This is a genomic window from Alkalihalobacterium sp. APHAB7 (assembly GCF_048323755.1).
Classification (GTDB): domain Bacteria; phylum Bacillota; class Bacilli; order Bacillales; family Bacillaceae_F; genus Alkalihalobacterium.
Genome location: NZ_JBLWFS010000014.1, coordinates 1 through 57671, shown reverse-complemented (window position 1 = coordinate 57671; position 57671 = coordinate 1). Strand labels below are relative to the sequence as shown.

At 37.9% G+C, this 57671-nt stretch carries 57 protein-coding genes, 2 tRNA genes and 1 pseudogene; 40 read left to right on the top strand and 20 right to left on the bottom strand.

Annotated features, from left to right (window positions below):
• The first annotated feature begins 372 nt into the window (after positions 1–372).
• From ACNSTQ_RS14405 to ACNSTQ_RS14365, 9 genes are all read left to right on the top strand, one after another.
• On the top strand, positions 373–4053 hold the full coding sequence (locus tag ACNSTQ_RS14405; protein ID WP_418200509.1) for an ATP-binding protein: 3681 nt from the start codon (positions 373–375) through the stop codon (positions 4051–4053).
• A 50-nt stretch (positions 4054–4103) separates the two neighbouring features.
• Positions 4104–4802 (top strand): response regulator transcription factor, encoded by a 699-nt coding sequence (locus tag ACNSTQ_RS14400; protein WP_418200508.1) that lies wholly within the window; start codon positions 4104–4106, stop codon positions 4800–4802.
• Positions 4803–5122: 320 nt separating this feature from the next.
• The gene (locus ACNSTQ_RS14395; RefSeq protein WP_418200507.1) at positions 5123–6163 is read left to right on the top strand and encodes a LacI family DNA-binding transcriptional regulator; all 1041 of its coding nucleotides are present in this window, start codon (positions 5123–5125) and stop codon (positions 6161–6163) included.
• A gap of 94 nt (positions 6164–6257) precedes the next feature.
• A complete protein-coding gene (locus ACNSTQ_RS14390) occupies positions 6258–8372 on the top strand; it encodes a glycogen debranching N-terminal domain-containing protein (protein WP_418200506.1) in 2115 nt (704 codons plus the stop codon).
• Between the two features lie 24 nt (positions 8373–8396).
• Positions 8397–9671, top strand: coding sequence for an ABC transporter substrate-binding protein (locus ACNSTQ_RS14385; RefSeq protein WP_418200505.1), 1275 nt, complete (start codon positions 8397–8399; stop codon positions 9669–9671).
• Positions 9672–9763: 92 nt separating this feature from the next.
• Positions 9764–10675 (top strand): carbohydrate ABC transporter permease, encoded by a 912-nt coding sequence (locus ACNSTQ_RS14380; protein WP_418200557.1) that lies wholly within the window; start codon positions 9764–9766, stop codon positions 10673–10675.
• 66 nt (positions 10676–10741) lie between these two features.
• Entirely contained in the window at positions 10742–11569 is an 828-nt protein-coding gene (locus ACNSTQ_RS14375; protein ID WP_418200504.1) for a carbohydrate ABC transporter permease, read from the top strand.
• Between the two features lie 176 nt (positions 11570–11745).
• Complete coding sequence (locus tag ACNSTQ_RS14370; protein ID WP_418200503.1) at positions 11746–13257, top strand: glycoside hydrolase family 32 protein; 1512 nt, start codon at positions 11746–11748, stop codon at positions 13255–13257.
• A gap of 803 nt (positions 13258–14060) precedes the next feature.
• Positions 14061–15605: a flotillin family protein gene (locus ACNSTQ_RS14365; protein ID WP_418200502.1), complete on the top strand. Its 1545-nt coding sequence runs from the start codon at positions 14061–14063 to the stop codon at positions 15603–15605.
• 137 nt (positions 15606–15742) lie between these two features.
• On the opposite strand, the gene ACNSTQ_RS14360 is transcribed toward ACNSTQ_RS14365, so the two are convergent.
• The gene (locus ACNSTQ_RS14360) at positions 15743–15943 is read right to left on the bottom strand and encodes a cold-shock protein (protein ID WP_418200501.1); all 201 of its coding nucleotides are present in this window, start codon (positions 15941–15943) and stop codon (positions 15743–15745) included.
• Positions 15944–16251: 308 nt separating this feature from the next.
• Here ACNSTQ_RS14360 and ACNSTQ_RS14355 point away from each other — a divergent pair, with 308 nt between their 5' ends.
• Positions 16252–16479: a hypothetical protein gene (locus ACNSTQ_RS14355; protein ID WP_418200500.1), complete on the top strand. Its 228-nt coding sequence runs from the start codon at positions 16252–16254 to the stop codon at positions 16477–16479.
• Positions 16480–16802: 323 nt separating this feature from the next.
• Positions 16803–17156, top strand: a complete 354-nt coding sequence (locus ACNSTQ_RS14350) for a toprim domain-containing protein (protein ID WP_418200499.1) — start codon at positions 16803–16805, stop codon at positions 17154–17156.
• 329 nt (positions 17157–17485) lie between these two features.
• Here the strand turns inward: ACNSTQ_RS14350 and ACNSTQ_RS14345 are convergent, their stop codons facing one another.
• Positions 17486–18667: a hypothetical protein gene (locus ACNSTQ_RS14345; protein ID WP_418200498.1), complete on the bottom strand. Its 1182-nt coding sequence runs from the start codon at positions 18665–18667 to the stop codon at positions 17486–17488.
• Positions 18668–18884: 217 nt separating this feature from the next.
• Between ACNSTQ_RS14345 and ACNSTQ_RS14340 the strand changes: the two genes are divergently transcribed.
• Entirely contained in the window at positions 18885–19769 is an 885-nt protein-coding gene (locus ACNSTQ_RS14340; RefSeq protein WP_418200497.1) for a metal-dependent hydrolase, read from the top strand.
• Positions 19770–19892: 123 nt separating this feature from the next.
• Here the strand turns inward: ACNSTQ_RS14340 and ACNSTQ_RS14335 are convergent, their stop codons facing one another.
• Complete coding sequence (locus tag ACNSTQ_RS14335; RefSeq protein WP_418200496.1) at positions 19893–20093, bottom strand: hypothetical protein; 201 nt, start codon at positions 20091–20093, stop codon at positions 19893–19895.
• Positions 20094–20200: 107 nt separating this feature from the next.
• Here ACNSTQ_RS14335 and ACNSTQ_RS14330 point away from each other — a divergent pair, with 107 nt between their 5' ends.
• The 3 genes from ACNSTQ_RS14330 (at position 20201) to ACNSTQ_RS14320 (ending at position 22013) form a co-directional block, all read left to right on the top strand.
• Positions 20201–20674: a GNAT family N-acetyltransferase gene (locus ACNSTQ_RS14330; protein WP_418200495.1), complete on the top strand. Its 474-nt coding sequence runs from the start codon at positions 20201–20203 to the stop codon at positions 20672–20674.
• A 21-nt stretch (positions 20675–20695) separates the two neighbouring features.
• Positions 20696–21574 carry a Cof-type HAD-IIB family hydrolase gene (locus ACNSTQ_RS14325; protein ID WP_418200494.1) on the top strand — a complete coding sequence of 293 codons (879 nt, stop codon included), beginning with the start codon at positions 20696–20698 and terminating at the stop codon, positions 21572–21574.
• A 157-nt stretch (positions 21575–21731) separates the two neighbouring features.
• The gene (locus ACNSTQ_RS14320) at positions 21732–22013 is read left to right on the top strand and encodes a hypothetical protein (RefSeq protein WP_418200493.1); all 282 of its coding nucleotides are present in this window, start codon (positions 21732–21734) and stop codon (positions 22011–22013) included.
• Between the two features lie 167 nt (positions 22014–22180).
• Here the strand turns inward: ACNSTQ_RS14320 and ACNSTQ_RS14315 are convergent, their stop codons facing one another.
• Positions 22181–23203, bottom strand: coding sequence for an NADH:flavin oxidoreductase/NADH oxidase (locus tag ACNSTQ_RS14315; protein ID WP_418200492.1), 1023 nt, complete (start codon positions 23201–23203; stop codon positions 22181–22183).
• 224 nt (positions 23204–23427) lie between these two features.
• Between ACNSTQ_RS14315 and ACNSTQ_RS14310 the strand changes: the two genes are divergently transcribed.
• Positions 23428–23721 (top strand): Dabb family protein, encoded by a 294-nt coding sequence (locus tag ACNSTQ_RS14310; protein WP_418200491.1) that lies wholly within the window; start codon positions 23428–23430, stop codon positions 23719–23721.
• Positions 23722–23887: 166 nt separating this feature from the next.
• On the opposite strand, the gene htpX is transcribed toward ACNSTQ_RS14310, so the two are convergent.
• Complete coding sequence (htpX, locus tag ACNSTQ_RS14305; protein WP_418200490.1) at positions 23888–24802, bottom strand: protease HtpX; 915 nt, start codon at positions 24800–24802, stop codon at positions 23888–23890.
• 262 nt (positions 24803–25064) lie between these two features.
• On the opposite strand from htpX, the gene ACNSTQ_RS14300 reads away from it, so the two are divergent.
• Positions 25065–25973, top strand: coding sequence for an ATP-binding cassette domain-containing protein (locus tag ACNSTQ_RS14300; protein WP_418200489.1), 909 nt, complete (start codon positions 25065–25067; stop codon positions 25971–25973).
• Positions 25974–25986: 13 nt separating this feature from the next.
• Positions 25987–27129 (top strand): ABC transporter permease, encoded by a 1143-nt coding sequence (locus ACNSTQ_RS14295; protein WP_418200488.1) that lies wholly within the window; start codon positions 25987–25989, stop codon positions 27127–27129.
• Between the two features lie 101 nt (positions 27130–27230).
• Here ACNSTQ_RS14295 and ACNSTQ_RS14290 read toward each other — a convergent pair whose 3' ends face one another.
• Together ACNSTQ_RS14290 and ACNSTQ_RS14285 are read right to left on the bottom strand one after the other, a co-directional pair.
• The gene (locus ACNSTQ_RS14290) at positions 27231–28682 is read right to left on the bottom strand and encodes a DUF2207 family protein (protein WP_418200556.1); all 1452 of its coding nucleotides are present in this window, start codon (positions 28680–28682) and stop codon (positions 27231–27233) included.
• 17 nt (positions 28683–28699) lie between these two features.
• Entirely contained in the window at positions 28700–28921 is a 222-nt protein-coding gene (locus ACNSTQ_RS14285) for a hypothetical protein (RefSeq protein WP_418200487.1), read from the bottom strand.
• A 254-nt stretch (positions 28922–29175) separates the two neighbouring features.
• Here ACNSTQ_RS14285 and ACNSTQ_RS14280 point away from each other — a divergent pair, with 254 nt between their 5' ends.
• The gene (locus tag ACNSTQ_RS14280; protein ID WP_418200486.1) at positions 29176–30153 is read left to right on the top strand and encodes a ring-cleaving dioxygenase; all 978 of its coding nucleotides are present in this window, start codon (positions 29176–29178) and stop codon (positions 30151–30153) included.
• A 335-nt stretch (positions 30154–30488) separates the two neighbouring features.
• On the opposite strand, the gene ACNSTQ_RS14275 is transcribed toward ACNSTQ_RS14280, so the two are convergent.
• On the bottom strand, positions 30489–31688 hold the full coding sequence (locus ACNSTQ_RS14275; protein WP_418200485.1) for an iron-containing alcohol dehydrogenase: 1200 nt from the start codon (positions 31686–31688) through the stop codon (positions 30489–30491).
• 138 nt (positions 31689–31826) lie between these two features.
• Positions 31827–32276 (bottom strand): GNAT family N-acetyltransferase, encoded by a 450-nt coding sequence (locus ACNSTQ_RS14270; RefSeq protein ID WP_418200484.1) that lies wholly within the window; start codon positions 32274–32276, stop codon positions 31827–31829.
• Between the two features lie 218 nt (positions 32277–32494).
• On the opposite strand from ACNSTQ_RS14270, the gene ACNSTQ_RS14265 reads away from it, so the two are divergent.
• Positions 32495–33028, top strand: coding sequence for a DUF4269 domain-containing protein (locus ACNSTQ_RS14265; protein ID WP_418200483.1), 534 nt, complete (start codon positions 32495–32497; stop codon positions 33026–33028).
• A 155-nt stretch (positions 33029–33183) separates the two neighbouring features.
• Here ACNSTQ_RS14265 and ACNSTQ_RS14260 read toward each other — a convergent pair.
• A tRNA-OTHER gene (locus ACNSTQ_RS14260) sits at positions 33184–33245 on the bottom strand.
• Positions 33246–33247: 2 nt separating this feature from the next.
• Positions 33248–33322, bottom strand: a tRNA-Asn gene (locus tag ACNSTQ_RS14255).
• A gap of 497 nt (positions 33323–33819) precedes the next feature.
• On the opposite strand from ACNSTQ_RS14255, the gene ACNSTQ_RS14250 reads away from it, so the two are divergent.
• The 4 genes from ACNSTQ_RS14250 (at position 33820) to ACNSTQ_RS14235 (ending at position 37440) form a co-directional block, all read left to right on the top strand.
• Positions 33820–33990 (top strand): hypothetical protein, encoded by a 171-nt coding sequence (locus ACNSTQ_RS14250; RefSeq protein ID WP_418200482.1) that lies wholly within the window; start codon positions 33820–33822, stop codon positions 33988–33990.
• 129 nt (positions 33991–34119) lie between these two features.
• On the top strand, positions 34120–34284 hold the full coding sequence (locus tag ACNSTQ_RS14245; RefSeq protein ID WP_418200481.1) for a hypothetical protein: 165 nt from the start codon (positions 34120–34122) through the stop codon (positions 34282–34284).
• 710 nt (positions 34285–34994) lie between these two features.
• Complete coding sequence (locus ACNSTQ_RS14240; protein ID WP_418200480.1) at positions 34995–36455, top strand: glycosyl hydrolase family 18 protein; 1461 nt, start codon at positions 34995–34997, stop codon at positions 36453–36455.
• A gap of 304 nt (positions 36456–36759) precedes the next feature.
• On the top strand, positions 36760–37440 hold the full coding sequence (locus ACNSTQ_RS14235; RefSeq protein ID WP_418200479.1) for a TVP38/TMEM64 family protein: 681 nt from the start codon (positions 36760–36762) through the stop codon (positions 37438–37440).
• A 104-nt stretch (positions 37441–37544) separates the two neighbouring features.
• On the opposite strand, the gene ACNSTQ_RS14230 is transcribed toward ACNSTQ_RS14235, so the two are convergent.
• Entirely contained in the window at positions 37545–38036 is a 492-nt protein-coding gene (locus ACNSTQ_RS14230; protein WP_418200478.1) for a CBO0543 family protein, read from the bottom strand.
• Between the two features lie 193 nt (positions 38037–38229).
• Here ACNSTQ_RS14230 and ACNSTQ_RS14225 point away from each other — a divergent pair, with 193 nt between their 5' ends.
• The 7 genes and pseudogenes from ACNSTQ_RS14225 to ACNSTQ_RS14195 all read left to right on the top strand — a co-directional run bounded on the left by ACNSTQ_RS14225 (position 38230) and on the right by ACNSTQ_RS14195 (position 45839).
• Positions 38230–38877: a nitroreductase family protein gene (locus tag ACNSTQ_RS14225; RefSeq protein ID WP_418200477.1), complete on the top strand. Its 648-nt coding sequence runs from the start codon at positions 38230–38232 to the stop codon at positions 38875–38877.
• Between the two features lie 272 nt (positions 38878–39149).
• Positions 39150–39740, top strand: coding sequence for a hypothetical protein (locus tag ACNSTQ_RS14220; RefSeq protein ID WP_418200476.1), 591 nt, complete (start codon positions 39150–39152; stop codon positions 39738–39740).
• 332 nt (positions 39741–40072) lie between these two features.
• Positions 40073–41530, top strand: a complete 1458-nt coding sequence (locus ACNSTQ_RS14215) for a CoA-acylating methylmalonate-semialdehyde dehydrogenase (protein ID WP_418200475.1) — start codon at positions 40073–40075, stop codon at positions 41528–41530.
• A gap of 133 nt (positions 41531–41663) precedes the next feature.
• Positions 41664–42755 (top strand): enoyl-CoA hydratase/isomerase family protein, encoded by a 1092-nt coding sequence (locus ACNSTQ_RS14210; protein WP_418200474.1) that lies wholly within the window; start codon positions 41664–41666, stop codon positions 42753–42755.
• Positions 42756–42870: 115 nt separating this feature from the next.
• A complete protein-coding gene (locus ACNSTQ_RS14205; protein WP_418200555.1) occupies positions 42871–44064 on the top strand; it encodes an iron-containing alcohol dehydrogenase in 1194 nt (397 codons plus the stop codon).
• A 205-nt stretch (positions 44065–44269) separates the two neighbouring features.
• Positions 44270–44347, top strand: a complete 78-nt coding sequence (locus tag ACNSTQ_RS14200; RefSeq protein ID WP_275118339.1) for a YjcZ family sporulation protein — start codon at positions 44270–44272, stop codon at positions 44345–44347.
• Positions 44348–44646: 299 nt separating this feature from the next.
• Positions 44647–45839, top strand: a pseudogene (locus ACNSTQ_RS14195) (IS3 family transposase).
• 385 nt (positions 45840–46224) lie between these two features.
• Here ACNSTQ_RS14195 and cbiQ read toward each other — a convergent pair.
• The 3 genes from cbiQ to ACNSTQ_RS14180 form a co-directional block, all read right to left on the bottom strand.
• Positions 46225–46977, bottom strand: a complete 753-nt coding sequence (gene cbiQ / locus ACNSTQ_RS14190) for a cobalt ECF transporter T component CbiQ (RefSeq protein ID WP_418200473.1) — start codon at positions 46975–46977, stop codon at positions 46225–46227.
• A gap of 64 nt (positions 46978–47041) precedes the next feature.
• Entirely contained in the window at positions 47042–47650 is a 609-nt protein-coding gene (locus ACNSTQ_RS14185; RefSeq protein WP_418200472.1) for a CbiM family transporter, read from the bottom strand.
• Positions 47651–47882: 232 nt separating this feature from the next.
• Entirely contained in the window at positions 47883–48437 is a 555-nt protein-coding gene (locus ACNSTQ_RS14180; protein WP_418200471.1) for a hypothetical protein, read from the bottom strand.
• A 239-nt stretch (positions 48438–48676) separates the two neighbouring features.
• Here ACNSTQ_RS14180 and ACNSTQ_RS14175 point away from each other — a divergent pair, with 239 nt between their 5' ends.
• The 3 genes from ACNSTQ_RS14175 (at position 48677) to ACNSTQ_RS14165 (ending at position 51368) form a co-directional block, all read left to right on the top strand.
• Positions 48677–49099 (top strand): Hsp20/alpha crystallin family protein, encoded by a 423-nt coding sequence (locus ACNSTQ_RS14175; protein ID WP_418200470.1) that lies wholly within the window; start codon positions 48677–48679, stop codon positions 49097–49099.
• 150 nt (positions 49100–49249) lie between these two features.
• On the top strand, positions 49250–50407 hold the full coding sequence (locus ACNSTQ_RS14170; protein ID WP_418200469.1) for an agmatinase family protein: 1158 nt from the start codon (positions 49250–49252) through the stop codon (positions 50405–50407).
• 124 nt (positions 50408–50531) lie between these two features.
• Positions 50532–51368 carry an ATP-binding cassette domain-containing protein gene (locus ACNSTQ_RS14165; protein WP_418200468.1) on the top strand — a complete coding sequence of 279 codons (837 nt, stop codon included), beginning with the start codon at positions 50532–50534 and terminating at the stop codon, positions 51366–51368.
• 35 nt (positions 51369–51403) lie between these two features.
• Here ACNSTQ_RS14165 and ACNSTQ_RS14160 read toward each other — a convergent pair whose 3' ends face one another.
• Entirely contained in the window at positions 51404–51631 is a 228-nt protein-coding gene (locus tag ACNSTQ_RS14160; protein ID WP_418200467.1) for a spore germination protein, read from the bottom strand.
• A gap of 156 nt (positions 51632–51787) precedes the next feature.
• Here ACNSTQ_RS14160 and ACNSTQ_RS14155 point away from each other — a divergent pair, with 156 nt between their 5' ends.
• From ACNSTQ_RS14155 to ACNSTQ_RS14135, 5 genes are all read left to right on the top strand, one after another.
• Entirely contained in the window at positions 51788–52312 is a 525-nt protein-coding gene (locus ACNSTQ_RS14155) for a LysM peptidoglycan-binding domain-containing protein (protein ID WP_418200466.1), read from the top strand.
• 196 nt (positions 52313–52508) lie between these two features.
• Complete coding sequence (locus ACNSTQ_RS14150; RefSeq protein ID WP_418200465.1) at positions 52509–52940, top strand: Hsp20/alpha crystallin family protein; 432 nt, start codon at positions 52509–52511, stop codon at positions 52938–52940.
• 226 nt (positions 52941–53166) lie between these two features.
• Positions 53167–53871 carry a hypothetical protein gene (locus ACNSTQ_RS14145; protein WP_418200464.1) on the top strand — a complete coding sequence of 235 codons (705 nt, stop codon included), beginning with the start codon at positions 53167–53169 and terminating at the stop codon, positions 53869–53871.
• A 73-nt stretch (positions 53872–53944) separates the two neighbouring features.
• Positions 53945–54373 carry a hypothetical protein gene (locus ACNSTQ_RS14140; protein ID WP_418200463.1) on the top strand — a complete coding sequence of 143 codons (429 nt, stop codon included), beginning with the start codon at positions 53945–53947 and terminating at the stop codon, positions 54371–54373.
• Between the two features lie 308 nt (positions 54374–54681).
• Positions 54682–54768: a YjcZ family sporulation protein gene (locus tag ACNSTQ_RS14135; RefSeq protein ID WP_418200554.1), complete on the top strand. Its 87-nt coding sequence runs from the start codon at positions 54682–54684 to the stop codon at positions 54766–54768.
• A gap of 157 nt (positions 54769–54925) precedes the next feature.
• On the opposite strand, the gene gerPC is transcribed toward ACNSTQ_RS14135, so the two are convergent.
• The 4 genes from gerPC to ACNSTQ_RS14115 all read right to left on the bottom strand — a co-directional run bounded on the left by gerPC (position 54926) and on the right by ACNSTQ_RS14115 (position 56561).
• Positions 54926–55411, bottom strand: a complete 486-nt coding sequence (gerPC, locus tag ACNSTQ_RS14130) for a spore germination protein GerPC (RefSeq protein WP_418200462.1) — start codon at positions 55409–55411, stop codon at positions 54926–54928.
• Positions 55412–55660: 249 nt separating this feature from the next.
• Positions 55661–55882, bottom strand: a complete 222-nt coding sequence (locus ACNSTQ_RS14125) for a hypothetical protein (protein ID WP_418200461.1) — start codon at positions 55880–55882, stop codon at positions 55661–55663.
• 23 nt (positions 55883–55905) lie between these two features.
• Positions 55906–56127 (bottom strand): spore germination protein, encoded by a 222-nt coding sequence (locus tag ACNSTQ_RS14120; protein ID WP_418200460.1) that lies wholly within the window; start codon positions 56125–56127, stop codon positions 55906–55908.
• 110 nt (positions 56128–56237) lie between these two features.
• Positions 56238–56561, bottom strand: a complete 324-nt coding sequence (locus ACNSTQ_RS14115; RefSeq protein WP_418200459.1) for a hypothetical protein — start codon at positions 56559–56561, stop codon at positions 56238–56240.
• A gap of 292 nt (positions 56562–56853) precedes the next feature.
• Between ACNSTQ_RS14115 and ACNSTQ_RS14110 the strand changes: the two genes are divergently transcribed.
• The gene (locus ACNSTQ_RS14110; RefSeq protein WP_418200458.1) at positions 56854–57321 is read left to right on the top strand and encodes a hypothetical protein; all 468 of its coding nucleotides are present in this window, start codon (positions 56854–56856) and stop codon (positions 57319–57321) included.
• The last annotated feature ends 350 nt before the right edge of the window (positions 57322–57671 follow it).

Below are 57671 nucleotides of genomic sequence, written 5' to 3'. Positions count from 1 at the left end.
TTTACAAAGTAGGTGGATTATTATATTTGTTAAGAAATATATTATTTTATTTTTAGTTTTATCAAGTTTTACACTTTTTTCAAGTCTAATATTGCTCATTAGTTTAGCTAAAAAAATATACACTTTTTCCTTTATACTTCTTATTACAATCATTTTAAATCACTATATAATAAGACAGTTATCGAAAAAAGTATTTCTCGATCATTAAGGAAGCGTTTAAATTAATTACTTCTCCCAGGGTGTTAAACCATAATTTGGTGAAAGTTTTCAATGAAAATGTAAAAAATTACACCAGACGATGCTCTATTAACAAAAGATCAATTTGTTTAAAATAATAGAAGGAATAATAAATTCTTGGATAGGATGATACACTTGGGAAAAAAAGTCAACTCCCTCCGATTTAAATGGGTAGCTCTTATCATTACAATTACTAGTTTTGCATTAGTTACAGTTGGAACAGCAAACTATTTGTTTTCAAAAAATAGTTTACTTGACAAATTATCAGAACAATATTTATCGCATGCTATATACAATAGTAAAAATTTAGAGGATTGGATTCAAATTCGTATCGAAGAGGGGACAATGTTACAAAGAGATCCTGTTATGATTAATGGAACATTGGAACAAAAGCTGCAGAGATTAAATGACCAGTATTTACTTAAAGATAAACAGAGTATAGGCATTGCAGAGCTTAATGGAAATTTAACACTAACAAACGGTCAAAAAATCGACGTTTCTATGCGAGAAAATTATCTTAGGTCCTTACAGGGGGAAATTTCAATAGCTGAACCTTTTAAATCTACGTTTTTTAATGAATATATTTTTACAGTCTATGTACCTCTTTTTGATGAGGAAGGGACAGTTACTTCATCTATTGGCTTTGCTTTTGATGCAAATGAAATATTTGAAAAATACTTGCAAGTAAATTCTGTACCTAAAGAAACAGAAGTCATTGTGCTGAATAACAATGGAAGCATCTTATATAATAAAAACAATGCTTTTAAAGACTTGAATTTTTTAGAAATACAAAACTTGCAAAGGAAATTAAAAGCTGATGGGACTGGTACACTATCAATTCAGAACAAGAAGTTTAGCGGTCAAGTGTTTTATACACAATTATATAACCGTTGGCATGTAATTTATGCAGTACCTGAAAGTGTTATCAACGAACCGATTAAAAAGCTGTTCCTTTCAACCCTATTTGTGATTTTAGTTACTGTTACTTTACTAGGCTTATTGATTGTTTTTATATCACATAGCTTAGTAATAAAAAGGCTAGAAGAGATAATAAGAATTACTGGACAAGTAGCAAACGGTCAATTAAAAGTGCCTTCAATACCTACATCAGGAAGCGATGAGTTATCTCTAATCGCAAATTCTGTAAATAAAATGACGAACAATCTAATTAATATATTTGAACCATTTGAAACGATTGTAAAAAGTAATGAATATGCCATGATCGTTACGGATCCTAACTTAAAGATTACTAGCTTTAATGAATATGCTGAAAAATTAACTGGATATTCCGGTGATGAAGTGATGAACAATTTATCTATAGTGGATTTATTGTGTCCATATGAACTCGAAGAACGAGGAGGAGCCAAGCCATTTTTAAAGCTTGTCATTGAGAAACATTTTATTAGCTGGGAGTTTTGTGATAAGGAGCAAAACAGAAAGGCAACTGAAATTAACGTTAATGAAATAGTAACGCAAGAAGGGCTGCTAAAAGGATATGTTTTTCTCGTAAAAGACATTAGTGACTACATTAATCAAATGGTAACCAACGAACGTTTATTAAGTATTGTTGAAAACGCAAAGGATTATATCATTTCTTTTAACAACAATGGGGAACTCCTTTACCTTAATAAAGTTGCTATTGAGTCACTTAACGACGTGGGAACAACACGTGATAAGAAACGGTTCTTAAAAGATTATGTAACAGCATCTACACATACTAGTTTTACAAATGGAATTCAAGCAGCAGCCAAGCACGGTTTTGTTGAAATGGAAACGACAATAACAGGTGCGAAGGGAAATTCCTTCGACGCAAGTATGGTAATAGTATCTCATAAAAACTTTAAAAACAATGAAGTTTATTTTTCAGCCATTATCCGTGATATTACGGCATTGAAGGAAGCACAACGAAAGCAAGATTTAGCCATTGAACAAGTAAAAGAAGCAAACCAGGCTAAAACTCTTTTCTTAGCTAAAATGAGTCATGAAATTAGAACCCCTCTTAATGGAGTGATCGGCTTAGCTGAATTATTACAGAATACGGATCTTCAAAAATCACAAAGGGATTATGTAGACAAGATCACCTTATCTTCGCAAATTCTACTTAACCTAATTAACGATGTTCTTGACTTCTCAAAAATTGAGGCAGATAAGGTTTTGTTAGTTGAAGAAGAATTTTGTATACACGAAATGATCAAAAGACTCAGCTCAACGACAGGAGTACTCCTAAATACGAAACCGATTGACATTATTTTTGATGTGGATAGGCATATTCCTGCTAACCTAATAGGCGATCCATTTAGACTTGAACAAATACTAATGAATTTAGTTCAAAATGCAATAAAATTCACAGAAAAAGGGTTAATTACTCTTACTGTATCAGCACATAAAATCCATGATATGGAGTACGCTCTAACCTTTCAAGTATCTGATACAGGAATTGGAATGTCGAAGTTAGAAATGCAAGGATTATTCCGGGAATTTACTCAAATAGACGAAACGATTAACCGAAGATATGGAGGCACTGGTTTAGGATTATTCATTGTCAAGACATTGGTTGAGAAAATGGGCGGAAACCTTATCGTGGAAAGCGAAAAAGGAAGAGGAAGTATTTTAACATTCCAGTTATTCTTCAAATCGGGAACAGTAAAAAATGAATTACAACTGGCAATGCCTGAAAATACTAATATATTAATAATAGATAAGAACCCTATTTTCGTTGAGCAGCTAAGAAAAATGTTACCAATAACGGTAAATTCTATTTATGTCCCCACGTGGAATAAAGTTAATAAGATTTTAGAAGAGTACGCTTTCACACATTGTATTTTTAATCTAAATCTTGACCATATAGAAATTGAAAAATGGATCTGGCTTTCTATAGAACTAAAACAAAGAAAGATAGATACAATTGGGTATACGAAAATCTTTGAAAAGGAATTATTACTAAATACATTAAAAGGCTCTGTACCTGATCATATAGTAGCTTTACCTTTGAATATAAAAGAGGTATATGAAGTATTACAAAGTACTGAACCTTTAAAACCAACTGAACCAGTCAAGGAAACACCTACAATCAATAAAATATTAATTGTAGAAGATAATTCTATCAATCAAGAAGTTGTTAGAGGCATTTTATCAGATGGTAATTATACCATCGAAGTCGTTGATAGTGGGAAAGATACTCTAAAATTACTAGAGGAAAATAATTCGTTTGACCTTATATTAATGGACATCCATATGCCTGAGATGAATGGTTATGAAACGACTACGAAAATAAAAGAAATTCCTATTTTTAAAACAACACCTATTATTGCTCTAACTGCAGATCTAACCATTTTTTCAGATAATAAACGAGACCTTTTTGATGCATTTATTACAAAACCCATTGATCGTCAGCTTCTCGTTGAAACTATAGAATTTTTACTAAACCGAAATGTAAATCAAGAAAATAATGAGGGCATCATCGACTGGGAAGAAGCTGTTCATAGGTTAGGTGGTAAGTATAAAATCCTTAATAAGTTACTAAAAGACTTCAGGACTGAAAATGAGAGTATTGTTCAAACTATTAAGGAAAAGATAGAAAAAGAGCAATATGAAGAAGCTAGAAAAATAGTTCATACTATAAAAGGAGCTTCGGCTAATTTATCTTTAAAAGTTCTCTATAATCGAGCTAATGAGTTAGAAAAATGTATCATAAAAAGGGATCCTAACATGTTTACATCATTACTTTTACTTCATCTTAGTTTAGAAAAAGCTTTTAAGTATATTGATCTGCATATACCGAGAAATTTTAATAATATTACTCAAAGAAAAGATTAAATTTAACTGGTATTGAACTAACATATCATTTATGAATGGACGGATAGTAAGTGAGAAAAATATTAATTGTCGAAGATGATCGGACCATGGGTCAAATGTTAAATTTGTTTTTAGAAGACGAGGGGTATCAAGTTCAGTGGTGCAGTACTGGGGAAAGTGCAATGATATCTTTAACAAAATTCAAACCAGATATTATCGTTATGGACCTAATCCTTCCTGATATTAATGGTCACGATTTAAGTCAGCAAATTCAAAACCAACATGACATACCCATCATTATGATTTCAGTAGAAACAAAGTCCTCTGAAAGAGTTCTCGCGTTAAATACAGGAGTCGATGACTTTTTGTGTAAGCCTTTTAATATGAAAGAGTTGCAGGCTAGAATAGAAGCTGTATTAAGAAGGGTATCCGCACAAAAAAATATATTCCAAGATGAGTTCATACAAGGAAGCGATGTCGTCACTTCTCCCATAGAACTAGACAGTCAAAAGCGAGTCGTTGATGTAAGGGGAGAGGCTATCGAATTAACAATTTCGGAATTTAAGATCCTTTCCCTTTTTATGAGCAATCCGGAAATCGTCTTCACAAGAGAAAACTTAATTAATAAAATAAAAGGTATGGATAAATTTGTAACCGATCGATCAATAGATGTTCATATCAATAACTTGAGAAAAAAAGTAGAGATAGATCCAAAAAATCCACAACACATAAGAACGGTGTGGGGCGTAGGATACAAGTGGACAAATTAACCTTAATCAATACGATTAAGGTTTTTTCTACTTCTATGCAATTAATAATTTAATAAGGTTTTTTAACAACAACTAGATTCCCCAATTAATTAAACTAACAAAAAATTAATATTAATATATGAAAAATCCTTATAATTATGTTTTAAACTAATTATCACAACCATCTACAGAAGACGAATAAAACCTCATTAGGTTTCCATGTTCTTCACATTTCATAAAACGTTCTTATTATTGTTGTGACCAAAAACTTATAGCGTAAAAAAAATAGTTGCAATCGTTTTCAAAATCAATTAAAGTTAAAGCATAAATTCCGAAACGTTTTGGAGGATCACATGACTACGATCAAAGATATAGCGAAAGCAGCTGGGACGTCAGTGACAACAGTGTCTAGAGCACTTAATGGTCATTCGGATGTAAGCGCTAAAACAATGAAACATATTAAAGAGATTGCTGATCGCTTAAACTACAGCCCTAATGTTGTTGCTAGAAGTCTCGTCATGAAAAAATCCAAGACCATTGGTTTACTTGTTTCAGAGATTAGTAGAGAAGGTGCAAAGGATAACTTTACGTTTGAAGTCTTATGTGGCATTAATGATTGCGCTGCCGAGTATGAGTATGATCCAATTTTATTTAATACGAATACATCGAAACAGCGAATTAAAAGCTACACGCAATTGTGCAGAGAACGTAAAGTTGATGGCGTCATCTTGCAAGGAATGAAGAAAGACGATCCTTATTTAATCGAAGTCGTTGAAAGTGACATTCCATGCGTACTAATTGACATTCCGATAACAGGTAAAAATGTTGGGTATGTCTCAACGAATAACCAACTTGGTGCAAGACGAGCAATTGAACATTTAGTTGAGCTTGGCCATCAGCACATTGGATTTATCAATGGGCATGAACAGGCTTATGTAAGTGAAGAACGTTTCAAAGGCTACAAACAAGCCATTGAAGCAGCAGGATTAGAACTTCGCGAAGAGTGGATAGTAAATGGTCAGTTTTCAGAACGCACCGCAGAATTTACAGCTAAAAAGCTTTTAGCAACTTACCCACAAATTACTGCACTTTTTTGTGCAAGTGACTTAATGGCGTTAGGAGCTGTAAGAGCAGCCAATTCCCTCGGGCGAAAAGTACCCGATAGTTTATCGATTGTTGGCTTTGATGATATTGTCTTGGCACAATACGCATCACCAGCGTTAACAACGATTTCTCAAAACAAATATTTAATGGGGTATCAAGCCGCGAATATGTTAATTGATTTACTAGAAGAAAAAGAAACAAATAAAAGTGTTTTAATAGAAAATCAATTAATGGTTAGAGAATCAACGGCTGAAAATAAATTAAAAGAATGGTATTAAACCATTTTTTAAACCAAATCCGAAACGTTTCGGATTATGCTAAAATATTTTTTTACACAAAAACCGAAACGTTTCGGATGTTTAGGAGGACGTAATGGATTACAGAGTAATAAAGGAAAATGACGTATTTTTATTAACCGATGAGAAAGGAAATATTCCTGAGAATCATTCTTACGGGGCAGGGCTTTATACAAAAGATACAAGATACTTAAGTAAATTTAATGTAAAGATTAACGGAGAAGATCCGGTTTTACTTTCGTCAAATGCCGATGAGAACTATATGGCAACGATCTTACTTACGAACCCGCATATGGAAAAAGACGGTTCCCTCATTTTATGGAGAGAGTCGGTTGAAATTGAGAGAAAGCGATTTATTTTTAACGATGTCGTATATGAGTTATTAAAAATGAAAAGCTATTATCCAAAACCGATTTCATTCCAAGTGAGCGTAGAAGTCGATGTAGATTTCCAAGACATGTTTATCGTTCGCGGATTCCAAAACGGGGAAACAGGTCAACGTACAGGTCAAGAAAAATTAGAAAGCGGCTTACGCTTCAACTATACAGGGGCAGACGACATTCAAAGAGCAACCGTTATTCAATGGGACCAAAATGCTAGCGCTATCAACTTAGAGGGTGAAATTACATTCGATTTAAACCTTGCTCACGGCGAAGAACAAGTCATCGCATTTACGATTGCTCCAGTCGTTGGTGAAAATGTTCCTACAATTGTTCAACCAGAAGAAGCCCTTACACAATTAAAAGCTTCTTACAAACATTGGAACGAAACAACAACAAATATTGAAACAGACAATCAACAGTTACAAAGACTAGTTGATCGAGGCATCGCTGATTTAAGAGTCTTGCTTACCGACCTTGGTTATGGAAAATTTCCAGTTGCAGGATTACCGTGGTTCGCGGTTCCATTTGGTCGAGATAGTTTAATAGCAGCTTTGCAAATGCTTCCGTTTAACTCAGAAGTAGCTAAAGGAACATTAAAGACAATGGCCGCTCATCAAGGAACGAAAGTAGACCCTTGGAGAGATGAACAACCAGGGAAAATCATGCATGAAATCCGCTTCGGAGAATTAGCAAACACAGATCAAATTCCGTTTACACCTTATTACGGAACGATCGACGCAACGCCGTTATTCCTCGTTCTTTTATCAGAGTACATAAAATGGACGGGAGATATCGACTTATTCAAAGAGCTAGAAACCAATATTGAGGCTGCGATTACGTGGATCAATCAGTATGGAGACCGAGATGGTGATGGTTTTGTTGAGTATCATCAAGAGTCTTCAAAAGGCATTGCCAACCAAGGTTGGAAAGACTCAGCTGACTCCATCGTTCATCGTAACGGAGACTATGCCGAAACACCGATCGCTTTATCTGAAGTTCAAGGCTATGTGTACCAAGGAAAAATCGGAATTGCTGAACTCTATGAAACAATCGGCAACACTAGTGCAGCTGAAAGATTAAGAGAAGAAGCCGCTCAACTACAAGAAAAATTTGAACAGCATTTCTGGATGGAAGATCATTCATTTTATGCGCTTGCATTAGATAAAGACAAATCAAAAGTAGGTACAATCACATCAAACCCAGGTCACGTTTTATTTTCTGAAATGTTGAATGAAACGAGAGCGACTTTAATCAGTGATGTATTAGTAAGCGATAAAATGTTCTCAGGTTACGGAATACGCACAATGGGTGAAGGTGAAGCAGGCTACAATCCAATGAGCTACCATGACGGCAGCGTTTGGCCGCATGATAATAGCATGATCTTACTTGGAATGAGTAAAACGAAACACATGACGCAAGCGATGACAGTCATAGAAGGTCTGATGAAATCAGCAGCAAGTTTTGAGTATGACCGTCTGCCAGAATTATTCTGCGGCTACTCCGATCAAGAAGGACGACCAGTAAAATACCCTGTTGCATGTTCACCACAAGCGTGGGCTGCTGGCACACCACTCGTATTCGTTCAAACGATGCTCGGTTTATTCCCGAATTCATTGAACAATACGATAGAAATGAACCCAGTCCTGCCAAACGGAGTGAGTTACTTAAAGGTTGAACAATTAGCTATTGGTAAAGGTTCCATTGACTTAGTTGTTCGTCGCCAAGGGGACGAGTTCCAAGTAGACATTTTAAGTAACACAACAGGTTTTGACATTGCTGTTAATCAAAAAGTTAACATAAACATTTAAACTACAAAAAAGGGGATAAACAAGATGTTTAAAAAGAAAACTCTTGCTTCATTAGGATTTTCAACATTATTAGTTAGTGGATTATTAGTAGGTTGTGGCGGTAGTGATACATCTTCTACAAAAGAAGATACAACAGAAAAAGATTCTGAAAATCAAGAACAAGTTGAAATTACGTTAAGCGGCTGGGGATCATCACCTACAGAGCAAAAATTATTCGAAGAAACATTAGCTTCATTTGAAGAAAAGAACCCGCACATCAAAGTAAAATTAGACGTTATCGCTGATCAGTACATGGACGTTATGAAAACTCGCTTAATTGGCGGACAAGCAGCAGACGTATTTTTCTTAGATGCATTTGAAGCTCCAGCGTTAATGGAAACAGGTGTACTAGAGCCACTAGATGGTTACATCACAGAAGAGTTTGATATCAATGATTTTGAGCAACCATTATTAGATGCATTTAAGCGTGATGGGGCAATCTTTGGGTTACCAAAAGACACATCAACTCTTGCATTATTCTATAACAAAACGATGTTCGAAGAAGCGGGGATTGAAAACCCTCCAGCAACATTTGAAGAGTTACAAGAATTAGCAAAACAATTAACTAAAGGTACAGATGTTTACGGATATGGAATCGTTGCTGACCTGGCAAGAAACGTATTTATTGCTGAGTCAAAAGGTGGAAAAGTGGCAACTGACAACCAAGCTACATTCGGCAGCTCGGAAGTAGTAGAAGCACTTCAACCACTTCTTGATATGCGTTTAGACGATAAATCAGCAGCTCAGCCATCTGAAGTTGGAGCAAACTGGGGTGGAGAGATGTTTGGTCAAGGTAAAGTAGCTATGATATTAGAAGGAAACTGGACATTACCGTTCTTAGCTGAAACATTCCCTAACCTTGATTTTGGTACAGCAGAAGTTCCAACGATCGACGGTCAAAACGGAACAATGGCATTCACAGTAGCTTATGTTATGAACGCACAATCTGAGAAAAAAGAAGCAGCTTGGGAGTTAATTTCTTATCTAACAGGTAAAGAAGGAATGGAACAATGGACGAGCGGTGGATCTGCTTTACCAACTAGGGTTTCTGTAGCTGAAAGTCTTGGATTATACGATGATGAAATTCGCCAGCCATTTATTTCAGGTGCTTCTTACGCAACAGTATGGGCTGATGATACGAACTTACCAATCATTAATAATAACTTTAACAACCAATTTACAAGTGCATTTTTAGGTCAACGTCCTCTCGCTGAAGCATTAGAAGAAGCTGAAAGAGTCGCTAACCGCGAAATTGAATAGTTTATAGTTGAGAAGGGGGGATCTCCTCTCTTCTCACCTTTAAAAGGAGTTGTAGATAGATGCCACAACCAGAAACAAAAGTCTCCAATACGATGAAGAAACAAAAGAAAAGAAAATATACGAAACGTGATTTACGTGAAGCAGGACAAGGATACTTATTTCTTTCCCCGATGATCTTTACTTTAGGTTTGTTTATTATTGCACCGATCCTTTATGCGGTTTTTCTAGCCTTTCATAAAGTAGAATTACTCGGACAAACGAGCTTCACTTTTATTGGATTTGATAACTTCGTCCGCATGTTTGATGATTTCCGTGCAGGGATCGCTTTAAAAAATACAGCGTTTTACGTCCTTATCGTAGTTCCAACTCAAACTGCATTAGCGTTATTCTTAGCAGCAACATTAAATGCAGGAATGAAAGGTCAAAAGTTTTTTAGAATTGTTTATTTCTTACCAACATTAACATCTTCAGCCGTATTAACTTTAATTTTTATGTGGATGTACAACCAAAACGGTTTAATTAACCATATTTTAGCCTTTTTTAACTTACCTACGTACAATTGGATTGGAGATCCAAGTGTCGCTTTAATTGCAATTATGATTATGAATATTTGGGCTACCGCACCATTCTTTATGGTGATTTACTTAGCAGCCCTTCAAGATATACCAGATTCATTGTATGAAGCAGCAGATCTGGATGGCGCCAATGCGATCCAAAAGTTTTTCCATGTTACAGTTCCAATGCTTCGTCCAGTTACTTCCTTTGTTATTATTATGGGGATTATCGGAACGTTTCAGTTGTTTGATCAATCGTATATCTTCTCAGGCGGATCAGGTGGACCTGATAACTCAACATTAACCGTCGTTCTACTGATCTATCAATATGCATTTAGCTCAATGGGTACGATGGGATATGCAGCTGCGATTGCATTTATGTTAGCGTTGATCATCTTAGTTGCAACATTATTGCAAAGAAAATTCTCTAAAGATGAAAAGATTTATTAATATGTATCATAACTTAACATTCGAGCCCCTAATTCGTCTGTGCAACAAAGGAGGACAAGAGATCTTATGAAGAAAAAATTCTCTATAGGAAAATCATTTCTATATGTGGTCCTAGTCGGATATGCAATTGTTACGTTAATCCCATTTCTATGGGCATTGTCTTCATCGTTTAAAACGTTAGAAGAGATTTTAAGCGGTTCAATGAACTTTTTACCGCAAATGTTTACTCTTGAAAATTATCGTCAAATTTTTATAGAGCAAACGCTGTTTCCAAGATGGTTATTTAATAGTGTGTTTATTGCCGTAGTTGGAACAGCTCTTAATCTGTTATTTAACTCCATGGCAGGTTATGCACTGGCACGTATCAGTTTCCCAGGAAAAAAGAGTGTGTTTATTATCGTACTAGCGGTTCTTATGATCCCTGGCCAAGTAACCATGATTCCAAACTACTTAATCTTAAAAGAATTAGGTTGGTTAAATTCTTATCAAGGTATGATCGTTCCTGCCATGGTAAACGCAACATTCATCTTTATGATGCGTCAATTCTTCGTTAACTTCCCGAAAGAACTCGAAGAAGCAGCTGCACTTGATGGTTTAACTCGCTTAGGAACATTCTTTAGAATTGTTTTACCGATTGCCAAACCTGCACTAGCAGCACAAGCGATCTTCGTATTCATGGCATTTTGGAATGACTTTATGAGACCATTGATCATCATGACCGATCAAGAGATGTTCACATTAACGGTTGGATTGAATGCCTTCAAAGGTCAATATGTCACGTTTTGGAACTTTATTATGGCCGCCTCCATGGTGTTTACATTACCGGTTCTGATCATCTACGCGTTCTTTAATCGATACTTCTTAAAAGGAATTTCGTTTAGAGGCGATAAATAAAGGATAATACTAAAAACGTATCAAACAAAAGTGAGGTTCACTAGTAGCCTCACTTTTTTACATATTAAGCAAGGTTTGCATTTTTAATAGGAACCTTACCTAAGCAAGAACATGATACTCGCTAAGAAAAGTAAATCATATCTAAAACTTGATAGATGAATAAAGGTGGAATGACGATGGAAAACAACACAAACAACCATAAAGAACAAATCGCAAAAGCGATGGAATCGGTACTAATTGAGCACGAAAAAGTAAAACAAGATCCTTGGAGGTTGAACTATCACGTGGCAACACCAGCGTTTTGGATGAACGACCCGAATGGATTTATATACTATAAAGGTGAGTATCATTTGTTTTATCAGCATCATCCGTATTCACCTGAGTGGGGTCCGATGTTTTGGGGACATGTTAAAAGTAAAGATTTGATACAGTGGTCGCATTTACCGATCGCACTTGCTCCAAGTGAAGACTATGACGCAGACGGTTGCTTTTCTGGGAGCGCCATAGAAAAAGACGGGAAGTTATATTTAATGTACACGGGGAATGTATGGACAGGCGAAAATCGTGATACCGATTTGAAGCAAGTCCAATGCCTAGCAGTAAGTGAAGATGCGATCCATTTTGATAAGGTAAAAGAAAATCCAGTGATTTCGGAAGCACCTGAAGGAAATATACACCCTTACCATTTCCGCGACCCGAAAGTGTGGAAGCATAACGATTACTATTATTGTGTCTTAGGATCAAAAACAAATGAAGAAACAGGACAAATTCTGCTCTATCGTTCTCGTGACTTAGTTTCATGGAAGTTCATGGCAGTTTCTGCAAAAGGAGAAGGAAACTTCGGCTACATGTGGGAATGCCCAGATATTTTTACATTAGAAGAACAAGAGGTTCTCGTCATGTCTCCTCAAGGATTAACGCCCGAAGGAGATAAATATCATAACCTTCACCAAGCTGGATATGTACTTGGTAAACTCGATTACGATACAGGAGTATTACAGCACGGAGAATTCGAAATGCTCGATTACGGTTTTGATTTTTATGCCCCGCAAACAACGATCGATGATCAAGGTAGACGCATCATGATCGCTTGGATGGCGATGTGGGAAAGCGAAATGCCTGAACAAAAACAAAATTGGGCCGGTGCCATGACACTGCCTCGTCAACTCGTATTAGAAAACGGAAAGATCAAATCAAAACCTGTACCTGAAATTACAAACATTCGCGGGAACCAAGTAAATTACAAAAATCTAATGGTCGAAGGAGAAGTCGCCTTTAAAGAAGTTGACGGCAATTCATTAGAATTAGATGTCTACATAAATGCAAACGAAGCTTCTCAATTTGGCTTAAAGCTGAGAATGAATGAAACTGGCGAACAGTATACCGAATTAAAGTATGATGTAAACAGTGGGGTAATGATCTTTGACCGAAACCAAGCCGGTTCTGGGCCTGGCGGTGTAAGAAAAGCTCCTGTCCAATTAATTAACAATGCACTTCATTTACGAATTTTTATCGATAAATCGTCCGTCGAAGTTTTCATAAATGACGGTGAAAAGGTGATGACAGGAAGAATTTATCCCGATGAAAATTCAACTAGCATCCGCTTTTTTTCCGACGGCCCCTGCCAGTTGACTCATTTAAAAAAATGGGATTTGAAGCACAGTATGAATTATATGGAAAAAGAATAAAACATAAGAAGAATAACTGGAGCACAGGTTGAGCCTGTGCTTTTTTGTTTTTTGTAGTAATGAACATACTGCAGAGCTCTACTAATTATGGAACAAGGGAGCCATCCAAACGAATTACAAACCTACAATTTCTAACAACAGGAAGAAATGAGCCATGTACAACAGTTTTGAACCTGTTTTCTCCAATAACAGAAAGAGACGAACCATATATTTGAGTTTTAAACCAACTATTTCCAACAATAGCCAGAAGTGGGCCATATATTCGAGTTATGAACCTGCTTTTTACAATAAATGGAGTAAACGGGCCATACATTCAAGTTATGAACCCTCTTTTCCCAGTAACAGGAAGAAACAGGCTATATGCTGATGGCTATCCCATTAAAAATGAGAAACAATCAAAAATTAGTTATTATTTCCAAAAGCATGAAAACTTTTAAATTCTCAATCGTAAATCCAGTATGAGATGAATTAAGGTGGAAAAATTTGCATACAACCTTTTAGTTTGCATACGAATGAAAGCAGGTATCATTGAAGAACTATTTTCTATTCATTAGAAGTACTACATACAGCCTTTTTTAGTTTTATACCGTTCAACAAGTGCTAAGACTCCACTTCAAACCTCTAGGCTATTTGGGAGAAAAACACAGACAAAGTTCGCCACGTCCACAATGTCTCTGTGACCCAAATCGAGTAGGCCTCTGTAACAACCCGATTGGTTCATCTAATTTTAAGTGGGGGTGAAGAAAACGAACACTCAAGAAGTTTTCACTTTATAAAAATCATAGTTTGGGAGGTTTTTTAAAATGACCGTTGTAGTATTTCTTTCTTTTCTAATCCCGATCTTAATTCTTGCTGCGATTGGCGGCGTGATTTGGTGGTTCTGGATGAAGTTTCGTTATAAAACGGCGAGGTCGAATGAAGCGTTAATAATTGCTGGGCCCAGATTAGGTGATCCGAACAAAGAAACGAATATATTTACCGACAATGAAGGGCGTTCCATGAAGATCATCCGTGGTGGGGGCCATCTTCTCAAAATGCATCAAACAGCAACTCCCGTTGATTTAACTTCTTTTCAATTAAAGTTAACAACACCAAGAGTCTACACATGCGGCGGAGTGCCTATTGTCGCTGATGCTGTGGCGATGGTTAAAGTGGCAGATACATTAAGAGGAATTGCCATCTATGCTGAACAGTTTCTCGGTAAAAAACAAAATGAAATTGGCGACGAAATTTCCGAAGTACTGAATGCTAACCTTCGTGCGATTTTATCGAAAATGACCGTAGAAGAAATTAACGAAGACCGTGAAAAATTCAACGATGAAGTAACAAAAGTAGCCCAAAAGCAGTTAGACGACATGGGTTTCAAGATTACTTCTTTAGGGTTACAAGATTTACGTGACGCCGACCCTGAAAATGGATACTTAGAAAACTTAGGTCGTCCTCGAATTGCTGAAGTTCGAAAGCGCGCTGAAATCGCTGAGTCCAATAGCGATAAAGAAGCACGAATTCATAAAGCAAACAATGATAAAGAAGCGAAAGAACAAGAATTCCAACGTAAAATCGAAATTTCTGCCGCACAAAAAGCAAAAGACCTGAAAGATGCAGCGATAAAAGAAGAGACCGAACGAGCAAGAGCAAAATCCGAACAGTCGTACCAGTTAGAAAAAGCAAAACTCGATAAAGAGGTTCAAGAAGAAGAATTACAACTTCACGCACGCAAAAGAGAAGAAGAACTTCGTATTCAACACCTTGAGCGTGAACGTGCAGTAAAACTAGAGGAAGAAGAGGCGAAAGTACGTAAAGCGAAAGCAGATGCTGATTTTTACGAAACGACGAAAAAAGCGGAAGCCGATGCAGAACGAGCGCGGATTGAAGGGGAAACGAAAGCAAAAATCAAGCGAGAAGAAGGTCTTGCTGAAGCGGAAGTTATCCGTAAACGAGGGGAAGCAGAAGCCGAGGCGAAGCGATTACTCGCTGAAGCGATTGCAAAACATGGAGAAGTGATCATTATTGAAAAATTAATCGAAATGTTACCACAGTTTGCAGAGTCGATTTCAAAACCATTATCCAACATTGAATCCGTTAAAATTATCGACACCACTGGAAATGGAAACGGTGTTTCTTCCTACAGCAAAAGCATCACGAACACGATGGCACAAGTGCAAGAACCTTTAAAAGAATTAACAGGAATCGATATTTCAAAATTGCTCACAGATCTCGTGAACAGAGGAAATACCCATACGGTCGTTCGCACAGAAACCGCACAGCGAAACGATAATCAAATCGCCGCAGCGGAAGCCGCAGCAACTGAAACAATTACAACGGATGAGACAAAAAGCAATGAGTAAGTTTGGGTAAAAAAATGAAGCACTCAACTGAAGAGAAAAGGTTGGGTGCTTCGTGTAATACCGCCATATATATTATAGAATTCACCCAAAATAAAAAGCTCCTCCCACAAGGGGAGAAGCTATACTTTTAAGCTAAATTACGCTTTGTTAACGTTAGTAGCTTGAGGTCCACGTTGACCTTCTTCTACGTCGAAAGTAACTGCTTGACCTTCTTCTAAAGTTTTGAAACCTTCACCTTGGATAGCTGAGAAGTGTACGAATACGTCGTCTCCACCTTCAACCTCGATAAATCCAAAACCTTTTTCTGCGTTAAACCATTTTACTGTACCTGTGTTCATGTGTGTTTCCTCCTAGTGCTTTGTTGCACAATATATTACTATCCTTGCCGTCATACTCATTCAAGACAAAATAACTCGTTGGTATTTGTACTTTCAATCATCATATTCCGAACAACAATAATTAAATATAGTATAACACATTCAACAATAAAATAAAAATACTTTTTTAAAAATAATTTGGTAAAGCTTAAAAAAAATAAAGGATCAATAATTCAATACCTATTATTACAAGGAATACAAGATCTTTTGTATAAACCAAAGTGAAAAGTAAATTCTATTAATACTTGAATAATCAGGAGGATGATCGAGTGGAATCATATGAAATCAAACACATGATTATTGACGACGACTTTGAAGGGGATCCGTCGGTTACCGCTGAATTTACTTATGACGATAAAGATTACAGCATTACATTCCATAAAACAGACATGGAATTAATGAATTCGTGGATGTTCGCAAGCGATACAACGCTACCAGCGAATTTACCGGATGCAATGATCGAATCAATTCGTGAGGATATTAAGAAAAAGATGTAGTATTATAGACGAAGGGATCTAGTCATTGAGACTAGGTCTTTTTTTAAGTGAACCACCTTCTGTTTACACCTTGTAAAACAAGGCTGTTTTCGTAAACTTTGTTGCTTTTGAACCGTTTTCGCTTTACGCACAGTGTGAAGAACCAAGCATCCGCTTGGCTACGGTCAAAAGCAAGGATCAACAATCTTTGAGAAAAGAGCCTAAAACAAAATGATTTATTTAGTCACCTGATTGTAATGGTTTAAGTTAATACGAACATATACTATACTTAGGACAAGCCGACCTGAATATAATGAACAATCATTAGTATAGAGGATGATCACATGGACGAAAAAATCATAATTGTAGAAGGTAAAAACGACCGAAAGCGAGTGCAGAAGGTTTTGGATGAGGCTGTCGAAATCATTTGTACGCATGGAACATTAAGTGAAGAGAAGCTTGAGACACTCATTTTACCTGTGGAGGATCTCGATGTCTATATACTTGTTGATGCAGATGACTCTGGAGAAAAATTACGAAGGCAGTTGAAGCGAGAATTACCAAATGCCACTCATTTGTATACTGACAAAGATTTTGGACAAGTGGAAACAACCCCATTTGAATACCTTGCTGAGGTGTTAGGTGAGTATTTTGAAGTGAAACGTCCTTTTTTAAGCACCGATCTTGAGAGATTTTAAGCTGACATGCCTTTTATTGTGTATTGTATAACGTATTAGTGGTAGGCTAAACAAACCGTGGCTCGTATTGGGGCGTCTTCTTAGTTTATTGTCCGATTTCACAATTTATTGTCCGTTTTGAATTTTTATTGTCCGATTTCACGATTTATTGTCCGTTTTAAATTTTTATTGTCCAAATCATCTCGTTTATTGTCCAAATTATGTCCAGCCCATAATTCTTCTCATACAACGAATGCTCCAATCCATTTTCAAAAGAAGGCACTCGTTCAATAAAGCCTACAAGGCCAGCTAGTAAGGAGAGTAACCTCCAATTAGCTGGCCTTGATTACTTACCTACTAAGCCTTCGATCTCCATCGCCTCGATGCTGCCTCACTAATATAATTCCTATCGCAAGCACGAGTATAAATTGTCCTAAATGGCCAAGAAGGTAAAATTCTTTTAAGTAAATAACACCTGTGAACACAAGTAGGTCACGGACCATAAAGCCCGCCATAGAAAGGAAACCGACCGCATAAATTTTGGCGTCCGTATTTCTTAAAAACACACGAATGACAATCGCTAGAATTAAAAGCACCTCAAAGCCCGACAGCTTTTCAAAGACCCCTTTCGTCATCGTAAAATAATCAGGATTAATGACTGAAAGTGTAAAAGCAATTACCGCTAACACCAGGTGAATCTGCCATAGGCGACGAACCCATTTCTTATACCCCGGACCAAATAGCTTATCGATAATCAGAAAGTCGAATGCAGACCGGAAAAAGACCGCGATCTGAAAAACATAAATCCAGACGTACGGAACATCGATAATGAATTGCTTTGAGCCTGTGATACTAAATGAATACAGTGCAGCACAAAACGTCATAGCTGCATAGGCCAAGTAAAGAACTGGAAACCGCTTGATCATAAAAAAGACCAAGGCAAGCACCGTAATAAAAATCTGGATCGCACCAATCACGATTTTATCAAAATCGTCTCTAATCATTTTTGTTAAATAAGAGGAGTGCGAACCCGCAGACACCGCACCTGACACACCGATTAAGTTCCCGTTTGAATACGAGCGAATTATAATTTGATCAGAGGCAACTGTTGGATCTAGCTCGATAAAATGACGGCGGTTATACCCTTTATAAGTAACCGTATCAGTTTCTGGGATATTCCCATATTGGTAAATCAATTGGTCTCCTTGATAGACTTCAAATGTACCGTACATAAACGAAATAAAAATAGCAGGATCTATCCAGGCGCCCTCAGGATAGGTATTTCGTAAATAGAGAATGTCACGATCCTCTCGAGGCTCATCAAGTTCTTTCACATTTTCAGTTGGCATCCAGCCTGTGTGCGGAATGCCAGAATCCGCTTCGACCGATTTAACCCATTGGTATTCCCAGCCTTGCTCCATTCTTTGCAATGAAGTAGAAGACGCATCTCCTTGACTGTTTGCTGAATACGTAAAGAAGATCGTGTTACTAATCAATAATAAAAATAAAATAAGTACAGCTTTTGCCTTCATAGTTTCCTCCGATAACTTCTAAAGATCGCACGACGAACATTCGCTCGCATTAAAAGTAATATAGTACTTCTCTAAAATAACGCAGAAATCAAAAAAAGAGAATGGTTTCTTCTCATTTTATTTCAGAACCTCGTCCATTCCTAATTATTGCCTTCAAATGGTGCTTATACTAAAATAGGGAAGGATATGAAAAAAGATGAAATGAAGGAGAGAATAAATGGATTCAGTAACTCATGCGTTATTCGGATTAACGATTTACGGTGCAACGAATAAAGAAGAAATGCCTAAAGAAGTGAAAAAGTCAGTATTTGTTGCGGCTGTCGCCGGTAGCATGATCCCTGATATTGATGTGGTCTCTCAACTTTGGGATACAGAAGGCATGTACCAAATGTGGCACAGGGGAATTACCCATTCGATCTTTTTAGTGCCAGTCTGGGCGTTACTCATTTGGCTCGTCTGTTTTCTCATTTGGAAAACGAAGGACAGGCGAATATTTTACATCGCTGCACTTGCCGTTTTTATACATAATACAAGTGACATTTTAAATGCGTGGGGAACAGGCTATTTTGAACCGTTCTCAGATGCAAGACTAGGATTTGGTACGATACCGATTATTGACGTTGTCATTTGGCTCATCATGCTAACAGGCTTCCTTGTTGTAAAAATAAAGAAGGCAACCCCGCATAAAGTGTATAAAATCGTTTGGGTCTTCATCATTGCACATATTTTGGTCCAATCGGTGCAAGGGTATATCATTTATCAATCGACAGTTGACCAGTACGAAGAACAAGCCTTAACCGCACGATTTATCCCCGGTCATTTTAAAATCGCCGGCAAGAACGGACTGGAAGTAGAGGTCTTGCAAGGTACCGTTTGGGGTGGACTTGAAGTAGTCGATCAGATCACGTCTCACGATGAGACAAACTTAGATATTTTATTCCTCGAAAACCCAAGAGCTAAGACGCTCTATCAATGGTCGCCTTTCGTCGTTGTCGTCGATGATGAGGAAAAACTAGGAATTTACGATCCTAGATTTTTCAGAATGGGAGTACCGTTCTTATATGAATACATTTATAAAGAAGATGTACAAGTAGAAGAATAATGGGTCAAATAATCAATCAATAATGAAGAAGTCCTCTCCAAGGTGAACTGTACCCGTAAAGTTAGATTAATTCTAACTTTACGGGGTTACCTCAGTTCCATTTCTTAAAGGGGACTTTTCTTGCTATTTTTTCACGGTTTGATCGGTTTTTTTATTACTTTGAACAATGAGCATCGTAACGAGGTAGAGAAACGCGATAATATTCATCGTGAACATCAGATAATCGTAATTAGATGCGGTCTGTTCAAAAATATATGTAAAATACCGAATACAATTGATCATTAATACAATTAGAAAACCGAGTGCTAAATAACTACTTTTCATGGACGACCTCCCATAACTTCCTTTCAGCGGCGCCTTATGCCATACATTATTATTACCAATATATAGAATTTTATATAAGGATATATCCATAAAAAAAGGAGAAAACCATGATTGAAATTCGCAAAGCTAAATTTGAGGATCGAACCGAAATCCTAACGATTTACAATGAAACGACGCTCGATTTATTAGAAAAAGACATTAAGCAATGGGATTACCCTTGGGAACCTGAAGTCATACAAAAGGAAATAAAGAAAAACCAAGCTTATGCCGTATTATTCAATCGTACGTTCGTGGGCTCGTTTTGTATCAGTCCGTTAAATAAATTAAGTACGTTACGCATAGATCCTGAAGGTGTTTATTTATCTAAAATTGCTATCCTGCCAGGCTATCAAGGGAAAAACTTAGGTTCAGCGGCCGTCCAATTTGCCTGTTCTTTTGCTAAACAGCGAAATCTAGCGTTATACTTAGATTGCTGGGCCGGTAATAAAAAGTTGAAAGAGTTTTATTCGGGTAACGGCTTAGAATACATAGGAGATTTTCCAGAGGAAGATTATTTTATTAGTATATTTAAACATCAATGAAGCAGCTATGGAGGAAAACAAATGATTATTGCACTTGATATGGACGGAACCTTATTGAACTCAGATGGAACAATTAGTGAACGAAATAAACAGGTCATTAAGAACCTTCAAGACCACGGCCATCTGGTAACCATTGCAACCGGTCGAGCATACAAAGATGTGAGTCGTCAGTTAAAGGAAGCAAAACTTGAGTGTCCCGTTATTAGTCTAAACGGAGCAGGTATTACCTTACCAGACCATACGATGCTCGGTAGTGAACCGCTAGATAAAATAGAACTCACACCCGCTCTTGAATGGACAAAAGAGCAATATGATTTGTACTTCGAAATCTATACGGACGATGAAGTATTTGCAGGGATCCATAATCTTGAGCACTTAGAGAAGATCGTTACTCAATTTGCCGAAAAAGCAGGCGGTGAGTCAGGGGACGGGATGAATGATTTATTGAAAATCATTCAAAAACAATTTCAGCAAGCAGCCGTCACTTTTATTGAAGACATTTCAACCATTTGGACGGAAGAACGTAAAACCATCTATAAAGTTCTTATTTTCTCCTTAAATAAAGTGGCTTTAAAGGAAGCTTCTACAGTTTTTTCCGGAATTTCGGGTGTAACGATTACTTCATCACATCCAAACAATATTGAAATTAACAATGAGCGAGCTACAAAAGGGCGGGCACTCACAAAACTTGCGTCCCATTACAATGTCGACCTTAAAGACACAATCGTCATGGGAGATAGTTACAACGACTTATCGATGTTTAATGTTGCCGGGTATGCGGTCGCTATGGAAAATGCAGCCCCGATTTTAAAAGAAAACAGCGATACCGTAACTAAAACAAATGACCAAGACGGAGTTGCCATTTTTCTAGAAACATTGCTTGAAGACATTGTGAGGTAGACCAAAAACAACCCAGTTTCGATGCCAGTTATTGGATCTGTGTTGTTTTGGTTACTATAATTGTCATTTTTGATATTTAATTCTTTACACTTTCAATACATTTCTTCTTAACCTACCCGTGTTATAATGTAAAAAAAGAAAAAACGGAGTGATGATTATGGAAGATACTTTGAAGAAAATTCTTGCCGAGCTTCAAAAAGTTAATAACCGATTAGATGGCTTGGAAAATGGACAGCAAGTGCTGATGAGGGATGTTTCGAGTATTAAAGATAATCTTATCAGTGGTTTAGGACCATATTTTGAACGTATAGAGAAACATATAGATGAAAAAACATATGAATTAAAAGATACTTTAGAAGACCAACAGCGAGTAATCGATACTCTATCAGCTCGTTCAATTAAACATGAAAGTGAAATAAAAGCTTTAAAGGAATGCTAAATAATCAATAAGGGCCTCTATAAGGTTTCTTTTTTTTGTTCTCCAAATGATATTTGTATTTAAAAGGGTACAGGTTTGACTAAAATTTAAGGACAAAGGGAACCCACCGTAACGAGGGGTTCCCTTTGTCCTTAAAATCAACAACATTATTTAGCATAGCTAATCGATTAATAAGCTCTTTCATATTGGAATGGAGTAAGTGGTTTTTTATCCAATAGAAGGGACGCATCGTTCGCCCAATGTGGATTTTTAAGCATTCCACGACCAACTGCAATCAGGTCAGCTTGCTCGTTTCCGAGTACAGCTTCCCCTAAATTTGGATCGTCTAATTTCCCAACTGCGATCACAGGCGCACCCGTTTCTTCCTTAATTCTTGAAGCCATAGGTACTTGATATCCAGGGTGTACACCAGGTCGTCCAGTAGAACCGATTGGGCCTTCACCACCAGAAGTGATATGGAAAATATCCACACCAGCCGCTTGGAAGCGTTTCGCCATTTCAGAACTGTAATCTAAATCATAACCGCCATCGACATATTCAACAGCCGAAATTCTCATCACTAGTGGCATGTTTTCAGGCATCACACTTTTCGCGGCTTTAATCACTTCTTCTCCAAATAAAAACTTATCTTCCCCGTATTTATCGCTTCGTTTATTTGTAAACTCAGAAGCGAATTGGTGAATGAGGTAGCCGTGAGCACCGTGGAGCTCAACTGTATCGACCCCAGCTTTTACAGCACGTTCCACACCATCTCGAAAAGCAATTACCATTTGTTCTGCTTCTTCGGTCGTTAATTCATGCGGAGTTTTAAATTGATCATTAAATGCGATCGGGGAGCAAGAAACTGGATCAGGAGCATCTTGCGCTTTACGACCCGCATGACCAATTTGAATACCAACTTTTGCGCCGTATTTATGACACTCATCCACAATGCGTTTGAAAGCTGGAATATGCTCGTCACTCCAAATCCCTAAACAATGATCAGAAATGCGACCACGTGCTTCAACATTCGTCATCTCAATAATAATAAAACCAGTTCCGCCAATCGCACGACTCGTATAATGAATGAAGTGCCAGTCCGTCGGAATACCGTCTTTATCCGTCGCTGAATATTGACACATTGGTGGCATAACGACACGATTTTTTAACTCAAGATCCCTATATGTAAATGTTTCAAATAGCTTGGACATCATTTCGCCTCCAGATTTTCATTTTTTTAAAGCTAGTTTAATAGTATAGGATTTTTTGAAGTTGGTCGAGCGAGAGCGCTCCATTTTGAAAGAAATAAGGTGAATGTTCAACACATGTCTAACCATAAGAAACAACAACAGTCATTACAATTGCATTCTTCTAGTTAGTTAGATAAGATTATCGTTGTACATAAAATTGAAAATGAAAGAAAAGAGGAATACAGATGATCCAACGTACTGTACTAGTAAAGTTTGCTGACACCACAACACCAGAACAATTACAAGAAGTGGTCGACCGTTTCAAAGCCTTAAAAAACCACTTAACGGGCATTGTCGATCTTCAAGCCGGCCTAAACATTTTAGAGCGCAATAAAGAATACCAAGTCGTATTAATGGTACGCTTTGAAGACCAAGCTGCATTAGATGCTTATGTGGCAGACCCTGAGCACCAAGCCGTTGCCGCTTACATTAAAGAAGTAGGACGAGTCGACAGCATCGGCGTAGACTTCGAGCTGTAAGAACTAGGAGGAAGAAACCCTGACATTGGGTTTCTTTTTTTATTAGGGAAACGATGGTTTAACATCAATTTTATCCAAGGTAAAGGGTACTCTTAAATCAAATTAACAAGCCTATACTACACAAAAAAACAACTGCCCTCAAAACGGACAGTTGTTCTTCCTTCGTTTATCGTTGTTCTAAACGTTTAATTCTTTCATCTAAATCGGGGTGAGAAGAGAACAGGCTCATCACGCCGCCTTTTCCATTGATTTTCATCGTTTGAATCGCAGAATCATCTGTGCGATCGTTCACATTTGCGCGCTCTACATACGCCTTTAATGAACGAAGGGCATGAGCCATTTTGTCGCGTCCAGCTAAATCTGCTCCCCCGCGATCCGCATGGAATTCGCGGTAGCGTGAGAACGCCATAACCACAAGGCTTCCAAGAATTGAGAATAAAATTTGGAAGATAATGACCGCAGCAAAACGGACGATCATTTGCATTTCCGAACGAACTAAACGTGATACGAGAATTGCAGCGATTCGAGCAAAGAATACGACAAATGTGTTCACGATTCCTTGCAATAAAGTCATTGTTACCATGTCACCATTGGCAACGTGGGCAACCTCGTGGGCAATAACGCCTTCAACTGCATCATCATCCATCACATTTAATAATCCAGATGACACGGCAACTAACGAACGCTTTTTCGAAGGCCCTGTAGCAAATGCATTCACTTCAGGTGAGTTATAAATCCCAACTTCTGGCATGTGGGTTAAGCCAGCAGCACGTGATAAACGGTGAACTTTTTCAACAACACTGCGTTCTTGTGGTGAAAGTGAACCGTTTAGGTCAAGGACTTTGACGTTCATCATCTTTTTAGCCATCCAACGGGACATCGCTAACGAGATAAAAGAACCCGCAAAACCGACAAGTAAACTAAAGACTCCTAAAGCAACAAAATCAATTCCTAAGCCTGGGCCTCCTGTTTCAAATGATCCCCCAATGTCTGTAAACGTCGTGATGATTGACCAGACGATGACGATAGTCGTCATAACTAGAATGTTCGTTAAAAGAAAAAATAAAATTCGTTTCCCCATCATAAGCCTCCATTAAAATAGTATCCTTAGTTATTTTACCATTATCTCAAAAAAATAGAGAAGTAATTTGAAGCTAATCCTATAAAATTAATCGGTTAAATCTATGTTAACATATAGTAATGCTAAAGCACGAATGAAAATACATACCCTATAATAAAGAGACAACTAACAAAACCTACTTAATTAATTGGTAAAAATTGAAACCTAGGTCATTTATAATCGTATAGTAAGTATATAGTCATTTTGGTAGAGGAGGAACGTCATGATACAGTTCACTGAGGTTAATAAGCAATATGGCGATCGCATCGCCTTGAGAGGTATCAATTTACATATAGAAGACGGCGTTTGTTTTGGCTTAATTGGTCCGAATGGGGCGGGTAAGTCCACGTTAATGAAAATCTTATGTAACATTCTTGGAGATTATAAGGGGGAAGTGTCTATTTTCGGGCAAACGCTGCAAAAAGATAATATTGAGATTAAGAGACGAATTGGTTATGTCCCACAGGATCTTGTTTTAGAAGAGAAGTTAACAGGGTTAGATAATTTATCTTTTTTTGGTCGTATTTATGGACTGACAGGCAAGCCATTAAAAGATCGAATGGATGAAGTCCTACAAAAAGTTGGCCTATTGGATCGAAAAAAAGATGCGGTTTCTTCTTATTCAGGTGGAATGAAACGACGCTTAAATATAGCGTGTGCCTTGCTCCATGAACCAGATATCATTATTTTAGATGAGCCGACAGTCGGTGTTGATCCGCAATCGAGAAATCATATTTTTGATATCATTACCGATTTAAAAAAAGAAGGAAAGACCGTCTTGTATTCTAGTCATTACATGGAAGAAGTCGAAAATTTATGTGATCAGATTGCTCTTATTGATCAAGGCGAAATCGTTGAAAGTGGTTCCATCCGAGAATTATTAGTGAAATACTCCACACCATCGATCTTTATCCAAGGAATCGGTGTGGAAAAAGAAGATTTAGTTGCTTTTGGTTCCGTCAATGATGTGAAAGACGGCTTCAAGATTAACACATCGGAACCGCTTCAAATGCTTGAACAAATCGCTGATCTCTTTTTAACAAAAGATGTACAAATTGAACGGCTTGAAATTACTAGACCTAGTTTAGAAGATATCTTTTTATCTCTAACCGGTTCATCGTTAAGGGATTGAGGGGAGAATACATATGATCTGGAATATTATTAAAATGGAATTTAAAAAACAACTAAAGGATAAAAGCTTCTTTTTCTGGTTACTCGGTATGCCGATCCTCTTTATCGTGTTATTCTCATTTATTTTCGGAAACATTGATAGCATAACGTTTAATGTTCATTACGTCGATGAAGACCGCACGGAAATGTCGGAGCAATTTCTAACGATAATTGAAGAAGCTGATGTATTTGAACTTCATGAAGAGTCGAACGTCGAACTAGCCGTTGAAGAGATTAGGAGCGGCAATATTACAACACTCGTCTATATACCGGAAGGCTTTGAAGAACGGATGTATGCAGGGGAAACCAATTTTATTGAATTTCACTATGACTCCTTGAAACAGGATAGCGTGAACCCAGTACATAACTTGGTTGAAAATATCTCCTACTCATTCCAACAACAGAAAATTGAACAAGTACTAGTGGATCACGTTGAAAATGATATGCAGCGAGCGGCACTGCTCGAACAACCGTTTTCAATCCATGCACAAGAACAGCAATCGGAAGGCGTTAATGCAATTACCCAAATCGTTCCTGGCTATGCGGTCATGTTTAGCTTTTTCATTATCATTTCAATGGTCAATTCATTTTTAAAAGATAAAGATCATGGTATGCTCGCGCGTTTAGCGACAACACCAATGAACAAATACGAGTATTTACTAGGAAAGTGGTTCACGTTTATTATTATCGTATTTATCCAGATTTGGGCACTTCTTGGATTTGGGTATTTCGTCTATGACTTGTATTTAGGGAATTTGCTGGCGATCGCAGCATTATCATTTGCCTTAACCTTAACAACAACAGGAATTGGGCTGGCCATCTCTTTAATTTCAAGCACTGAAAACTTCGGTATTATCGTCACACAAGTTCTAGCCTTAGGTGGAGCCATGCTTGGTGGACTATGGGTGCCGCTCGAACTAATGCCTGACTTCATGCAGACAATGGCACTATTCGTCCCGCAATATTGGGCACAAAGCGGTTTCCAAGACATCATGCTCAGAGAAGCAGGTGTTACAGATATTTATGTATCCATTCTCGTTTTGCTAGGAGTAGCCGTGGTTGGATTGTTATTTGCCGCGAAGTATTATAATAGGTACTTAAAAGGAGCAAAAAGTTAAAAACGTCCCTTGCTTACCATCACTAAAGAAGCTCATTCGACAGGCATCACAGCCTGTAAGAATGAGCTTCTTTTATATTGAAAAACTACTAAACCAATTGATTAAAACGCCCCTGAACCGCCGCCGCCTCCACCAGCACCACTTCCAGAACTAGTTGACCCGCTACTAGAGGTAGAACTTGTGCTTGAACTTGTCGTATGACTTGCTGTTGTAAAGTTTGTCACGGCTACTGATCCAATAGATGTCATCGTTATCCAGTCGTCAGTTTGATCATGATGACTGGAAGGACGATTTTTAAATGCGGTTACTAATTCATCATTCTTATTGCGTAACGATTTTTCATGAATACCTAATCCGTAGATGTAAGCCCGCATGCGTTCATCTTCTGACCAACTTTGCCAATCGGACTGCGTTAAATGTTTATAGTTCACTCGAAATTGTTTCCATTCATACACAATCTTTGCTCCTTCGTACGTTTTTGGTCGATACGCAAGAGCATAAAGAAGCGTTGTACAAAAAAGAGAAAGTGAAACGATAAACGCAAGTACCAAGTCATAGACTGGAAATAGAATAAGGAATGGGAACAAAATCAGGCTTGAAAAACCAACCCATATTCGATAACTCTTTTTATTTTCATAAAAATCGTGTGTTTGAATTTCTTCCTTTACTGCTTTTTGCCAATTCGTTAAATCCGTATGGTAACGATCATGATTTTTTTCATTTTTCGTATAGCTTTTTAAATCACTAAAGCGAAAATGACCGTCTTTTCCAACGGTATAGAATAACCAGTTGATAAGCAGTCTTTCGTGGTGTAGTGTACCTTCACGATGTACGACCTCAAAATGATCATCAGCCACTTTTGTTACATAACCTTGGCGAACTAAATCAAGTAAGGCAGATGCCAGCGCTTGGGGGGAGAAATGATTATAACTAGTAAAAAGGATAGTTGCCGGCAGACTCATGACCTGTTCAGGTAAAGCATTAAGAACCTTCATTTCACGTCGGATTGCTGAATGTTTAGCTCTTACTTCTAGCATACTTTTTACAATTAAAAAGATCAGGATGAACGCAAAAGCGGGAAGAGCAATTCGTGCGATAGAAGAGAGGGTTTCTCCTGTTTTTATTTTCGACTCCGCTGTGGCCAATAAGTTTTCCTGTTCGTTCAATAATTGATCTTTGATAGGTTCCGTTGAAGCTACCCGTGCATCACTAAATAATTCCGCATTGTATCCGATACGAATATCCCCATTTGTTCTTCTTGGAACGGCTCCAAAGTTATAGACAACGGAACCATCGGGCTGGATGATCTCTTTCGAAAAAGCTTCATCATAACCGAACGCAATCACATCTCGTGTAGGAGAAGGAGGATAGACGGTTACTTTGAAATGGCCATATCTTGTTTCATTTTCTTGACTGAAAAAAGGCCAATAAAACTGAGCATAATCTTCATATACTTTCACCCCATCCTGAATCGTATAGTGAAGTTGGACCGTAATCGTCTCATTATTTCCTTTACGATGAATGTTATAATATTCGCCTTCACGTTCTACAATTAGTGGTACTCCTTGTTCTAACGCTGAAAAATTCGTAATGTCAGTGTCTTCTTGTGAAATAAGTAATATTCACTATCAAAAGCATAGGTAAACGTTTCTTTCACTTCAACGTTTCCATTGCTTTGCAGGTGAGCTTTGATTTCAACATTAGGTATCGTAAACTCAACGGCTAAACTTTGCATCGAAAATAAGAATAGTAGTGCAATGATTAGTAAGATTGCTAGATTCATTTTTTTCAAATTCTTCACCTTCTTTCTTTACGTATTACGAATGAACTAGCGAAATGGTTTCAAATCATTTTTAGTGAACGGTGATCGAACTTCAGGCGACTACTCTATTGACAAGGAAAGAGAATGTATGATAAATTTATCTCGAATTAAAGATAATTTAAATCAAGATATTATTAGGTAAATAATTATTAGAAAAACAATAGGGAACATCTTAAGAAAAGTAGCAAATATAAAATATAGATTATAAATGGGAGGACCATCTAATGAATAACTTAAAAGGATTACACCACGTAACGGCGATTACGAGCAGCGCTGAGAAAAATTATGAGTTTTTCACGTATGTATTAGGCATGCGATTAGTGAAAAAGACAGTAAACCAAGATGATATTCAAACATATCATTTATTTTTTGCCGATGATAAAGGAAGTGCCGGTACGGACATGACGTTCTTTGATTTTCCAGGCATCCCAAAAGGGTCACACGGGACAGATGAAATTTTTAAAACATCGTTCCGCGTTCCAACCGATGCAGCATTAGATTATTGGGTAAAACGTTTTGATCGCTTAGAAGTAAAGCATACAGGTATTCAAGAACAGTTCGGGAAAAAGACATTGTCGTTTGTTGATTTTGATGATCAACAATATCAATTGATTTCTGATGAATTCAACAAAGGTGTTGCATCGGGTACGCCGTGGCAAAAAGGCCCAATCCCGCTAGACTATGCGATTACTGGCCTAGGCCCATTATTTATTCGTGTAGCTCATTTTGACTTTTTTAAGGAAATGCTTGAGAAAGTATTGCTGTTTAAGGAAATTGACCAAGATGGTTCCGTTCATTTATTCGAAGTGGGTGAGGGAGGCAACGGGGCACAAGTGATTGTGGAACATAATACCGTTCTTCCACAAGCGAGACAAGGATTTGGAACGGTACACCACGCAGCTTTTCGTGTTGACGATCGTTCGGAATTAGAGGGATGGGATCAACGCCTCCGTAGTTTTGGCTTTCAAACGTCCGGTTTCGTCGACCGTTTTTTCTTCGGATCATTGTATTCAAGAGTTGCACCGCAAATTTTATTTGAATTTGCGACAGATGGACCTGGTTTTATGGGCGATGAGCCGTATGAAACACTCGGTGAAAAACTATCTTTACCGCCATTTTTAGAGCCGAAGCGGGAAGAAATTGAAAGATACGTGCGCCCAATTGACACCGTTCGCAGTACAAAGGAATTTGTGAAAGAATAACATAGCATTCAGAATCCGTAAACTGGACTCAGTTGAAATCATCCCTACATTCAGGTGTAGTGATACTCTCTTAGCAGTGCCGACACATTTTAGACAATAAAATCACCAAATCGGACAATAAAAATAAAAAACGGACAATAAAACCCTGGTTTCCGACAATAAAATTTCAAATCGGACAATAAAACAAGAATTCGGATAATAAACCAAAAAAAATAGCCCCAGGCAGCTCCAACCAAAAGAAAAGCGTGTTCATCGAGGTCGATGAATACGCTTTTCTCTAGTAAAACTAATAATTTACCGCTCTAACAACTATTTAATAATTAACTCCTAACAAACTATTCTTTAATCTTATCAAAAAGCTCAACTAAATCATCTCGCAAAAGGATTTTCGGAACAGGGTACAGCGGGTTGGCTTCTTTTAGTGCCCGTTCCACCATTAATGGAATATCGCTATCGACAATCCCACTCACTTTTTCAGGAATATTCATGTCTGCGTTCAGCTGCTGGATGGCTGCGATAAATTTCTTTGCCTTTTGTTCTTCAGTATCTCTTTCGTTCGTCAGCTCAATTAAATCAGCTAACTCAGCCAGTGGTTTGTGCACTGCACTACCATAGTATTCGAGGACGTGTGGCAAAATAATCGCATTAGCAAGTCCATGAGGCACCGAGTAAAATCCACCAAGAGTGTGTGCAATCGCATGGACATATCCGATGTAGGCGCGGGTGAACGCAACACCCGCTAAATAAGAAGCTTTCTGCATATGGCTTCGGGCAGTGATATTCGTACCGTTGGTATACGCCTCATATAAATGTTCAAATATTAACTTTACAGCTTCTTTACTGCATTGTATCGTCTCAGTTGTGTTGCTTCGACCGATGTACGCTTCAACGGCATGGGTGAGAGCGTCCATACCGGTCATTGCCGTAATAGAAGGAGGAAGTTTAACCGTGAGCAATGGGTCGAGTACAGCAACATCAGGGATGAGAACACTATCATTAATTGGGTACTTTTCATGAGTTTTGCTGTTTGAAATGACCGCTGCGACCGTTGCTTCACTTCCTGTTCCAGCAGTAGTAGGGACCGCAAACAGAGGCGGGATCTCTTTTTTAACTTTTAATACACCGCGCATTTGTTCGAGACTTTTATCAGGTCTAGCGACACGAGCACCGATCGCTTTCGCACAGTCCATCGGCGAACCGCCCCCAAAAGCAATTAGACCATCACATGCATGAGCATGATACATCTCAAGTGCTTCTTCGATGTTTTCAATCGTTGGGTTTGGGACCGTTTTATCATAAATGACGTAGTTAACGCCATAATCTCTTAAACCTACTAGTAATTCATTCATTAAGCCAAGTGACATAATTCCTTGATCCGTGACAATTAACACATGGCGAATCTCTTGATCTCGTATCATTTTTGGCAGTTTCCTTAAACTGTTTTCACCTTCTAGTAACTCTGGTTTCCGCCAAGGTAGAACAAGCGAAATGATTTTAAACATACTTTGATAGGCTCTGCAATATAGTCGGTACATCACATGACCTCACTTTATTAGTAGTATAGGGGTCGCTTCTACCTTCAATTACAAGCAGGTAAGGCAGTTCGACTAATCTATTAGATCTTTATGTATAAAACTCCCCGAGAAGAACTAAGGACTCGTTAAACCTACCTGTCAATCTATAACATTCTTTTTAAACACATAACTGACTTTATCATAATTCATCTTCTCTTCATAGAAACGATGAGCGTCCGTTCGTTGTAACCCAGAGGATAAGGCGACACTTTCAAAGCCGTTGGTTTTTGCCCATTCCTCAACATAAGCAAGCAGTTTTTCACCATACCCTTTTGATCGTTTATTCTGGTCTGTTACTAAGTCACAAACCCAGAGGAAGCGGCCGTAATATAAAGTGATCATCGGCATAAAACCAATCACCGCAACCACTTCACCCTCATCATATAGACCCGCTAATTTATATTTTTCTTTCTTAGTAGCTTCAGAAACCAATTCAACATAGGTCTCTTGATCAAGATGAGAGCGTAACTGACTCATCACAGGGAAAGCTTCGATCCATTCCGTTTCATTTGATAATTCTTTAATTTGTATTGAATTCAATTCACTCATACTTTCATCCATCCTCCCAATATTCAGTTAGCTATGATTATAGGCATCATACCACTTTCTTGGGAGATTATGTTAAAATATAAAGCTAGATCATGCGAATTTTTTTTAGAGAGCTGTTTAAAATAGTGTTGATTTACGTCCAACAACCCTATGATCGAAAACAGATTTGATAGAAGAGGGGATAAAGTACAATCCATACGTGAGAGGAAAGATAAAAGATGTTCACAACCATTGATTATCTAAAACACGGGAACGAAAGACAACAAAAGGCGTATCACGCGATTACCCATTTACGTGTTATGAAAGATTTAGCTGATTATCAGCCTGTCCTATGTGGAACTATTCCTATTGAAATTGACGTTGAAAGCTCAGATTTAGATCTTATTTTTGAAGTTCATGACTTCACTCGCTTTCAAGAAAAGGTGGTCGCTTTATACGGACAGATGCAGGACTTTAAAATAAGTCAATATCAGATCAGGAACAGACCAATTATAAAATCTAATTTTACATATGAAGGCTTTGAATTTGAGTTATTCGGTCAAGCCCAGCCGGTCGACGAGCAAAACGCTTATCGACATATGATGATTGAACATCATATATTGAACGAGCACCCGTATCTAAAACAGTCTATTATCACGCTAAAAAAACAAGGGTACAAAACCGAACCCGCCTTTTGTAAGGTGCTTGGTCTAGAAGGCGAAGATCCTTATTCGTTGCTATTAAAATACGGGGAGGAAAGAGGGATTATTTAATTGGAACGCCCCTTATTTTTTTAGAATTGAAGTAATGGGAAAGTGGTTAATTTTCTAACTTTCAGGGAAAACTAATCCCATTCATTTAAACGGTAAAAAGTCTAAAACCATAATAGGTCATAGACTATCATTAAAATCATTTGCATTTAAAGTTGTGGCGGAGAAGGAGGGATTTGAACCCCCATATACCTAGACGATATTCAACACATACTTCTCCATTGGCTCCACAGGTAGGACTCGAACCTACGACCGATCGGTTAACAGCCGATTGCTCTACCACTGAGCTACTGTGGAATAACGACAGGTACGTTTTTAATCACATGAAAATCATGACCTGTTGCGTCTAATGATAGTATTGGCAAATGGTCCTTTTTTATGCATTTGAATAAAAAAAACACCTCAACACCGATGGAGGAGGTGCAAGTACTTTTTAGAACCAACACAACTAGCATGAACTATCGCTTTTTTTGAGGAGTATTTTTTTCTCGGTCACTGTACTCAGGATACATTTGATTATCATCATTCGTTTTTACTGTTGCGTCTTTGTTTCCTTTATTATTTTTCATTGCCAGTACCTCCTTTTCCTATTTTAAATTTCAATGTTTATTTTTCAATCTAACCCGCACATTTATCCTAGGGGTTACTTTCCATTCCGGTGCCATATTTTTATTTACAAAAAAAGTATCTGTTTTATTTTTTTTAATGACAAATACTAAAGAAGGCACCTTAAAATGGTCCAAACCTAGCCTCAACCCCTTAGGCGCTATATCCGTACGGACAGGAGTGGAAGTATGTCAGCTAAGGAAAAAAGGAAAACTGTATTTAGAGATAATCAAGACTTGGTCGAAGGCGAAAACGTAAGTGAAGATAATATTAGAGATCGCGATAACTTAGGCCCGTTAAATTCTGAAGAAATTAGATTTGAACATGCAGACGATATTTATGATATTAACCGCGATTGAGTATGTTACTTTGAGCAAAAGGCAATAGAAAAAAATTGTGTTTAGAACTATAGAAGTGAAGTGGAAAAGTAACTAATAGTAAGGAACCAGTCGAATAAGACTTATACCTTTAAAGGAGGTCCTCGTCCTATGGTCAATCTAGATTTCGATAAGTTCAATAAAGTACAAAAAAAGCATGAAGCACACTATTTAGCTGGTGGAGCTAAAAATAAACCTGCTTCCGGAAACTTTCATTCAACTGACCTGAATAGAAGTAAGCCGCCATCTGTTGGAGCAGAGGGAAGAGATGTCTAACTTATTAAAAGAACGCCAAACCGTGTGAAAGCTTATAAAGAAAATGTCTTACTGTGATCAGTAGGACGTTTTTTAGTTTGACTTAGACTGGTATTAGAATGTAACTAAACAAAAAGGGTGTTTTTATGACTATTGCAGATGTTTTTGCGCGAGATGGGCTGTTTAATAGACCAGGCTGCCACAATTAGTCACAAATCAGAGCTGTTAGTTAGTGGTTCCTCCTAAATTCTTCCTCTATCGCTCACCTTTCCGTGCTTTTGGTTCACTCATTCTCCTAATTTTTCCCTCTACCGCTCACGATTCAACGCTTTTCGTTCACACATTCTCCTAATTTTTTCCTCTACCACTCACCATTCACTGCTTTTGGTTCACTCATTCTCCTAATTTTTCCCTCTATCGCTCACGATTCAACGCTTTTCGTTCACGCATTCTCCTAATTTTTTCCTCTACCGCTCACCATTCAGCACTTTTAGTTACTAATTTTCCCTATTTTTTCCTCTAACGTGTACCAATTCTCACTAATCGTCACCAATTTTCGTAATGTTCCTCTCATTGATCCGATTCCTCTCACTACTAAACCGCACCAACGCACCAAAATGAAACTACCAATATATACTAGTCTAATTCTCTCAACCTTAAAAAATAGTTTGTCGATAAAACAAATAGATGGTAGTTTTGCAAATTTTATAAAACAGAAGGGGAACAAACGTATGAAAAGAAAAGTCATCTCTATGCTCATCATCATTTTATTAACGTTTAGCTCATTTCAATGGTTAGTAGAAGCAAACAACGGGAACGGTCGAGGCAACCAGAAGTCAACAACGGAAGAACCCGTCCAATCTGTGGAAACGGTTGAGACCGAATCAATCGAAGTACAATCCACTAACAATGGTAGAGGAAATGGACGAGGCAACAACAAACACTCCGAACCAGTGACAGAACCAACACCTGAACCTATCGTAGAAGAGCCGACTCCTGAGCCAATAGTTGAAGATCCAACACCTGAACCAACTCCAATCGATGGAGATATGGATACGATCACACATGTTGTGCAGTCAGGTGATACACTTTGGATATTATCCGTACAATACCATACAACTATTGATACAATCAAAACACTCAATAACTTAACATCAGATATGTTATTCGTTGGTCAAGTATTATTAGTACCAGCACCTAAAATATCCGAACCAATCGTAGAACCCATTACTGATAACAGAACATTAATGAACCTAGGGTATTATACGAAATACTGGCATACAGATATGACATCATACAATTCGTTAACGAGTTTTCATTCTTATTTAAATACAATTGCCGTTACTTCCTATGATGTGACCGCTAGAGGAACAATTGAAGGTTTTGATGCTAGTGAAGCGGTAACATTTGCTAAAGAGAATGGTGTAGCACCCTTTGTAACAATTCAAAATAAATTTGATCCAGCTATGACTCATACGATTCTTTCAAGCGTGGCGCTTCGAACAACGACAATTCAAAATATGTTAGAGCTAGTGCAAACGAAAGGATACGATGGGATAAATTTAAACTTTGAAAATATGTATGCGTCAGACCGTGCCCTTTTTAACGAGTTTGTTAGAGAACTTGTTGATATTTTTCATGCACAAAACTATCCAGTTATCGTTTCTGTTCCAGCTAAAACAGGAGATTTTCCAACATGGGCGTGGAGCGGAACATTTGAGTATCGTACCATCGGAGAGCTTGCTGATTATGTTCAAGTCATGACGTATGACCAACACGGTTCATGGGGAGCGCCAGGACCAGTCGCAGGATTGAATTGGGTGGAAAACGTACTCAAGTATGCCACTAGTGAAATACCAGCTGAAAAGATCCTGATCGGTTTACCTGCTTATGCCTACGATTGGAATTTAGATCAACCATCAAGTAACCGAGCGATCACTTGGAGAAATGTGAAGAACCTTTTAGCTACAACAAATGCGACAGTACAATGGGACAATCAAGCCCAATCACCATTTTTCCACTATACTGATGCGAATGGCCATAAACATACTGTTTGGTTTGAAAATGAAAAAAGTATTACGTTAAAGACCGAATTAGTTCATAAATATCAATTAGGTGGAGTGTCTACTTGGAGAATGGGTCAAGAAGATGAAAACTTCTGGAAAGCTGTTCAAAAAGGGCTTAACCACTAATCGAATCAAGGGCTTGTCTACTAAAAATAGACAAGCCTTTTTAATTAAGACTATGTTACATTTAGGGTTTACAAGCACGATAATTTTGTTACTAGAAAAACCAACATTTTAGCACGATCTTTACCAAAACCCTCATAACAATACAGGCTTGTACGTTTGTTCATATTGTGTTCATATTACAATCGTAATCTAGAAATTGTAGCCACTTAAGCTTGGACACTCAAACACTAGATTATTATAATAAACATAATATATAAATAGTTCGGAAAACAGAACCATATTATGATTTACGGATCGAGGGGTGGTGAATTACATTTTCTATTGGATTAGAATAAGCTTTTTTCTATCGATGATCACCATTGGTTTAATAGCTTTTCAAAGAACTGATATTTTTAATTTAATCATACAAGCTGATTTTGAAGCTATGCAATTGCTATTGAACGAAAATATAACATTACTTCTAATCGTTACACTCGTTTTAATGATTATCCAAAATGCGTTTACAATCATTCCCCTCATCTTATTAATTTCTTTTAATATGGTGTTGTTTGGATTTTTTTACGGTGTGATTTGGAGCTGGCTAACGAGTGTCTTTGCTGCAGGAGTGATATTTCTAGGGGCGCGTTATATTTTTCAACATCGTCTAGTCGATAAATTGAACACGAATTTTAAAGATAAAATAGAAAGTAATGGGCTATTGTATGTTTTTATCGGAAGAGTGTTTCCATTTGTTCCAACCAGCTTAGTAAATATCGCTTCTGGAGTAAGCTCTATTCACTTAAAACACTTTTTAGTCGCTACAGCTTGTGGGAACCTCATCTACTTTTTTCTACTAGGACTTCTTCCGATGAGTTTAATGAAATTAGGGCTGAATTATTACACGATTGGTCTGCTTCTTTTGGTCATCATTGTTGCGTTTAATATTTATACGTTTTTTATCAAAAAGAATAAGAGCACCTGGACAATCAAATCCTTGTCTAGGTAATACGTTTATACTGAAGCTGAAAACCACCTCATAAGTCGTAATTGTTCCCTACGTCCTTGAGGTGGTTTTCTTATGATATGGGTTACATTTATTGGGTGGAACTGTTATGTCGTTGAAATTTTTGCATTGTTGATCTTTCTGATGCTCGCTATAATGAGTCGGCACAGTAAAAATTTAATAAAGAGCGAACCAAATGAGTGATACCAAGTCCAACCTTTTCTCCACGTAATTAAATCTGAGTACTTTTCAACAACCGTTTCAATTATCGTTTGTGGAATGATGAAAGGAAATAGTTTTAGTATGATGCCGAGTGGGCGGCTATTCAATGTCCACTGATTATAATAAAGCAGCAGCAGTGGATAATGTATAAAATCAAAAGGAAAGTGAATCGCAAATTTCTTCTTAAAAGGCCTTACTTTATATTTCAGATAACCATTTGAAACAAGAAGACGATCTGCAAAGGCATTACCAATACAACCAACGAGAAAAACAATGATCCAATCTTTAAAAGAGCGCTTTACAATCGCAAACGGTAATAATGATAATGAGACTAAGGTAATGATTGAAAGAAGTGTACGCTCTTGTTTTCTGTTCATTACTGACACCTCCAACTTCTTATACTAATAAGGTTGGTTAGATTGGATGAAGTTATACATGTCTTGTCACCGTTGCCATAATAGGAGTTTTATCTTTTTTTTAATCATTTATGGCATTTCGCTGTTGTTTTGTTAAAATAAACATGTATTATTAGAAATTTTTACATAATAACAATTTGAAAAGGGTGTTTTCATGGATTTTTTACAAACAAAACAATTAATACAAGAAAGAAGAAGTATTCGTAAATTTCAGGACAAGCCTGTAGACAAACAAGATATTGTAGATATTATCGATTGCGCAAGGTACGCACCGTCCGATACAAATTCACAAACATGGGAGTTTGTCGTTGTGACGAATAAAGAAAAAATTAAAGAAATTGAAGATATGACTTGGGCTGCCCTTCATGAAAAAGCAGAACAAGCGAAAGAAAAAGGGTTAGAGAAACCAGCGAAACTTCTCGTTCGTTCTTTCGGGCCGTACGCGACAGCGTTTTCGGAAGCACCAGTTCTTATCGTTTGTTTAGCGACGCCATATGAGTCGAAATTCAAAGATAAGATTTTTGATCCAATTGGCTTTGTCGAAGAGGACGTTTGGACCGAAGAAGGAATTAAAAGTAGCTGTCTAGCGGCGCAGAACTTAATGTTAGCTGCTCACGCGAAAGGTTTAGGTACTTGTCCGATGACGGGTCCCGTTTTATTAGCACAAGACAGGCTCCGCGACTATTTGAAAATTGAAGGCCACAAAGAAATTAACATGGTCATTTCATTAGGTCATCCGAAAGACCAACCAAAGACGATGCCAAGAAAACCGGTTGAGGAAATCTTAACGATTGTGGAGTAAGCAAGGTACATACATATTATTTTAAATGGAGGAGTTGTTGCGGCAGCTCCTTTTCCTTTTTTCATACAATGATGGATTGATAAAAATGGACGAATCTATATTGAGAGACCGAACTTCATTTAATGACCGATTAAATTATCGCATTTTACGTTATAATTTTGTAATAGTTTGTAATGTTATTGAAAAGTAGAGCATTTCCACTTCTTACATTAAGATTTTGATAAAATTAATATAATGAATTGAGCGGGATGATAGTATGAGGTGGGGGAACTATGCCTTTCAAAAAGAAACCATATCTTTCTTTTTTTATTTCTTCAGTTGCTTTGTTGGGTGCAGGCTTTACATTTGCGGCTCTTCTCCTGACATCAGATGAAGTCAATGAATCCAGGTCACTTTACTTATTTGAAGACCCCAATGGACCATTAATGATTCCACAGGATCTCCACACATGGAGTGATGAAGAATTGGATAGATATTTTTCAATGACAGAAAGAAGAGAAAATCTACGTAAAAATGTTCAAAACGATTTCGTCAGAACGCATGATTTAACTCTTGACCATTATGAATTTCTTCCTAACGAGATATTATTTAATGGGGAAGGTTCTTATCATGATTTGGCTAGCGTATTAAGCCGGATCATTTCAACTCAATCATACGGTGATATTATTCCATACGCCTACTATAATGACACCAACCAGCGTGTACTTATATTCGATAAAAAAGCGAACGGAGACAATATACTTCACATTCGAAAATACAACGGAGAACACTGGGAGTTTGTTAATCGAAGAAGAACGTCTGGTGTTAAAATGGTCGATAAACACTGGGAAAATGTCATCATTGAAAACGTTCAAAAAAGATAGTCTACTGGCTATCTTTTTTATTGTCGTTAAGATCCGTTTCTGCAACTAATATGGCGCGCCTCACAAAATTTTCACTTTTAAATTTTATACCAATGGGAATAAAATTTAGCGAAAGAAAAAGGTATTCGCTGAAATAAGGAGAAATAAATAAAGTGAACCTTTCATAAGTATTACTTGTCAGAATACTTTGTCGATAAAACTTCAAGGAACCCAACTATATTACATAGCATTGCAAACAAGATCGGAGCAAAGTACAAGAACAAGTTCAAATACGCAAGCAAGATACTGAAAATTCAAAAAATGTTATGTTTCTTACAGAAAGGAGAACGATTATGGTCAACCAAACGGAAGTGCAAACATTAAAAAATTTTATTGGAGGGAAGTGGATCGAGTCCAATACGGAGAAGGTCGAAGCTGTTTACAATCCAGCGACAGCCGAAGTCATTGCAAACGTTCCCATCTCTACATATGAAGATTTAGATCAAGCGGCTAAAACAGCGAAAGAAACATTTAAAGAATGGAGAAATGTTCCTGTCCCAAAAAGAGCTCGTATTTTATTCCGCTATCAACAACTACTCATTGAGCATTGGGAAGAACTTGCACAGTTGATTACGAAAGAAAATGGAAAAAGCTATGACGATGCTTACGGTGAAGTACAGCGTGGCATTGAATGTGTTGAGTTTGCCGCAGGCGCTCCAACTTTAATGATGGGTGAACAACTTCCTGATATCGCAAGTGGAATTGAGTCAGGAATGTACCGTTATCCGATTGGTGTAGTGGGTGGAATTACTCCCTTTAACTTCCCAATGATGGTTCCTTGTTGGATGTATCCTTTAGCAATTGCGTGCGGTAATACGTTCGTACTTAAGCCGTCAGAACGGACACCACTCCTAGCCAATCGCTTAGCCGAGTTATTTCAAGAAGCAGGGCTTCCAGACGGTGTCTTAAACGTCGTTCATGGGGCGCATGATGTTGTAAACGGCATATTAAGCCATAAAGATATTAAAGCCGTTTCATTTGTTGGTTCACAACCAGTTGCTGAGTATGTTTATAAAAATGCAGCAGCAAACGGTAAACGAGTTCAAGCCTTAGCCGGTGCGAAGAATCATTCGATCGTCATGCCGGATGCCGATTTAGATAGCGCTGTAACAAACATCATTGGTGCGGCTTTTGGATCAGCCGGTGAGCGTTGTATGGCTTGTGCAGTTGTAGTCGCTGTCGGAGATGTTGCCGATGAGTTAATGGAACGCCTAAAACGAGCTGCAGATAACATCATAATCGGAAATGGAATAAACAAAGACGTAACACTCGGTCCAGTCATTCGTGATTCTCATAAAGAACGAACCATCCAATACATCGAAATTGGTGAAAAAGAAGGGGCAGCACTCGTTCGTGACGGACGTCAAGATGAAGTTTCTGAAAAAGGTTACTTTGTTGGACCGACGATTTTCGATAACGTAAAGCCTGGAATGAAAATTTGGCAGGATGAAATTTTTGCGCCGGTGTTATCCGTCGTGCGAGTAAACGACCTCGATGAGGCGATTGAAATCACAAACGAATCTGAATTTGCAAACGGTGCGTGCCTTTATACAGATAGCGCTAAAGCTGTGAGAAAGTTCCGCGAAGATATTGATGCGGGAATGCTTGGCGTCAACTTAGGTGTCCCAGCACCAATGGCTTTTTTCCCATTTTCAGGCTATAAAAATTCTTTCTATGGTGACCTTCACGCGAACGGAAAAGACGGGGTTGAATTTTATACACGTAAGAAGATGCTAACCGCACGATATTAAAAAACGAGCACATATCAAAAACATACACAGTAACAGTTAAAGCACAACGATACAACAAGTAGAAAGAGGGACTAAATATTGTTCTTTTACCGGTGCCTCTTTCTACAGCTAAAATTAACGAGGTGAACATTACATGAGTGAAGCTAGTGTTTTATTTGAAGTCAAAAATCAAGTCGGACTGATTCGCTTAAATCGTCCGAAAGTCCTTAATTCTCTAAATGCAGAAATGGTTGATTTACTCAATCAACAATTACAAAAGTGGAAAGATAATACGGACATTTCTGTCGTTTGTATTAGCGGTGAAGGCACAAAAGGATTATGTGCTGGCGGCGATATGCGTTCTCTATATGATCTAAGAGACTCCACCGTCTTAGATTTAGCACGTAACTTTTTCTCAACAGAATACCAGATGGATTTACTAATTCACCAGTATCCAAAGCCCGTCGTTGTGAATATGGACGGAATTGTTATGGGTGGTGGTGTTGGACTTTCAGTCGGTGCAACCTACCGAATTGTAACCGAAAAAACAAAGTGGGCAATGCCTGAAATGAATATTGGTTTCTTTCCTGATGTCGGCGGGAGTTATTTTTTAAATCAAATGCCTGGAGCTGTTGGACGTTATTTAGCCCTTACATCAGGGATCATTAAAGCCGCAGATGTCATGTATGCTGGAGCAGCTGATTACTATATGGCAAGCGAAGATTGGGATAGATTAACAATAGACATTACAAGCACCGATTGGAAATCGAAAGAAGTAGAAGATGAAATGAATCGTTTGCTCAAACGATATTCCCAGGCAATTGACATCAAATCTTCTAACCTAGCAACAGTTCAAGAAAAGATCAATCAACACTTCTCCCATCAAACGATGGAAGATATCATAGCTTCACTACAAAGTGATGCAAACCATGATGAATGGGCAAACGAAACCTTAAATACATTATTAACAAAGTCACCAACGTCTTTAAAAGTAACCCTCCGTCAATTACAAGAGGGCGAAAAGAAGTCATTGGTGGAATGCTTCAAGATGGAATTCATTTTAGGTATGAATTTTATGAGCCTTCCTGATTTTTATGAGGGCGTCCGTGCCGTCCTCGTTGATAAAGATCGGTCTCCAAAGTGGGACCCATCTCGTTTTGAAGACATCTCAGAAGAAGATGTTCTAGCTTTCTTCACGTGGGATAAAGATGACAATCTTTTAACAAAATTTGATACGTTCGCATAAGCACAGGTTTATAATAATAGATTAACAATTAATCGTCGTAGAAATAGAAGTCGAATAAGACTCAGATGGATTGAAAAACAGGGTAGATCAACTGTACAAGGGGGATGCTGTTTTGATGAATGCTTTTTCAAGTGTTTACATGCCAAGAGCTATTTTCTATGGGAGGGAATCTTTAAAAACGGTAGGAAAAGAGACCAAGATAAGAGGGTCTCAAGCTTTGATCATCAGTGATCAAATGATGGCTAATCTCGGTTATGTGAACGAGTGTATACAATATTTGCAAGATGAAGGAATTTCGTATTCTACATATCTTGAAGTCAATACAGAACCCACTAACACGTATGTAGAAGAAGCACTAGAGCTTTCCAAACGAGAAAATTGTGATGTTGTTATCGCTCTAGGTGGCGGAAGTTGTATTGATACAGCAAAAGCCGTTGCCGTTCTTGCAACAAATGGAGGCGACATTGGCGAGTATATCGGAAACAACAAAATAGCAACTGAGAAACCATTACCTTTAATTGCCATTCCGACAACCGCTGGAACCGGCTCAGAAGCTACAGATGTTACCGTCATTACAAATACAAAAACTGATGTGAAAATGATGATTAAGCAGATGGCTTTTTTACCAGAAGTAGCCATAGTAGATCCTTTACTTACGGTTTCTTCACCCAAACATGTAACAGCAGCGACCGGCGTAGATGCTTTAAGTCATGCGGTCGAAGCATTTATTTCGCAACGAGCACATCCTTTCACCGATCATTTAGCTTTATCGGCGATTAAGTTAATTTTCGAAAACATTCGCCAAGCGTATGCAATTGGGGAAGATGTTGTCGCCCGAGAAAATATGGCCCTTGCCGCATTACAAGCTGGAGTTGCTTTTTCCAATGCCTCGGTTTGCCTAGTTCACGGAATGTCACGTCCCATGGGGGCACTTTTCCATGTCCCGCACGGTGTTTCAAACGCGATGTTATTGCCAGCTGTCCTTGAATTTAGTAAAGGCGAGTGCATCGATCGGTTGGCAGAAATGGCGGTTGTCATAAACCCAGACCTGAAAGATATGAATAAAGAAGATTTAGCCGACCGTTTTGTCAAAGAAGTGAAAAAGCTTTGTCATGATTTAAACATACCCAATATGAAAGAGTGGGGCATTGAGCAGCCAGCCTTAGAAAAAGTCATTCATAAAATGGCCCAAGATGCTGTCGCGAGCGGCAGCCCAGCCAACAACCCAAAGGTCCCTGAAGAACACGAGATCATTGAGCTTTATTATGCTTGCTACGACTATAATATGAAGGAAGAACAAAACATTTAAGAACGATTAATGTAAGCCAAAAATCGAAGATGAAGGAGTACGATAGAATGAATTCGTACTCCTTTTTTGCCGTAAAAAAACATTCAATTTATTTACGAATGGAACGGCAGAGTGATCAATTCCTGAAAAACTATGTATCAGCCCACTCGGATAATAAATATTGGCATAAGGTATTATTGTAACACACATAAGGAGGTGTTATAGAGTGTATAACAGTTTTGCGTTAATCGTAGTGTTGTTCATTCTGTTAGTGATCGTTGGTTCAGCATATGTTAAGTACTAAAATTAAATAGGTTCATATAAAAAGACGGTGTCCCGAAAGTCTAGCTTTTGAGACACCGTCTTCAATTTATTACGAAGCAGATTATTACTGATTTTTTCTATGAAACGAACAAACTATAGTAATGAAGCTTTTTTCTAGATTTCCATGAATTTGGGGTTTGCTGGTGACCTTCAATCTCGGTTCACTCATTCTTCGAGGTCTAACAGCACGATTGACGATCCTAATTGAATGTAGACTATAAAGTGGACACGCAATGGAGAGACTTGTAAAAACAAGAATCTAAAATGGAGCGTGTCAAAATGGCTAGAAAATATGATCATGAATTCAAGGAGTACATTGCCAAGTTAGTTGTAGATGAAGGGAACAAAGCAACAGATGTTGCTAGAGAAATGGATATATCCCCCAAAACGATATCACGCTGGGTTAGAGATTACCGTAATAAAATAAAGTTAAATCAAGAGGAGATCAGCTATATCACCCCAAGCGAATATAGAAAACGAGAGAAAGAGTTATTAGATCAAATCAATGATTTAAAGGAGGAAAATGAAATCATAAAAAAGGCGGCGCACATCTTCATGCAAAGCCAGAAGTAATTTTTCAATTTATCTTTAGGCATCGAAAGGAATTTCGAATAGTGAAGATGTGCGCCGTTTTAAAAGTATCTAAAAGTGGTTATTATAAGTGGCTTAATAAGAAAGAGTGTGATTTACAGAAAAAGAAGAAGAAGTTGATGGCTAAGGTTCGAAGGCTTTTCTTTCAATATAGGGAAGTGTACGGAAGCCCAAGGATAACAAAAGAGCTGCATAAGGAAGGGATTACGATTTCAGAAAAAACCGTTGGTAGGTATATGCGTGAAATGGGCCTTCGGGCCATTCCAGAACAGCGATTTGTAGTAACGACAGACTCTAATCATAATAACCCTATATATCCAAATCTATTAAAGCGTAAGTTTAATGCAGAACAAGCAGATCGTGTCTGGGTAACAGATATCACTTATATCTGGACCCTAGAAGGATGGTTATATTTAGCTACTGTTATGGATTTATTTTCACGAAAAATTGTTGGATGGGCTACAGATATAAAGATGACAAAAGAATTGCCATTAAAAGCATTGAATCGAGCAATTACCTCAAGAAAACCTTCAGAAAAGCTAATACACCATTCTGACCGCGGGAGTCAATATACTTCAAACGATTATATTGCACGTTTAAAGGAATGGAATATTCAAATAAGCATGAGTGGTAAAGGTAACTGTTATGATAACGCGTGCATGGAGTCTTTTTTTGCTTCCTTAAAAAAAGAGTTAGTGTATCGTCATAAGTTTGCTAGTCGTGAGGAAGCTACTAAGGAGATCTGGGAATACATCATGAGCTTTTACAATGAAAGAAGAAGTCATTCAAGTATTGGCTATGTTTCACCAAATGAATACGAAAGAAATTGTGATGACAGACCTAAACAAGTAGAAGTAAAAACAGGAGAAACAGCAGCATAAAGACATATGATCACACAAAGCAACTTTACGTGGAGTGGCGGGTATGTTAGCCTTTTGGGCTAGCCACTGAATAATTAAACCAAGTGGCTTCGTGGCTAGGAAGACATACCCGCAGAGGCTCCATGTCAAGTTGCGAGGCAACGAGCAATTCCCTTCTTTGGGTCTTTAACTAAGTTATCGGAATATTACATAATCGTAATACTCTCAAGAAAAATACAATTAGGCTGTAAAACTAAAGAATTTGATTAAATATATATCTCTTAAATTTGTCCACTTTCTTGACAGAAGTCCATAATTCCCGCTTCACTCGCTTTTCGAGAGTCAAACACTTGCACCATTTCCCGCTACTCACTGCCTCAACAACTACCTAAAAATCTACAAAACACTACATCCGAAAAAATACCAATTCAACCGCCACAATTACCATAATGATAAAAAAGGAGAGTCCAGTTTTATACAAATCCGACTTCGTAATTTGACGTGCTTCGCCAAAACATAGGTTACCGTTAAATCCTCTAGACACCATCGCTTGAAAGACCTTTTCGGATCGATCGAGCGATTTCAGCAATAACGCACCTGTCAGCTGTCCATAAATCTTTAAATTTTTTATGCTGACACCACCATTAAAAAAGCGAGTTTTCAATGCAAGTTGCATTTTTTGGATGTCATCCAGAAACATAAACACATACCGATACGACAATAACAGGACTGAAATCATGATCGGAGGCACTTTTAAATGTGCTAGGCTATTCATGAATTGATCGACGGATTGGGTTTCAAGAATTATCGTTAAAATCGTCATTGATGTAACTGCCTTTAAAATGATGAGGAGGGCAAAAGCCACACGGTCAGGGTCAAGCGGAAAACCGCCACCAAAGACGAGCGGGATCGTCATCAAGAAAATAAATGGTGCGATTAATAAATACCGTTTGAGTAAAGTAAGAAGCGAAATACCCATCACGAATGAAACAACAATGGAGACCGAGTAAGCAATAAGTGCAAACGAAACCGTATGAAGACTAATTACTCCAAAAATATAAATAATCGCAGCCATCAACTTTGCTCGTGATTCCCACCCTAACGCCCATTGTGAAATGCCCTCAAATTCTGCTAGTGTTTCTTCCTGTCCAAATGGCATCACTATCACCTATTTCGTCTGAATTTCATCCGACTTGTATCTATAAAAATGTGCACCCATCAAGCTACGTTTCTTCAAAGAAAGTCGGCCGAAGCGCATATAAATATTTAACGGAAAATCCGGTTAACACACCTTCTAAAAGAGCAAGCGGAAAGTACGCAAAGACCACAATGTTGATAACCGAAAAAGTTCCTTCCGTGTACCGTTGATCCGATAATATAAGCAGAAGAATTAATAAAAACACTCCGCCTAAAACCGCGCCAAAGCCTGCAGAAAATCCTTTAAGGAAATGAGGCATTCCTTTAAATACCTGACTCATAAAATATACGAAATAAGCCGGAAGCGACATTAATAATGTGTTAGCACCTAGCGTACTTAATCCTCCATGCTGGAACAACGCGGCTTGAAGAAGTAACCCAATAAAAATACCGATGGGAGCTCTTCGCCCTAAAGCTAAACCGAGAAAACCGCTTAAAAGTGGATGAATGGAAGTGGGTCCTACAGGAATATTTATCAAAGAAGACACAAAAAAAGCTCCTGTAAGTAGACTAATTTTCGGGATTTCCTCTTCTTTAATACCCTTAAGAGAATAGGCTAATATTCCAATGGCTCCCGCTGTGGTTGCTACTGCTACTGAAAAACTAAGTACGCCGTCTGCGACATGCACAATCATCCATCCCTTCATTGGACCCTTTTCTTGCTTATTTATATTGTTTTTATATGGGAAGTATTCAGGTCTTTTTGTACTTCAAGTGAGCTCAAAAGCTTGTCCTATCAAAGTAATGTTCAATACATAACAACCAGAAGTAGGAATTATATAAGCCACATCTTCAGACAACGCAACCTCTAAAAACCTCTTTTAAAAAATTAGACCTTTTCCAATGATTTAAAAGAGGCTTAGGTGGTTACCTCATAATGCCGAACATCTTCATAAGCGGGCTTACTTGATTGACAACACCCATTACTTGTTGGACCCCATTGCCTATTTTTGCTAAGTCGTATTGCCCCTTATCATTTTTAAATAAATTTTGTAATCCTTGAGGATGTTGGCCAGGCCCAAGAAATTGGTGAGCTTGAAACGGATTCATTTGAGCTTGGTTCGGTTGACCTTGAAACGGCATCATTGTATTTGGATTGGGTTGACCTAGTGATGATTGCATCGGTCCTGGATTCGGCTGCCCTAGCGATGGCTGCATTCCTCCTGGATTGGGTTGGCCTAGACCAAATAGTTGTTGTAAAGGACCAGGAGTAGAATGACCGAACCCTCCTGCTAAAGGTGGCTGCATTTGTTGAAAGGGTGAACTATTGAAAAATCCGGACTGAAAAGGATTTTGTTGTTGATAGGCTTGATTGGAAAAATCAAACGGATTAAAGCCCATGGGGTTAGGACTGAATGGATTAAAACCAGACGGATGGTTTCCAAAACTTTGCCCAAATTGCCTTTTGCCAAATGGAAACATAAGATCCTCCTTATTCTTTATCTTACAAATGAAGTCAATTTCGTCCATTAACATAAACTATTCGACCCAGTAGAACAACGACACGGCATATACCTAGTTCACTAGGGTAAGACGCTTACAGTAGGGTCACAGCAATTGTTAACCCCCCGAAAAAGAATGCTTGGTCATTGAAAGGGATTACATGCACGGCGATTACCTAGTAGGCATACATATAAGTGAATAATGAACAGGGGGTGCTTATGAATAAATCGGGTATAACGACGAATTGGGATCGTTCCGTTCATGATTTGTTAGGTGAAGACTTTTCACAAGAATTTCCAGCATTAGTTAAGAACCATGCGGAAGTACTGGCAAATATTTACGAATCAGGGAAGGAACTGATCTGTACATTTTCCTTACCAGGACTTAAAGAAGAAGAGGTTGATATTTACGTAGAACATAACCTTTTAGAATTGCGAGGGACCTTATCTGTCGATGATCGAGACTTTCGATTAGTTCAAGAGGGAATTCTACAAGGTCCAATCAAACGCACCATTGAATTACCATACCCTGTTTTCGAGGAAAATGTTCAATTTAACTACGAAAGAGGATTACTGTCGGTGTACTTAAAACGGAAACCTCGGTCTACGTCAAGAAAGAAAAAGTCTAGGGATCATTTGTAACTACTAAAAAAAATCAGCTTGTTAAGCTTATACCCTTTTCGTTAGTTGGTATGGAAAAATATTTACAGAATATAATGTCAAAGTATGGATGAATAGGTAGAGCATAGACGAACCAGCAACTCAGAAATTCAAAAAACGGTGGTGATGTGAGTGGGTTTCTTTGATAACCACGGATTAAGCTACAGACAGAAAAAAGCCCTGGAAAGCGAGCGAACGACAGACTTACTCGGGATCGAGCAGGCGGAAAAAGAAGCCAAGATACCGGAAGAAGAAAATATGAAAAAATTAAGAAGGTCTGTAGAGTACGGCTTAGAAGCAGCTCCTTCCATTGGCGACAGGACGATATCCACCTTTACTAGAGAACCTCGTCCTGCCTACGCAGGGATCCCTACTTTTTTAAGGTCCCCATTTTTAGAAGATGTACGTAGAGTTGGAGAATATGATGTAGCCTTTATCGGTGTTCCTTTTGATATTGGAACGACCTATCGTGCAGGCGCTCGCTTCGGTCCTGAAGCGATGAGACGGATATCAAAGCTTTACACGAGTTATAGTTATGAAAAAGGCGTGGATTTAGCAGAATCCTTAAATATGTGTGATGTTGGGGATGTATTTACCATTGCGAATATCGAAAAAAGCTTTGACCAAATTTACAAAGCCGTTTCTCATGTTTTTGCTCAAGGCACATTACCTGTCATGTTAGGTGGGGACCATGCGATTGGCTACCCATGTGTTCGAGCGATTGCAGACGTTCTCGGTGAAAAAGTCGGAATCATTCATATGGACCGCCACTTAGATTTACAAGAGACGGATATGGATGAACGGATGCATACAACCCCTTGGTTCCATGCGACAAATATACCAAATGCACCGCCTGAAAACTTAGTTCAAGTTGGGATTGGCGGTTGGCAAGTCCCAAGGGAGGCCGTTCAAAACGTTCGGAAGTTGAATACTACAGCGATCTCTATTTTCGACATTGAAAGATTAGGAGTAGAGAAAGTCGCCGAAATTGCACTTGAAAAAGCATGGCAAGGCGGAGCAAAGGCCGTTTACTTAAGTGTAGATATTGATAGTTTTGATGCGGGGTTTGTACCAGGAACAGGGTGGCCGGAACCAGGTGGATTTTTACCACGAGAAGGGTTGAAGTTCTTAGATATTGTTGCTAGAGAAGGAATTTGTGGAATGGAGCTTGTTGAAGTTTCACCACCATACGATGTGAGTGATCAAACCGCACTATTGGGAACACGTTGTATCGCCGATGTATTAGCCTCAATGGTAGATGCAGGGAAACTGGGCAAAAAGTTTACATGATCAGAAGGGCCGGTGAAACAGCCGGCCTTTTATTATAGGATGTGAAACAACCTGTACATCTTTGGTTTACTGTTATGTTAACGGTCAGGGTGAATACAAATAATGTAGAAGGGAGGGCAGATGAATGCATGCGATTGATATACAAGACTTAGCCTTTGAATACCCAGACTCAACCAAGGCGATAGATGAACTTTCTCTACAAATCCCAATAGGCTCAAAGGTTGCCATACTAGGACCGAATGGAGCAGGAAAATCAACATTATTACACCATTTGAACGGCTTAAAACTACCACAAAAAGGTACAGTCTCAGTTATGGGGATACCATTAACTAAGAAGAGTGTAAAAACGATAAGACAAAAGGTTGGGCTTGTCTTTCAAGACCCGGATGACCAAGTATTTTCAGGAACAGTTTGGGAGGATGTCCAATTTGGACCTAGGAACCTAGGTTTAACCGAACAAGAAGTAAAAGAAGTTTGCGAGGTGGCTTTAGGTTCTGTCGGAATGCTCGAGTTTAAATCCAAGGCACCCTATCACTTAAGCTATGGGCAAAAAAAACGCGTTGCAATTGCTGGAATTTTAGCCATGAAACCTGATGTCGTTATTTTGGATGAACCGATGGCTTATCTCGATCCTAAAGGTCAAGATGAGGTCGCTGGTCTTTTACAAGGTTTAAATTTTATGGGAAAAACGATTATCTTATCGACTCATGATGTTGATTTCGCAGCCGCATGGGCAGACATTATTATTTTGATGAAAGACGGAAAAGTATTGATGACAGGTGGACCTGAATTATTGGTAGATGAGGAATCGATTAGAAAAGCAAATTTACATTTGCCGAGAATTGCACGGTTATTTAGGATGATACCTAATTTTGAATGGGATCGGTTACCGATCAATGAACAGGAAGCTGTTCGTTTGCTTTATAGTGTAATGCAATCCACAGAAAATGCCAATTATTAAATCGACTCCCCACCTTCTGATGACAAAACGGACAATTATATTTGTGCTTGAGGTTGATCAATCACATCAGGGTCGTTCGCAATATTTGCATTGTTAAACTGCAATGGACTAAAGTTCGCATCGCCAGGTTGTAAATAACCGCTATTAAACTTAGAGTTTGCCTGGTGTCCTTTATGGACAACGTTACCGAAGTTGATGGATGCGTTATTTGCTGATTGATTGATTCTAATCCCAAGTATGTTATTCATATGTGTCAAGAACATAATCTCCCCCTAACTTCCTTGATACCCATATCGTATGTTGTAAAAAGAAGAATGACACTCGTTCATAAGCAATTGGCCTAAAAATTAGGATGGCAACACACCCAATGGTTGAATAGAGATATAGTGTTGTATTAAATATTGGGAGGTAATTAAATCGTGAGAACACATCATTGCCAGGCAGGAGAAACGTTGTATCTTTTAGCGGATCATTATAAGGTAGACCTTGATATGTTGCTAGATTTAAACAAACATATTCAAGATCCTACTAATATTATGGCAGGAACACAAGTCTTTATCCCAGATCAAGTGATGGGCGGAATGATGCCTGACATTAATGGGGGCAAAGGAAATGTTTGTGCACATGTACCAGAAGACCCCGTACAATACGTGCAATTACAATACACTCAATGGCCGTCACAAGATTATGCAGTAGGCTATGGAAGCCATACAACTCTTACGCCAGGCTATTATGGTTGGGAAACGATTCACCAACGCCAAGAACCGGAACCGATCATAAACGATCAGCGCCAAGCAACTCCTTCTCAAGAACATCATCCTCAAGTCAACTACCAGCAGTATTCGAATTATGCTTACCCTAATCAAACTCAAGTAAATACAGGCTTCTATTCGTACCCAAATTGGAACGGTCAATACATGTATAATCAGCAAAGGTATTATTAATCGTAAACTTTTACACCAATTGAAAATAGGCGTGGAGCATCCTTACAGCCTCCATGCCTTTTCTCTTGCCCTCATTATAATTGTTACTACATTAGGAATTACCCAAAGTATTATGTATTTTACCTGCTTTACGTACAGGCACCGCCCAAATGAAAATACATACTAATACTTATAAGGAAGAACAGGAGGGATTAGATTGAATAATCACTTACCGAATGGATGGCAAAAGATGATACCTAAGTTTCTTGGTGATGATTTTTTCTCCAACTTTGACCAGATCAACTTTCAAAATGTCGGTACAAAAGTGAACATCTATGAAAATGGAAATGAACTTTTATGTGTCTTTGCCTTACCCGGCTTAAAGTTAGAGGATGTTGATATTTACACGTATGAACGTACATTAGAAGTGAGAGGAACCATTCATTCGAATTTTAACGGATATCGCTTAATTCAAGAAGAGTTTCCGCAAGGTCCGTTTAAGCGAACGATCGAATTACCATTTCCGGTGCGCGAAGATAAAATGGACGCTGCTTTCCAACGTGGTTTATTAGTCATTCACTTACATCGATTAATCCGTCCAAATCAATTGAGACAAAAAGTACAGATAAAGAATTTAGATGATGAATAAATCAGCTTGTCTGAAAGCTGGCACCTTTTAACGTTAAGTAATTATAAATGGATAGCAAAGAAGTACATTCTTGCGTAAAGGCTCGCCAATCGGCGGGTTTTCTTTATTGTATAACACCTATTTGAATCTAAGTCATACCACGAAACGTGCGAGGAGGGTTTTAATGATAAATTATAACTCCTGCTCATAAATATGAAAGAGTAATGATGATTTGTGGAGGGAAGATATGAGAAAATTTAAATTATTAATTATTAGTGGACTGATTACGAGTAGCTTAATTGCCTGTAACAACAATGATGTAGGGACAGAGACGACTGAAGACGTAGTAGCTAATGGAGGGGAAGCACTCCAAGAAATTCCTCTAGAAGATGAAGAGATTATGGATAACGAAGACGCAGAAATTGATGAACTAAATGAAGTCGAGGAAGAAGAAAACGATGGGATCGGTCACCATCATGAATTACCGTATGAATGGCGAGGAAGTTATAATTTAGCAGATGGTACATATACTTTACAGCTAAATAAAAATGAGTATGGGGATGAAACCATGCTGATTGCATTCATTATGGAGAATAGCAATATTCATGATTTAGATCATCATGCAGCCCACTTGATGGAGGCAGCAGCAGAAGAGGTGAACGAGGAGGAAACGTTTGAAGCAAAACATGAGTACGTGTATCTATTGCCATTAAACGAAGACGAAACCACATTTACGTTTACGATATCAAAAAGCGGCCAATATGCTCTTTACTTAGAACACGATGCTGAAGAATTTGACCTGGAAATAATTAATGATAATGGCAATATAGTTGCTGTAGAAAATGTAAGGCAGTTCGAGGGGCATGATCACAGCCATGACCATGATCATAGCCACGATCACGACGACCACGACCATGAGCATGAAGAAGATGAACATGATCACGACCATTAATCTACTTACTACGAGGCTGCTTCTAATGACAGCCTCTTTTCACATTATATCTTACAGAGAAAGAAGGGGTACGTTGATTAGACCTATTTGGACCTGTACGCTAATGACTTTTTTATTTCTGTTTATCGGTTTTCATACTGTATCTGCTCATAAAATGATCATCATTCCCGAAGATGACGGGACACTGAAAGTTCTCTATGAAGATGGGAGCTTCTCGACTCGTACAGTAGTTACGGTTTACGATAAAAAAGGAAATGAGATTGATAGTGGTCCTCTAGATGAACATGGTGCATTCTACTTTGACCGTGACGAGGCACACTTTTTTGTAGCAACAGATGGTCTCGGTCACCGCACCGAATGGACCATTGGGGAAGACGTTGTTGTTCGATCCGACCCACACCGGTGGCTGATTGGCGGATCTGTATTCACGGTGTTTAGTGCAATTTCCTATTTCTTTTACAGACGGACGAGGAAACGAAACAAGAATGAACCGATAGCATAAATCGGTAACAAAGTGTACGAGATGACATAGACTATCGCATAAGTTTACATGGTTGTCAATCCTTATTAGGCTCATTACTGGATGACTCTCAGTTTGTAGAAGATATGATGGATATGGAATAAAAAACAGTAAAAAAGTAAAAAAAGTACAGCAAATGTATTGCCATTGAGGCAATACATTTTTCATTTTTCGAGGCTTAGTTTATTTGTGTTAGGTGAAAGTATTTAGAAACCTTGTTCATGTGTCTAAACCATTTTTGGACCTTTTGCATAGGGTATTAGTAGAAACAAAGAAGGGTGGTGTTAAGAATGGGTTACGGACATGGAGTAGGCGGCTTCACTTTAATCGTCGTGCTTTTCATCTTGCTAGTTATCGTCGGAGCATCTTGGTGCTAAAAATGAAATAGAGAACACACTATAAGTTAAGAACACACGAAAACGCTAAGTCATCTTACGATGCTCTTAGCGTTTATAGATTATAACCAGCTCAAACAAATAAAATACTTACGAGTAGCATAAGTATGTAAATCTAATTATGCTTTTAAATTAAAAATTATTGCGGGGTCTGGTTTGAAGGTTTAGGTTGAATTTCAAAATTATCCAATTTCTCTAACTCTTCCATTTCCATCTCATTTTCCTCGACATCATTGACATTGATGCCCTCAAAATCCTTCAATAATTTCTTTAAATTTTCTGGGTCTGTTAGTGCTGTTATTCCAATATTCAATGTCCCCGATAAATCTTCAACAGCTAATTCTTGAATTTTATAATTGATATTTTCGATGTTAATCGGTTGAAGGTCTCCTAACTTTTCCTTTAACTCTTCGTTTTCTTCCTCAACTTTTTCTACTTTTTCTTTTAGCTCTTCGAACAGTTGATAAAAGTTAGGCAGCTCGGGCTTCACTTGTACTTTAGGCTGCTCTTCGTAATGATCGTTATTTTCTCCTTCATGACTATGAATATCACCGCTCATTTGATACCTTTCGTTCATACCTGACCACTCATTCATACCAGTTGATTGAACCATTGGATACGCCATATTATTCATCTGAGGTAGATTGTAGTTTGGGAAGTAGGTTTGCTGCTGTGCCCACATTTGCTTAGGGCAATAATAGGAAGCGTATGGAGTATAGTTCCGAGAGCAGTAATAAGGCCGTTGATAATAATAGTAAATAAATATCACCCCTTTAAAAAAGAACTCTTACCTAAGAGTATGTTTAAGGGGTGATAAATTTGCCTAACAAATTTCGGTTTTGTTTTCGTATCTTTTGTTTTCATAGGACCAAATCTAGCCTGGAGGTAAGTTGATCGGGGGGAGATCAACAATTTCAATTGGATTATTTTCCTCTTCTTCCTCTTCCTCGTTATTGGGTTCAACTTCTTCATAATACGGCTTTGGTAATTTGAAGGTACTGGCCCGGTTATCTGAAAAAATTTGTTTTCCAATATTGAGTGAACCAATCGTACTCAAGGAATTAATGCGAATGTTCCTTATATTTATTTGCATCATTTTTCAATCCTTTCATGAAAAGATTAGATTTGTGCCTGTGGTTGGTCTTTTACATCAGGATCGTTTGCTATGTTGGCATTATTAAATTGAAGAGGACTGAAGTTCGCATCACCCGCCTGATAGTAGCCGACAAACATTTTGATGTTTGCTTGGTGGCCTTTATGGACTGTATTTCCGAAGTTGATCGAGGCATTGCTAGAGGCCTTATTAATTCGAATTCCCACGATATTATTTACATGTGGCACACTGACGCCCTCCTGAATTTTGTCTTTACTCTAATCCTATGCCCAAAATTAGGTGAATGTCACAGTGTACAAGTGTAAAGGAGAAGAATCGTAGCAGACTAAACGATTTACTACTCACCTCTTAGCGCTTTGTAATACCCTTCATAATTAAGAGGTTCATTTTTTTCTAGTACTAGCTCGATATATTCCCTTAAGCGCTTGTTTTGTTGAAACATTTGTTCATTAGCTGCCGTTAAATATTCGATTTTTTTCTGAAATGAACTCGATGGATCAATTTCACATGTGTCGGTCGGTAGCGTTTGAGTTTGTTTTAATTGTTGAATCGCTACATGGGTTTTATCTAACTGTTCTATGAGAAATTCTTTATCCTTTATATATAATTTTTCAAGTTGCTCAAGACGCTTTTCTAATTTCAGCAAACGTGGATCAGACATGAAAAAACCTCCATTTGAACATATGTCTTCTACTTAATGATGTATGAGAGAGGTAAGCCTATTATTCATTAAACCTAGTACGTGTAAATTGGATTGATCCTCGTTCAAAAATAGAATACACCACTAAATAAAAAGCCTAAAGATCACCAAACAGAACGACCTAAATCTCTTTTTCCTATGTTTAGTAGGACAACAATCTATTTTGCTATGGTATAGGGAAGTCTACCTACACATGGTTGTCCGGGCATACATAACTTATACAAGAAGACGAGTAGGAGGAGGCGATCATAAGATGAGGAGGTATGGTCCTTTTACGAAAATTGGTAGCTTTAAAATTAATGAAGTATCCAAAGGAGCCTCAATTAACTTCGGTCCAACCATTCATAAAGGACATCAAGCGAATTCAAAGTTCCAAGCAGGCGAATATATTATTGGTGATGAAATCGTGTTCGATTTCTGTAAAGGGAACGGTGAGGAAAACGAAGAAGAAAACGAAAATAACGAAGAAAAGGAAGAATGCCCGAAATTTGAAATGAACAAATATATGATTAATAAATATGAGAAAGATATAGATCAGGACGAAGATGAAGACGCACACGATAAAGAAGAGAATAATGCCAAAGAGGACAAAATAAAGAAAAATAAAATAAAAAAAACACCGAACAAGAAATGTAAAGTAAAATGGAGAGAGTTTGAACCAGATATTGATCATCACTTGGATAAATTAAAAATAATATGTAAGAAGAAAAAGAAAAGATGATGTAAGAATTGCTCTTTAATATGGTACCTGTATTTAGCATACTTGAAGAAGATTGTTATATGTACAGGTACCATTTCATATTGTACTAGCTGTAGCGTTACATACCTATTTTTTATTGAAATGAATGATTCAACGTCGAATTCATCTAGCTCGTCATAATCTAACTATCGGTTGGCGGTTTTTTATAGTTTATTCGGTTAATCCTTATACTTTATAGTCTATATCGTCTAGGCCCCCTTATTTCGGACACGTCCTCGCGTTTTCTTTTATATCCATAGGTTTTCATTTCAGTGTAAGCAGGTAGAGGGAATTGTCCCCTCTTATTATCCTCAAAAAATACCTCTTGCCAC

Coding starts and splice junctions, on each gene's coding strand:
- ACNSTQ_RS14110 (WP_418200458.1), top strand. CDS start 56,854: ATGAGGAGGTATGGTCCTTTTACGAAAATTGGTAGCTTTAAAATTAAT.
- ACNSTQ_RS14225 (WP_418200477.1), top strand. CDS start 38,230: ATGGATTTTTTACAAACAAAACAATTAATACAAGAAAGAAGAAGTATT.
- ACNSTQ_RS14240 (WP_418200480.1), top strand. CDS start 34,995: ATGAAAAGAAAAGTCATCTCTATGCTCATCATCATTTTATTAACGTTT.
- ACNSTQ_RS14310 (WP_418200491.1), top strand. CDS start 23,428: ATGATCCAACGTACTGTACTAGTAAAGTTTGCTGACACCACAACACCA.
- ACNSTQ_RS14280 (WP_418200486.1), top strand. CDS start 29,176: ATGAATAACTTAAAAGGATTACACCACGTAACGGCGATTACGAGCAGC.
- ACNSTQ_RS14365 (WP_418200502.1), top strand. CDS start 14,061: ATGACCGTTGTAGTATTTCTTTCTTTTCTAATCCCGATCTTAATTCTT.
- ACNSTQ_RS14380 (WP_418200557.1), top strand. CDS start 9,764: ATGAAGAAACAAAAGAAAAGAAAATATACGAAACGTGATTTACGTGAA.
- ACNSTQ_RS14115 (WP_418200459.1), bottom strand. CDS start 56,561: ATGTCTGATCCACGTTTGCTGAAATTAGAAAAGCGTCTTGAGCAACTT.
- ACNSTQ_RS14185 (WP_418200472.1), bottom strand. CDS start 47,650: ATGATTGTGCATGTCGCAGACGGCGTACTTAGTTTTTCAGTAGCAGTA.
- ACNSTQ_RS14340 (WP_418200497.1), top strand. CDS start 18,885: ATGGATTCAGTAACTCATGCGTTATTCGGATTAACGATTTACGGTGCA.
- ACNSTQ_RS14375 (WP_418200504.1), top strand. CDS start 10,742: ATGAAGAAAAAATTCTCTATAGGAAAATCATTTCTATATGTGGTCCTA.
- ACNSTQ_RS14385 (WP_418200505.1), top strand. CDS start 8,397: ATGTTTAAAAAGAAAACTCTTGCTTCATTAGGATTTTCAACATTATTA.
- ACNSTQ_RS14270 (WP_418200484.1), bottom strand. CDS start 32,276: ATGAGTGAATTGAATTCAATACAAATTAAAGAATTATCAAATGAAACG.
- ACNSTQ_RS14370 (WP_418200503.1), top strand. CDS start 11,746: ATGGAAAACAACACAAACAACCATAAAGAACAAATCGCAAAAGCGATG.
- ACNSTQ_RS14275 (WP_418200485.1), bottom strand. CDS start 31,688: ATGTACCGACTATATTGCAGAGCCTATCAAAGTATGTTTAAAATCATT.
- ACNSTQ_RS14215 (WP_418200475.1), top strand. CDS start 40,073: ATGGTCAACCAAACGGAAGTGCAAACATTAAAAAATTTTATTGGAGGG.
- ACNSTQ_RS14345 (WP_418200498.1), bottom strand. CDS start 18,667: ATGAAGGCAAAAGCTGTACTTATTTTATTTTTATTATTGATTAGTAAC.
- ACNSTQ_RS14360 (WP_418200501.1), bottom strand. CDS start 15,943: ATGAACACAGGTACAGTAAAATGGTTTAACGCAGAAAAAGGTTTTGGA.
- ACNSTQ_RS14135 (WP_418200554.1), top strand. CDS start 54,682: ATGGGTTACGGACATGGAGTAGGCGGCTTCACTTTAATCGTCGTGCTT.
- ACNSTQ_RS14320 (WP_418200493.1), top strand. CDS start 21,732: ATGGAAGATACTTTGAAGAAAATTCTTGCCGAGCTTCAAAAAGTTAAT.
- ACNSTQ_RS14300 (WP_418200489.1), top strand. CDS start 25,065: ATGATACAGTTCACTGAGGTTAATAAGCAATATGGCGATCGCATCGCC.
- ACNSTQ_RS14265 (WP_418200483.1), top strand. CDS start 32,495: ATGTTCACAACCATTGATTATCTAAAACACGGGAACGAAAGACAACAA.
- ACNSTQ_RS14295 (WP_418200488.1), top strand. CDS start 25,987: ATGATCTGGAATATTATTAAAATGGAATTTAAAAAACAACTAAAGGAT.
- ACNSTQ_RS14205 (WP_418200555.1), top strand. CDS start 42,871: ATGAATGCTTTTTCAAGTGTTTACATGCCAAGAGCTATTTTCTATGGG.
- ACNSTQ_RS14165 (WP_418200468.1), top strand. CDS start 50,532: ATGCATGCGATTGATATACAAGACTTAGCCTTTGAATACCCAGACTCA.
- ACNSTQ_RS14125 (WP_418200461.1), bottom strand. CDS start 55,882: ATGATGCAAATAAATATAAGGAACATTCGCATTAATTCCTTGAGTACG.
- ACNSTQ_RS14230 (WP_418200478.1), bottom strand. CDS start 38,036: ATGAACAGAAAACAAGAGCGTACACTTCTTTCAATCATTACCTTAGTC.
- ACNSTQ_RS14160 (WP_418200467.1), bottom strand. CDS start 51,631: ATGTTCTTGACACATATGAATAACATACTTGGGATTAGAATCAATCAA.
- ACNSTQ_RS14210 (WP_418200474.1), top strand. CDS start 41,664: ATGAGTGAAGCTAGTGTTTTATTTGAAGTCAAAAATCAAGTCGGACTG.
- ACNSTQ_RS14350 (WP_418200499.1), top strand. CDS start 16,803: ATGGACGAAAAAATCATAATTGTAGAAGGTAAAAACGACCGAAAGCGA.
- ACNSTQ_RS14325 (WP_418200494.1), top strand. CDS start 20,696: ATGATTATTGCACTTGATATGGACGGAACCTTATTGAACTCAGATGGA.
- ACNSTQ_RS14390 (WP_418200506.1), top strand. CDS start 6,258: ATGGATTACAGAGTAATAAAGGAAAATGACGTATTTTTATTAACCGAT.
- ACNSTQ_RS14250 (WP_418200482.1), top strand. CDS start 33,820: ATGTCAGCTAAGGAAAAAAGGAAAACTGTATTTAGAGATAATCAAGAC.
- cbiQ (WP_418200473.1), bottom strand. CDS start 46,977: ATGCCATTTGGACAGGAAGAAACACTAGCAGAATTTGAGGGCATTTCA.
- ACNSTQ_RS14175 (WP_418200470.1), top strand. CDS start 48,677: ATGAATAAATCGGGTATAACGACGAATTGGGATCGTTCCGTTCATGAT.
- ACNSTQ_RS14145 (WP_418200464.1), top strand. CDS start 53,167: ATGAGAAAATTTAAATTATTAATTATTAGTGGACTGATTACGAGTAGC.
- ACNSTQ_RS14330 (WP_418200495.1), top strand. CDS start 20,201: ATGATTGAAATTCGCAAAGCTAAATTTGAGGATCGAACCGAAATCCTA.
- ACNSTQ_RS14245 (WP_418200481.1), top strand. CDS start 34,120: ATGGTCAATCTAGATTTCGATAAGTTCAATAAAGTACAAAAAAAGCAT.
- htpX (WP_418200490.1), bottom strand. CDS start 24,802: ATGGGGAAACGAATTTTATTTTTTCTTTTAACGAACATTCTAGTTATG.
- ACNSTQ_RS14220 (WP_418200476.1), top strand. CDS start 39,150: ATGCCTTTCAAAAAGAAACCATATCTTTCTTTTTTTATTTCTTCAGTT.
- gerPC (WP_418200462.1), bottom strand. CDS start 55,411: ATGGCGTATCCAATGGTTCAATCAACTGGTATGAATGAGTGGTCAGGT.
- ACNSTQ_RS14315 (WP_418200492.1), bottom strand. CDS start 23,203: ATGTCCAAGCTATTTGAAACATTTACATATAGGGATCTTGAGTTAAAA.
- ACNSTQ_RS14335 (WP_418200496.1), bottom strand. CDS start 20,093: ATGAAAAGTAGTTATTTAGCACTCGGTTTTCTAATTGTATTAATGATC.
- ACNSTQ_RS14180 (WP_418200471.1), bottom strand. CDS start 48,437: ATGTTTCCATTTGGCAAAAGGCAATTTGGGCAAAGTTTTGGAAACCAT.